Origin of the sequence: Hoyosella altamirensis, from assembly GCF_014191505.1 — a bacterium.
GTDB classification, from domain to species: domain Bacteria; phylum Actinomycetota; class Actinomycetes; order Mycobacteriales; family Mycobacteriaceae; genus Hoyosella; species Hoyosella altamirensis.
Genome location: NZ_JACHWS010000004.1, coordinates 171,742 through 229,412, shown reverse-complemented (window position 1 = coordinate 229,412; position 57,671 = coordinate 171,742). Strand labels below are relative to the sequence as shown.

Sequence of the window (57,671 nt, the reverse complement as noted above, 5' to 3'; positions counted from 1 at the left end):
GAGCCCCCGAGCGCACGTGTCGCGATTTCAGTGGAACTCTCCTGAACCCTGGCGGCAAGGGAGCTGACGGATTCCGCCAGATCGATTCCCGCGCGGAGCACAACCGCAGAAAACTCGCCTTCTGGTCCTGCGACCGGGACACCAACCGCGATGTCGCTTGACGAGCTGAGACGGGCAAGGACAGATGAGGTGATCGCGCCCAGAACTGCTAGTGGCTGAGCACCGGACTGCTGAGCGACACGCGCAACCCCGGAGCGGATTCCCTGGGGCAGCGCGAGGGACGTTTCGATAAGCGCGCCGCGCCGACCGTTCGTCCGGGTTGTCAGGCCAGGCAACTCGAGGGAGTTCGGAAGGCCAGCTAGCGCCTCACGCCAGAACTCCCGGCGCACCCGGGCACGATAGCGTTCCACGCCCATGGCGACAGTCTCGGCATGAACAGTGTCCAGCGCCGCGCTCACGTCTGCGGACAGAAATTCCTCGAGGAACGCCATGAAACGCTGGTGATGTTCGCGCAGCAGGTCATCGCCGTAGAGGTTGGGGTTCGCACGGAAGTCCACGTGCGTGCGCACTGGATTGCCGCGCGGATAGATGTTGACCAGGAGATCTTCGACTGGCCCAGAGGTGAGGATAGTGAATTCACCAACGATGTCGCCAAGAACGATGTTCTGCTCGAACAGCATCGGATTGACGATGGGGCCGAGAAGCCGGCGGGGCGAATCTCCGAGGCCGATTTCATGCCGAATCTCTTCTACGCTGAACCGCTGGTGACGCAGCGTTCCAAGCTGCTCGGTATGCACCGACTGCAGCAGGCTCTTTATCGAGTCTTCAGGGTGCACGGAAACACGCAGCGGGAATGTGTTCGCGAAGGTTCCACCGGAATCACGCTGTTGCTTGTTGACGCGGCCCAGCATCGGTGAACTGACCGTGACGTCTTCCTCCCCCGTCATCCGGGACAGGTAGACCGCGAATGCACCCACGAGCACGGCAGCGGCGGACACGCCGAATTCTTGATCGGAGTTCTCGAGCCGCTCAGCTGCTTGTGGCGAGAGTGCCGCAGTCTCGAGCTTGGTCCGCGGCAATGCTTGCGCAGTTCCGTCAACGAGACTTGAGACGACGTCACGACCCTGCAGCCGGTCGAGCCAGAAATCCCGGTCAGCCGCGTAGCGCGCTGAAGACCGGTAGTTCACGTCCGCCTCGTAGAGGCTGTATAGGTCCGCGAACGGAGCTGGCGCTGGATCGCGGCCCTCCTTCGCGCAGGTATAAAGTTCCGCGGCACGCGTGACCCACCGCGTAGCGGCATAGCCGTCGAGCGCGACGTGGTGAATGCGGCCGTACCAGAGGTAGTGCTCGTCGCCGACCTGGAGCAGAGCGCTGATTCCGATTCGGTCACGTAGCAGGTCTATGGGCGTGGAGTACTCGGCGTGCATCCATTCGAAAGCTGCCGAGATGGGGTCGGGATGACTCCGGAAGTCGTAGCGCTCGATGTGCTTTTCGGGGCCGAGGGCGACCATCTGCAGTGGTTCACCGTCTTGCTGGAGTATCCGCAGCGCGCCTGAGCCAATCTCGCACCGCGCGCGGTCAATCGAGAGGTCAAGCAAGTCGGGGTCAAGGTCGCCGCGCAACTCGATGTATTGCGCGATGCTTACTGGAACCTCGGGCTCCAATTGCTGCGCAAACCACATTCCGTACTGAGCCTGTGAGAGCGGGAAAGGCTCGGAGGCGCGCGCGTGTCTCGCAAGCCACGATTCCTGATCGTGCTGCGGCGTGTCGCCGACACTCACCTAGGACCCCCTCCGTTCTCCGAGCTATACGCACTGATGATCTTGCAGAGAGCGTCCCCCTCCACTGCAACTCCCTGCCGTCCATCACACCAAGCGGACCTCAACTGCGAACTCTCTTCTCCGCCCTGGGGGCGCGTATCACTCCCGCTCAGGATAGTGACTCGTGCCGCCCTCTGAATAAATCGCTGCTTTCGCTCACCGTGTTACCGCCGCCACCTCAGCGGATACAGGCTACTCGCCTGTCAGCACACCTCCCAACACGGCACGCTCTGCCCTGAGGAACCTACTGGACGTTCGTCGCACCCACCTTCCTGGTTGGCATCCTGTGATGCTTATCCCAGTAATTTCGGACTAATCTTGCTAGTGAGGGCCCGGAGGCGCCAATGAACCATACGCGCATAACCCACACAGTCTTATCAATCACCGCGGTCTACGTCGTCATCCTGGTCGTGTGGATTACCCACATCGCGCCACGCTCGCCTGAGGAGACCGTGGGCTGGCAAATGGGCGGACTGATCGCTGCGTATGCGGTGGCACTCGGTGCGGGCATGGCGTGGGCGCAGCGCCCGACGCGACGCGATCGCAGGATCATGCACGAAGGCCTCGAAGGCTGGGCGACCGTCGCTGGAGTCCGCGCCGTCGAAACAAAACACCATTTCGGCACCAGTCCCACTGCCCTCACGCTCGACATCACCATCCCGGGGATGGAGCCTTACAGCGGCACCCTCGTCACCGACATCGCTGAGGGCGAGGAGAAGCTGTATGCGCCCGGGGAGACGATCCCGGTGCGGGTTGACCCCAGCAACAGAGACCGGATTATTCTCAGGCCGCCGTAGCGGTCCGGAAATACCTTGCGGCTGACAGTGCGTCATTACTACAGAGTAGGAACCCGCTCGAGTCTGCACAGGAACACTGGCCTTTTCGTGACAAATTCGCGGCGCCGTGCAGAGATCTCAGGGCCGCGAGAATCACTTTTGTGACAGGATCGAGATGTCCTCGAGATCGAACAGGGACCGATATGTCAGCCCTTCGGCCTCGATGACCTCTCGCGCACCCGTGTTTCGGTCGACGACCGTGGCGACACCGACCACGACGGCACCGGCCTTACGGAGAGCAGCCACAGCGGTCAGTGGTGAATTACCTGTCGTCGTCGTGTCCTCGACTACCAGCACCTGCCGCCCTTCGACCTCCGGCCCTTCGATCTGACGCTGCATGCCGTGAGCCTTTGCGGCCTTCCTCACCACAAACGCATCAACCGGCCGCCCCGGAGCGTGCATGACGGCCGCAGCGACAGGATCCGCTCCGAGCGTGAGGCCGCCAACAGCATCGAAGTCCCAGTCAGCTGTGAGCTCCCGCAGCGCCTTACCGATCAACGGCGCGGCACGGTGATGCAACGTCACGCGCCGCAGGTCGATGTAGTAATCGGCTTCGCGTCCGGAAGATAGTGTCACCCGCCCGTGCACAACTGCCCGATCCCGAATAAGAGCTGCTAGTTCGTCCCGGGTCTTCTGATCGACAGCCAATCGACTCTCCTCAACGCTGGTGCCTGGCGGAACAGAGCGTACTAGGTTCGTCCGCGGCCTTTCCCGAAGGCACCCGCGCCCCGCCGCACGAGGGACTTTGGCATCATCTTGCCGACAGCCGTCAGCGCCCTGTACTGCACCCCCGGAATACTGATCACTTTGCCCTTGCTGAGATCGTCGAGGCTGGTCCGCACCACAGAGTCGACGTCAAGCCACAAAAAGTCGGGAACGGATGCCATGTCGATTCCAGCGCGTTCATGGAATTGCGTCCGGATGAATCCAGGGCACAGCGCCTGGATTTTGACTCCGGTATCGGACAGACCGCCGGCGAGGCCTTCCGTAAAGGAAATAACGTACGCCTTGCTCGCCGAGTAAGTGGACCCCCTGCCAGCGAGAAGGCCAGCAACGCTGGCCACGTTGATGATCGATCCCCGGCCGGCTTTGATCATCTCAGGGAGGACAGCCCGGGTCAGTTGCATGACTGCCGTGACGTTGACGTCCAACTGGGCCTGTAATAACGCCGGGTCGGCTGTCCAGAACTCACCTGCGGTCCCGAATCCCGCGTTGTTGACAAGAAAGTCGATTCCCTGACGAGCACGGGTGACCACTGCTTCGCGACCCTCAGCGGTTGAGAGATCTGCACGCAGCACCTCCGAGTGAGCGCCCTCTTCACGGAGTTCCGCGGCGAGCTGCTCGAGGCGTTCTTCGTCACGCGCCACCAGAACGAGGTCGTAGCCTGAGGCGGCCAATCGATGCGCGAAGCCCGCACCTAGTCCCGACGTTGGTCCCGTCACAAGCGCTACTGGTCGCATCATTGCGCCAGGATATCGCGTCTTGCCACGGAGCCCGTGGCAAGACGCTGCGGACCACCTATCCCACGGGCACTGCCACCGCGCGGGCGGGCGGAAGAACCCGCATCAGCCCCGCGAACCTCGTTAGCCACTCTTCGGCCGCGTCCCATTCTGCCCAGCTCATTCCCGGGTTCATGCTTGCGAGCACCCAGTCAGCCTCAGCCCAGATCACGTCCACGCACGCTGGAACAGCGTCAAGAAACGAGACGAGCCTCAGGTCAGCAGCACGCCGCGCCGCATCGACGTCGTCCGAGTAGATGGTCCACTCGCCGATGACAGCTACTGGCGAGGTGCCCGGAGCTGGCCTTGCGGCAATCGCAGGTGCTGGGCGGCCTTCGGGGTCAGTCCGAACTACTTCGAACGCGATCCCGGCTTCGATTGGCACCTCGAACGCCAGGATCGTCGCAGCATCATCGAGGTCGAACAACAATTCCTGGCACCCCTCTTCACGCGACAACCGGGGCACCCCCTGGACGACATTGCGGCCGTCGGTCAGCGTATGCCGACCGACTGTGCCAAATCGCCACTGCACCGCAATACGCGGCACCTTGCGCGTGAACTCGAGCCCCCGGCGGGCACCCCAGATGCTTCGCACCTTTCTCTGCCAAGCCCGCCGGCGACTGTCGATGCGCAGCACTATGATGGCCCCGATCAGGGCCATACCACCAAGGAGAAACCACATCACAGCCATCGCGGCAATCGTAGCTGCAGCTGAGAGCGCCGCTATGGTTTCTCCTCAGCAAATACTCAGGGTGAAATGCTTTCGCTGCGGTTTCGAGACTTTCGATGGCACTCGCTAGCCAAGAACCAGGCTTTCCCCGTCGACGGAAACATTCACCGGCACGGTGTCGCCGTCGTGGACTACCCCTGACAAGATCAGCTTCGCGAGCTGGTCCCCAATGGATTGCTGGATCAGCCGCCGCAACGGCCGTGCACCGTATACCGGGTCATACCCGCGGCGTGCCAGCCATTCACGTGCGCGTTCGGATACGGCAAGGTCGAGGCGGCGCGCGGCTAGCCGTTGACGCAGCAGCCTCAGCTGAATCTCGACGATGGCTTCCAGCTGATCCTGCGCAAGCGACTTGAAGACGACAATGTCGTCGAGACGATTGACGAATTCCGGTTTAAACGCGCTCCGAACCGCAGCCATAACCATCTCGTCGCTGCCGCCGGAACCCAGGTTCGACGTGAGGATGAGAATCGCGTTCCGGAAATCCACTGTGCGTCCCTGACCATCAGTGAGCCGTCCGTCATCGAGGACCTGGAGCAGGATATCGAAGACGTCGGGATGCGCTTTCTCGATCTCATCGAAAAGCACCACCGTATAAGGACGGCGACGCACCGCTTCGGTCAGCTGACCACCCGCTTCATAACCTACGTATCCGGGTGGCGCCCCCACGAGCCGGGCCACCGCGTGCTTCTCGCTGTACTCGCTCATGTCAATGCGAACCATTGCGCGCTCGTCATCAAATAGGAAGCCGGCGAGGGCTTTGGCCAATTCTGTTTTGCCTACACCGGTTGGCCCAAGGAACATGAACGATCCAGTCGGACGGTCTGGGTCCGCGACACCTGCGCGGGCGCGACGAACCGCGTCAGAAACCGCCTGGACTGCACTATCTTGACCGACGACGCGGTGGCGTAGCTCGTCCTCCATGCGGAGAAGCTTTGCGGTTTCCCCTTCCATCAGACGGCCCGCTGGGATGCCAGTCCAGGACGACACGACGTCCGCTACATCGTCAGGCCCGACCTCTTCTTTCAGCATGACCTCGCCGGAATCTCCGCCATGCGACGCGGACTCAGCAGCCTCGAGTTGCTTCTCGAGCTCCGGGATGCGACCGTAGCGCAGCTCAGCGGCCTTGCCGAGATCGCCATCGCGTTCTGCCCGCTCGGACTCGCCGCGCAGATTCTCGAGCTGTTCCTTGATTTCGCGGACAGATTCGATCGACTTCTTCTCGTTCTGCCACCTCGCGGTGAGTTCAGAAAGCCGTTCGCGCGCGTCAGCGAGTTCCTTGCGCAGCTTTTCGAGGCGGTCTTTGGACCCCTCGTCCGTCTCTTTGGTCAGGGCCATTTCTTCGATTTCGAGCCTCCGGACGGAGCGTTCAATCTCGTCCACCTCGACCGGGCGCGAATCGATTTCCATCCGCAGCCGCGATGCTGCCTCGTCCACGAGATCAATCGCTTTGTCGGGCAAGAAACGTGACGTGATGTACCGGTCAGAGAGAGTTGCCGCCGCGACGAGCGACGAATCCGTGATCCGGACACCGTGGTGAACCTCGTAACGCTCTTTTAGGCCGCGGAGGATCCCCACGGTGTCTTCCACCGAGGGTTCACCGACGAGGACCTGCTGGAATCGGCGCTCTAGTGCCGCGTCCTTTTCGATGTACTTCCGATACTCGTCGAGAGTTGTCGCGCCGACCATGCGCAGCTCACCCCGGGCAAGCATGGGCTTGATCATGTTTCCTGCGTCCATCGCCGATTCACCCGTGGCGCCAGCGCCGACGATTGTGTGCAGCTCGTCAATGAACGTAATGATCTGACCTGCTGACTTCTTAATCTCATCAAGAACAGCCTTAAGCCGTTCCTCGAACTCACCCCGATACTTAGCGCCCGCCACCATCGAACCCAGGTCCAGCACGATCACTGTCTTGCCGCGCAGACTTTCTGGCACATCGCCTGCGACAACACGCTGGGCGAGCCCTTCCACGATCGCGGTCTTACCGACGCCGGGCTCACCGATGAGTACCGGGTTGTTCTTGGTCCGGCGGGAAAGAACCTGAATTACGCGGCGGATTTCGGTGTCGCGTCCGATTACTGGGTCGAGCTTGCCCTCGCGAGCCTGTTTCGTGAGGTCGGTGCTGTACTTTTCCAGCGCTTGGTAGGTCCCCTCCGGGTCCGGACTCGTCACTCGAGAATTTCCGCGAACCGCAGTGAATGCGTCACGCAGCGCCTGCGGCGTCGCCCCGTGGCGCTGCAGAAGCCGCGCGACGTCGCCGTCGCCTTCAGCCAGCCCGACGAGGACGTGCTCCGCGGAGACATACTCGTCATCGAGCTCGGTAGCTAGCTTCTGTGCAGCGGTGATCGCGCTGAGCGCCTCCCTATTGAGCTGCGGAGTTGCCACCGACGAGCCAGTTACCACGGGCAAGCGATCGGTGAGGGCTGCAGTTTCCGCCCGCACGCTGCCTGGGTCGGCATTCACCGCTTTGAGCAAGGGCGCCGCCACACCATCGGCCTGGTCTAAAAGCGCCGCAAGAATATGTACTGGCCTGATGTCAGGGTTACCTGCCGCCGATGCCGCCTGCATCGCGGTCGACAACGCTGCTTGTACTTTTGTAGTGGGCGAGAAGGACTCCATGCGATGACACCCCTTGTGACCTTGAAGCTACACAGAAGACGATCGGCGCGACGCGTCCGATCCTAATAACTCCAACGCACAAAGGGTTGAGTCTGTTCCACTCAACTCTGGGAAAGTTCTGAGCGGGGCTCTAACCAGTCGTAGCGGCGACTGGCGCCCTCGCCTCGCTAACCAGAGCCGCAAGCATCGGTGCGAGCCCGCCACGCAGATCATGAGCATCTGCCAGCCCTGGCCAGTCACTGATCACCGTCTGGCATCGGGGCAGATTCGCCGCATCGTTTATGTCAAACGTTGCAGGCAACTCGTCCTCACTGGACGTTCGCGCAGCTTCCCTGTTCTTCCGCATAACCGCATTGCCAATAATCAGGTTCCAGGTCGTCAGATAGATCGACACGGCTTGTTTCTCGGTACACCCTGCTTCGCACGCCGCACTGAGAAACTCTTCGACGTACCAAAGCGTCTCGCGACACAGCGCCAAATCTGTGCTGAGGATCTCAAGTGTCCAAGGGTGGTCTTGCAGCAGACGCTGAGCGAGAACGGTCAGCTTGACCATCTTTTCAATCGGGTCGTCCGGCAACTCTGGGCGCGGCGCTTCATCGCAGATCTGCGCGAAGATCGCGGCCAACAGGTCCGCTCGACCGTCGACGTGATGATAGAGCGCCATCGGTGAACTGTTGACGACTCCAGCGAGGCGGCGCATAGAAAGCGCGTCAGGCCCTTCGTCGTCGATCAAAGTGCGCGCTACCGAGACAATCGCCTCGCGCGTCAGCTTTCCGCCTGGGCCTCGTCGCCCCGGTTTGCCATTCGCCCGACTGTTCATCACGTCGGTATTTTGCACGACACACCTCCTGCTTGCCCCTAATCTTAGGGGCAAGCAGGAGGGATTGAGTTGAATATCACATTAAACAGCTGTAGTTCATTTAACTGACAGTCACCGACGGCTTGCGTGACGACGAGCCGCTTATTGATGACGTCGTTTCCAGACAACCAGCGCTTGACTGCGCGGCAACGGAACCAGTTCGCCTCTGCGCTGACGCAGGCGCGCAACCTCATCCATCAGTTCGGTCAGTCGCGACTGTAGGGCCTCGACCTGGTTCGTAAGCTCGATGATCCGCTTAATTCCCGCAAGATTGACACCCTCCTCCTGAGACAACCGCTGCACCTCGCGCAGTAGCTCGACATCGCGCTGGGAGTACCGCCTCCCACCGCCAGTAGTTCGGTGTGGTGTCACCAGACCTAGACGGTCATAGGTACGCAACGTCTGAGCGTGCATTCCCGCGAGCTCAGCTGCCACCGAGATCGCGAAAAGGGCAGCGTTTGACTCCGCGGAGCCTCGCGAATCACCGCGAGGCTGACCGCCAGCATGAGGGTCTAACCGTTCGTTCATTGCGCACCTGCCCAACCCGCGCGAGGGTCAAACCCGCTCGCCCGTTCTGCGGCTGCGTATTTCTCCAGCACCTCAACCGCGTCGGCACCAAGCTCCGGAGGTACGGCCACCTTCACAGTCACGAGGAGGTCGCCCACCGTGCCATCTTTGCGGTGCACACCCTTGCCCCGAACACGGAAGGTCCGGCCGTCCGCGGTGCCAGCGGGGACCTTCACCCGCACACGGCCCTCCAGCGTCGGCACCGAAACCGTTGTTCCGAGCGCAAGTTCAGCAAATGCAACAGGGACCGTCAACGTGATGTCGTTACCCGAGCGCGAAAAGACGTGATGGGGATCGACATGCACGGTGACGTACAGGTCACCCGCTGGAGCACCTCGCATGCCAGCTTCGCCCTGCCCGGCAAGCCGTATCCTTTGCCCCTCTTCAACACCGCCGGGTATGCGGACGGTAATGGTTCGGGTGCGAGTGGACACCCCAGACCCTCGGCAGTCCACACACGGAGTGTCGATAATCGAACCCGTACCGCGGCAATCGAGACACGGTTCACTAAATCCGAATGCCCCCTGATTGGAGCTGACAATTCCGCTGCCGTTGCAGTTCGGGCACACACGCGGACTCGTACCCGGTTTCGCGCCGCTGCCGTGGCAGGTCGTGCAGGACGAGGGACTCGTCAACTTCAGTGGGACGACCGCACCGAGCACGGAGTCGCGGAACGTCAGCCGCGTCTCGAGTTCAAGATCGTTGCCGCGCCGCGGGCGGCTCGTCGCAGCGGACCGTCCCGCGCCGCGATTGAAAAGTCCGTCGAAGATATCCCCCAGACCCCCGGACCCACCTCCGAAGATATCTCCTACGTTGAAATCACCACTGACCCCAGTGTCACCTGGTTCGAATCCGCCGTACCCGCTGCGGCCACTCGAACCACCGCGGCGGCGGAACCCACCCGAAGCGAAGAGTCGACGCGCTTCGTCGTACTCTTTCCGTTTGGCTGGGTCCGCCAGCACACTGTAGGCCTCGGAAACCGCTTTGAATCGTTCCTCGGTCTGTTTGTCGCCGGGGTTGGCATCAGGATGAAGGCCGCGGGCCAGCTTGCGGTACGCCTTCTTGATCTCGTCCTGGGAAGCGTCTGAGGAGACACCCAGATCCTTGTAGAAATCCTTCTCCAGCCATTCACGCTGTGTCACTGGGCGTCCCTCCCTCCTCCGTAATGCCGCCCATCTTTGTGCGGTTCAGTCTTCCTCTGCCGAGCTGACACTCACGTCAGCGTCAGCCTTGTCCTGCGACGAAGGGCGATCCACGACCGACACCATCGCGTGCCGCAGCACACGGTCACCAAGTGAATACCCCTGTCGCAAGACCATGCCAATTACCGGATCTGCGCCATCCCCCTCGTGCTGAACCGCCTCATGCAATTCGGGATCGAAGTCTTCGCCCTCAGCGCCGAACGGTACGAGGCCCTGACCGACGAGCACCGTCTGCAATTTGTCAGCAACGGACTTGAGCGGGCCCGAGTCGAGATCTCCGTGGGCGCGAGCCCGCTCGAGATCATCGAGCACGGTTAGTAGCTCGGTCAGCACCTTCGCCCGTGCCGCCTCGGCCGCGAGTTGCTCGTCCCGCGCGACACGGCGCTTGTAGTTCGCAAACTGCGCCTGCAAACGCTGCAGGTCTGTCGTCCGCTCCTCCAGCTGAGCTGCAACGCGGGCGAGTTCCTCGAACGGAGCCTCCCCCACGTCGACACCCGCGCTGGTGTCTTCGTCGGCCACCTGGGCGGGGGCGTCCCCCTCAGCGGTCCCAGTTGGGACCGCTGAGGAGTCGGCCGGATCAACCACTTCCTGCTCAGCGTCAGATGATCGGACCGTGCCAGTTTGTGGGTCGATCTTCCGCTTGTCGGTGATCGTTACCGGTTCCTGATCACGTGCCTCTCGTTCTGTCACTTGTTGTCCTTATCCGTTGGCTCGTCGACAACCTCGGCATCCACAACATCGTCCTGACCCGGCTGGCCCTGGTCAGCACCCGCTGCACCACCGGCAGCTGAATCCTGAGCAGCTGACTCGTACAACGCCTGGCCAAGTGCCTGAGACTCGGTGCCCAGTTTCTCGACAGCCGACTTCACCGCTTCGGTGTCGGTGCCAGCAAGAGCGTCCTTGACTCCCTTGATTGCATCCTCAACCTTCGTCTTGACGTCGCCAGCGACCTTTTCCTCGTTTTCTTTGAGGAACTTCTCAGTCTGGTAGACGAGTGACTCAGCCTGGTTCCGGACCTCGGCATCTTCGCGGCGGTTCTTGTCCTCTTCCGCGTGCGCCTCAGCGTCCTTGATCATCTGGTCGATCTCTTCCTGGGACAAGCCTGAGCCGCCCTGGATCTGGATCTTGTTCTCCTTGCCCGTGCCCTTGTCTTTAGCGGTCACGTGCACGATGCCGTTGGCGTCGATGTCGAAGGTCACCTCGATCTGCGGCACACCACGCGGCGCGGGCGGAATACCCGTCAGCTCGAACGAACCGAGCAGCTTGTTGTGCGACGCGATTTCACGCTCGCCCTGGTAAACCTGGATCTGTACAGAGGGCTGATTGTCCTCAGCGGTGGTGAACACTTCTGACTTTTTCGTCGGAATGGTTGTGTTCCGCTCAATGAGCTTGGTCATCACACCGCCCTTGGTCTCAATACCGAGGGAAAGCGGTGTCACGTCCAGGAGGAGAACGTCCTTGACCTCGCCACGCAGCACACCAGCCTGCAAAGCAGCACCGACCGCTACCACTTCGTCGGGGTTGACGCCCTTGTTGGCGTCCTTGCCGCTCAGCTCGCGAACCAAGTCCGCCACCGCCGGCATCCGAGTTGAACCGCCGACGAGAACGACGTGATCAATGTTCTGAACGGACATACCAGCATCCTTGATCACCTGCTGGAACGGCGCACGAGTGCGATCAAGCAGATCTGAGGTGATCTTCTGGAACTCCGCGCGCGTCAGCTGCTCATCCAGGAAGAGCGGGTTCTTTTCCGCATCGACCGTGATGTACGGGAGATTGATGGTCGTGCTCTGGCCCGAGGACAGCTCGATCTTGGCTTTTTCAGCAGCCTCACGGAGCCGCTGCATCGCCATCTTGTCCTTGGTGAGATCGATGCCGTTCTGCATCTTGAACTTGTTGACAAGCCAATCGACGACACGCTGATCCCAGTCGTCACCACCAAGGTGGTTGTCACCAGCAGTCGCGAGCACCTCGACGACACCGTCGCCCATCTCGAGCAGCGAAACGTCGAACGTACCGCCACCGAGGTCGAAGACGAGGATGGTCTGTTCCTTGCCCGCCTTATCGAGGCCGTACGCTAGCGCGGCCGCCGTGGGCTCATTGACAATCCGAAGAACGTTAAGGCCCGCGATCTGCCCGGCTTCCTTGGTCGCTTGACGCTGCGAGTCCTCGAAGTACGCGGGCACGGTGATCACTGCGTCAGTGATGTCCTCACCCAGATACGCTTCCGCGTCGCGCTTCAATTTCATGAGCACACGGGCGCTGATCTCCTGCGGAGTGTAGAACTTGCCGTCGATCTCCTGCTTCCAGTCAGTGCCCATATGACGCTTGACGGAGCGGATCGTGCGATCAACGTTCGTGACTGCCTGGTTCTTCGCGGGCTGACCCGTGAGAACTTCGCCATTACGGGCGAACGCAACCACCGATGGGGTCGTGCGAGAGCCCTCCGAGTTCGCGATGACGACCGGGTCACCACCCTCAAGTACCGACACAACCGAGTTCGTGGTGCCGAGGTCGATTCCGACCGCACGCGCCATAGTTTCCTCCTCTAGTTAGGCTGTCAACAGCTCTAAGGTGAGCGTACACGACTCAACTCGACGTATCCAGGTGGCTTTCACCACCATAGTTGAGTCATTGCCACTCAATGTTCATCTGGCTTAACGCGCGAGACTAGAAAATTGTTCCCGACGCAAAGCGTCGACTGCCATGATGGTCGAGTGCCTGAGAATCGGTCCGCGCCCCCTCGCCCCTCACTCGACGTAGCGCCACCGCCCATCAGCGAAAAACCAACGGCACCAGCCCGCCTCACCGCCATACTCACGCTCTGGTTCCTCGCCTTCGCTGGATTTCTCACCGCTTGCCTCCTGATCACGCTCCGCCTTGACGATGTCCTCGCGATTGCCGCGAGCTCTGAACGGGAACGCACCGCGCAACTCATCGACAGTGCAGGACCTACAGATGTCGCCCGCGCTGTCGAAATCGCTGTGCTGAGCATCGGGGGCGCTGGTATCGCGATAGTCCTGATCCAGCTGCTGGCCCTGCGCAGCCTTCTCATGGGCAGAGCACGCGCCCGGGCCATTCTCGCGATACTGGCGGCTGCCGGGATCATCGCGGATTACCTCGCGTATGACATTCTCAGCGCAGCCCTCACCGGTGAGCTCGGCACAGGCGTCGATGCGGCAAAATACGCACTCGCAGCACACGTGGCTTTCACCGCAGCAGCCGTGCTGCTGATGTTCACCAAACCCGTCACAGCATGGCTGGTGGTCAGCGAAGCTGGCCTCAGGCCCCGGTCCTAACCGCGCTGAGTCCGTTCGAGGATCCCTTCAGCACTCCGTGCCGCGGATCGGTACGCCGCCGCCGCAAAGGGATCATTCATCGGATGCTGGGCGAGGCCGCGCCATCGCTGCACCGAATCGAGCGCCAGCTTCCGAATCGCTTCGCGTGAGGACCCTGCGGGCGCCCCGAGGCGCACCTCCGATGCTGTGCCAGTGCCACCGAGGATCCGCTGCAGCTCGCGCGCGTTTGCGGCAAGCGACCCAGAATTGACCCCGCGTAAGCGCGCCAGGACACGGAGTTCCTCGAAGTCATGGTCGTTGGCTAACCAGCGTTGCACCTCACTGAGAAGCTCGGCAGACCCCTGCATCGGGGCGCGCGCCAGGATGTCCTGCACCGAAACAAGCGCGGCGTGCGCCTTTAGCTGCTCCGCACGCTGGCGTATGTGCACATCGATGGCCTCAGTGAGCTCGGAAACACCACTCTCAGTGAGCAGAGCGGCCGCGAGTTCCGTCGCAGTGTCCACTCCTTCCCGTAACAGTCCGATCGCCACCCGGATGCCGAAAACACCGAAGCGATGCGCAAGCGCGGAACGGGTTTCGCTGCTCACCGACAGCTCCGGCGAGCGGACAAAGCGGTCGGCAGATAGAAGCGCCAGGTCAAGGTCTGCAGGATTCTCTCGACTGAGCTGGCTCAGCGCAGCGAACTCCGATTCGCGCAGCGTGCGGGCAGCCAGCGCGACGAGGCCCGAAACTGGGACCACCGCCTGACACAAACCGGTGGATTCCAGCTCGCGCGCGAATCTGTCCGCGATCGTGCGCGCAGAAGCAAGCGCATCGGTCCGCCCGGCGCCCACCTCATCCGCGCGCGCGAGCACACCGATAATTCCCAGCGGTCCCGCGTTGCCACCGAGCCGGTCGCCGATCTCACGCAGAAAGCGCAGATCAGCGTCGTTGAGAGTGCGTAGAAGATAGATAACCGCGTCTGCCTCAGACGGCCCTTGCTCGGGCGTCAGCAGCCGAAGGGTTCGCTCTGATACATCCCGAGACAACGAGGACGTGCCCGGTGTGTCGATCAGCATCGTCGTTTCGAGACTTTCGGACGGCCAGCCGACTTCGATGCAGTCGATCTCCGAGGCACTGAGCGAACCTAGACCGAATGTCAGGTCGCCACCGCTGCGGTCCAGGACGACCGGTGACGAGCGGTGTGTTCCGTCGGCATAGTGCCACGCGGTGGCGCCAGGGACGCGGGAGTGCCGGTACCACGTCACGACTTTCGTGCACTCCGTTGCGTCAGCCGGAGCGATCTCCTCACCGACCAGAGCGTTCAAAAGGGTGGACTTGCCCGCTTTCAGGGAACCTGAGAAAGCGATACGGAGCGGTTGCCTGGTCCGTTCCTCACACTCGCCTAGCATGTCCCTCAGGGAGGGACTGCCTCGGTAAATGTGCAGTGCTCGCGATATGAGCTCGCGGACATCGGAAAGCTGACATCCTGCCATTTTGTCCCTACTTTGCCACGAGTCTCTGCGCCGATTCTTTTCGCTGACACAAATCATTCAGTGCGCGTTCGAGTTCCGCGATGCGCGACTCTCGTTCACGCTTTGACAGATTGATAGCATCCTGAGCTGTCCGCACTGATTCGTTCAGTGAGCGAAGCGTCTGCCCCGCGATCGCCGTGAAATGATCACGCAACTGGCGCTGAACATGCCGCAGCCTGTCACGCGATTCCTTGCCCGTTTGGAATGCGACATCATCGGCGTACTGACGGATCGCCATCTTTGCGTCCGCCCGGCGCTTCTGCAGACGATTTTCCATGTCTTCCCGGTAGGCCCGTCGACCGAAGATCACTCCGGCACCCAGCGACAACGGGTTAATCAGCGCCATCCCGACCAGAGTTGTCGCGAGTCCCACCATCAAGATGCCGCCGTACGAGCCGCGCATCCCCACCATCACCTTGTCGGTGATTCCGAGCTTGCCTGACTCGATCACCGCGAGGTCCGCGACCGGCTCGAGCAGCCCTTCGACATCATTGACTTCGAGGTCGGGTAGGTCCACCGCGTGATCGAGCGCGAAGTGTTCTCCCACCTGCTCAGCTAGCCAGAGCGACCGCTCGTGTGCCCAGACGAAGTTGTCACCGACCGCCTTAGCCGCCTGGTCCTGGAGCCACTCGCCCAGTTCCTCCCACGCCGGACCAGGATCGGTCGAATCCACTGTCTCCTCTGCGGCCCGCTGAACGTGGCGCAGCCTATCGCGCAGGTCGTGTTCGATGTCCGCCACGAGGTCCCCCACCCCGTCGTTCAGCGTCTGCTGCCACAACGCGGAACGTTTATGGAGTTCTTCAACCCTGCTGCGCGCTGTTTCGAGTTCCGCGAGCCGCTCCGCGTGACGGGCCGGATCCCGCAGTGTCGCGAGCTCCGATCGCGCGCCCATGATCAAGTGCTCCATCGCGGCGCTCACTTCATACCCCGCTAGGCGACGCAACGTCGCTGAAACCGTCTGTGCAACGTCATCACGCAGGAACCTGAACAGCTCGAGGAAGCCGGACTCCAGGTTCAATGCCTCATCCCGCCGCTCGAGCGCGTGACCACGGAGCAGAGCAGAAACGGGAAGCACCGGTAGGTCTATTTCTGCTTTTGCCAGGTGCGCACGATCTGCGCTGACAACTTCGCGCCAGTGCGGGTACAGGTCGGTTTTAGTGACGATGCACGCCGCCGCGGGACACACTCCAGCAGCCTGCCGCAGGAAATCAGCCTCCGGCTCGGTGAGTTCGCGGCTCGCATCCGTCACGAAGAAGACAGCGTCGGACGTCTGCAGCAGACCTAGTGTGCTCGCGAGATGCGGATTTCCATGCCCGCCGACACCCGGTGTGTCGATCAGCATCAAGCCCTCCCGCAAGACTCCCGATGGCACCCCGATCTCGAGGCGCAACACCGGCTGCCCCTTCGCCAGCGGGGTTGTCGGCGTGATGCGATGTATGTCGGCCAGATCGACAGCAACGCGTGAGACCGAACCTCCACCACTCCCCAGAACGAGCGCAGCAGACGCTGTTTCCGCAAAGTGCACTTGCGTAGGCACAGCCGTGGCCTCGTCGTCTCCCACCGTGCAGGCCCCGGCATTGATCAGAGAGTTGACGAGCTGGCTCTTCCCCTGTTTGAGTTCGCCGACAACAGCTACGCGCAGCCTCGAGTCGCTCACTCGCTCCCGGATGCTGGATAACCTGAGCGCCAGGTCGTCCCGGCTGGACCTCGTCACAGCCTTCGCAGCAGCATCGATGAGATCGAGTAAGTGGGCCTGATCCGCTACTTTCGGCCTGGCCTGCTGCACGGTAGCCGTCATTCAGGACGTCCTTCCGGGACATTGGGGCAAACGCTGGAGTGGCGTGCCCCCGGAGGTTAGCAATACAGCTCCAGGGGCACGCCGGCTTCGGTTCACTCCCTTGGACCGAATTTCAGATGGTCAGCCAAGGAAGTCGGTGGAGTCGCCGACTGGGGCGTCGAATGCCGACGTCAGGCCTGAATCCCACGTCTGTGTAAGGCCACTCGAAAGACCCGAAGTTAGCCCACTGGTGAGCCCTGAGGCCGTTCCGCCGAGCGTCTCTGCGCCCGACGTCACGGTATCCGTGACCGGAGCCGTGTAATCCGGCACCGGAGCGCTGTACTCAGTTACGGGAGCGCTGTACGTGCTGTAGTCGGTGACCGCACCCACCGTGTCCGTGACTGCGCCAGTGACACCGCCGAAGCCGTCTGCGCCGTCCGTGAACGACGTTGCACTGACCGAATCGGGTGCAGTGGTGAGTCCACCAGTGATCCCAGCGGCGCCATCCAGAGTTCCCGACACCGCTCCCGCGGCGCCGCCGAGCGCTTCGGCACCACCGCTCACAGCACCTGCTGCGCCGCCGACGGCCTCGGCCGCACCCCCGCCAGCACCAGCAATTCCCGCTGTCGCGTCCCCAAGGAACGCGGTGCTTCCGGACAGGGCTCCTGCCGCACCACCGAGCGCATCCGCGCCACCCGCAACCGCACCAGTCACTCCGCTTACCGCCTCGGCCGTTCCGCCCGCAGTACCAGCGAAAGCGCCCGCTGCGTCACCGATAATTCCGGCGCCACCGTCGACCGCACCAGCGAACCCACCGGCAGCGTCACCTACAGCACCTGCCGAGCCAGCCAGCGCGCCAGCCGCGCCACCGAGTGCGTCTGCACCGCCCTGGAAGGCGCCGGTGAAGGCACCTGCGGTATCACCGATCGCACCGGCTGAACCGGCGAGTGCCCCGCCGGCATCCGCGGTCCCCGCAAGCGCACCGGCGACATCCCCGACTGCTTCGGCGCCACCCGCCGCAGCACCCGCCACGTCACCGAGAGCACCTGCACTTCCAGCGAGGGTGCCTGCAGCCGCTGCGGCGGCACCGGCACCACCCGCGAGCGCGGCGCCGCCCGCACCGGCCACGTCACCGAGAGCGCCAGCACTGCCTGCCAGTCCTCCTGCGACGTCACCGATGACACCAGCGGAGCCAGCGAGCCCTCCTGCAGCATCTGCCCCGCTTTCGAGGGCGCCAGAGAACGCACCCGCGGCGTCACCCAGCGCTCCCGCAGAGCCCGCGAGGGCACCAGTCGCGCCACCGAACGCATCCGCGCCGCCGGCGAGAGCACCGCCGAGGGTCCCAGCCGTTTCCCCGAGGGCACCGGCCGAGCTAGCGAGCGCACCAGCTGCGCCTCCAGCGGCTCCGGCGCCGCCTTCCAGTCCCGCACCGGCGGCACCAGCAACGCCGCCCAATGCTGCGGCGCCACCACCGAAGGCACCGCCTAAAGCTCCCGCGAGTCCACCGAGAGCGCCGGCTGATCCTGCAGCCGCACCCGCCGTGCTGGCGAGGGCATCTGCCCCGCCGCTGAGGGCGCCGCCGACAGACCCGGCTGCATCACCAAGCGCACCCGCGCTACCTGCAAGTGCTGCCGCAGTGCTGCTTGCCGCTGCAGCTCCACCCTGCAACGCTCCACTGAACGCTCCAGCGGTGTCACCGAGAACCTCAGCGGACCCGGCCAGGGCGCCCGCTGCATCACCTACTGCCGCGGCGCCACCTTCGAACGCACCCGTGAATGCACCGGCCGTCTCGCCCAGTGCCCCAGCCGACCCGGCGAGAGCTCCTGCCACATCTCCGACCGCGCCAGCCGAACCAGCCAGCGCACCGGCTGCACCGCCGAGTGCTTCAGCGCCGCCTGAAAACGCTCCTGCCGCCGCACCTGCGGCGTCGCCCACTGCACCAGCTGATCCCGCGAGGGCACCTGCGACCTCGCCGACCGCACCAGCGGAACCAGCCGCAGCACCCGCAACGCCACCGATTGCCTCAGCACCACCCGTCAGTGCCCCCGAGAATGCCCCTGCTGCGTCTCCCAGCGCGCCGGCCGAGCCCGCGACGGCACCAGCGGCGTCCCCGACCACACCGGCCGAGCCCGCGACGGCACCCGCGGCGTCCCCGACTGCGCCTGCTGATCCCGCAAGTCCGGCGCCAGCCTCGCCTAGGGCGCCAGCCCCGCCAGCGAATGCCCCCGCCGCAGATCCGGCGACGTCACCCAACGCTCCGGCAGAACCTGCTAGCGCTCCCGCGGCACCACCGACAGCTTCAGCACCTCCAGCGAACGCGCCGGCAGCTCCACCTGCGACACCACCCAGGGCACCCGCTGACCCAGCGAGCGCACCAGCCGCACCGCCCACAGCCTCAGCGCCACCAGCAAACGCTCCCGCAGCAGAACCAGCAACGTCACCCAGCGCGCCAGCCGAACCAGCAACCGCTCCAGCCGCACCACCCACAGCCTCAGCGCCACCAGCAAACGCTCCCGCAGCACCGCCTGCGGCGGACCCCAGGGCTTCCGCGCTGCCTGAAAGCGCACCTGCAGCACCTGCAGCCGCATCCGCTCCGCCTGCCAGCGCACCACCGATGCCGAACGCGGTATCGCCGAGTTCACCCCCGATACCAGCTCCTGCTTCTGCAGCGCCTGCGATGGCTCCAGCGGCACCTCCGAGCGCGCCCGCCGATCCCGCGAGAGAACCACCGGCCTCACCCAGGGCGCCCGCAGAACCAGCCAGCGCACCTGCCACATCCCCTGCGGCTCCAGCGGAACCTGCAAGGGCTCCCGCTACGTCACCGGCAGCCCCCGCAGCACCGGCGAGAGCACCACCTGCTTCACCTGCAGCGCCAGCAAAACCTGCGAGGCCACCAGCAGCGTCACCCAGTGCCGCGGCGCCACCTTCGAAGGCACCAGCGAAGCCGCCTGCGGCCTCACCGAGAGCACCCGCAGAACCAGCCAGTCCACCGGCCACATCACCGACTGCGCCCGCAGAACCGGCCAGTCCGCCAGCCACTCCGCCGAGTGCTTCCGCACCTCCCACGAGGGCGCCACCTCCAGCACCGGCAACGTCACCGAAAGCCGCGGCTGAGCCTGCAAGCGTTCCTGCAACATCACCCACCGCACCGGCCGAACCGGCAAGGGCTCCTGCCGCACCGCCGACTGCATCCGCACCACCAGCGAAGGCACCACCTACCGCTCCTGCAGCCTCTCCAAAAGCACCCGCAGAGCTAGCAAGAGTCCCAGCGACGTCACCCACCGCACCAGCAGAACCAGCGAGAGCACCGGCGACATCACCGACCGCACCAGCCGAGCCGGCGAGTGCCGTACCCGCATCGCCCAGCGCCTGCGCTCCGCCAGCGAAAGCGCCTGTGGCGGCACCGGCGACCTCGCCAAGCGCACCCGCGCTCCCCGCAAGGGCACCTGCTGCGTCGCCGAACGCAGAGGCGCCACCTTCGACGGCACCAGTCAGTCCGCCTGCCGCGCCCGCAAGCCCGCTGGCGCTACCCGCGAGCGCGCCTGCGACATCACCAACAGCCTCCGCCCCGCCAGTTGCAGCACCACCAAAGGCTCCCGCGACATCACCCAAGGCACCAGCGCTGCCTGCAAGCGCACCCGCCACGTCACCGGCCGCTGCGGCACCACCTGAAAGTCCCGAACCAACTGCCCCGGCGACATCTCCGGCCGCTCCTGCTGCCCCGGCGAATGCACCCGCGGCACCGGCGGCGGCATCAGCACCGCTCTCCAGTGCCCCGCTGAATGCACCTGCGGCGCTGCCGAGGGCCTCCGCTCCACCAGCGAGAGCCCCGGACGCTGCACCTGCAGCTTCCCCGAGTGCACCTGCTGATCCGGCAAGGCTGCCCGTGACGTCGCCCACAGCACCCGCACCACCGGCGAGTCCCGCGGCAGCAGTGCCGGCCACGTCACCGACTGCGCCAGCAGAACCCGCTAAGGCACCTGCGACATCGCCCGCTGCCGTAGCGCCGCCCTGCATCGCGGCACCCGCCGCACCTGCTGCTTCACCAAGCGCACCCGCTGAACCAGCGAGCGCTCCCGTCACTCCGCCGACAGCACCAGCGGAACCAGCCAGATCACCGGCTGCGCCCGCAAGTGCCTCACCCATACCTGTGAATCCTCCAATTGCCTCCGCACCCCCCGCAGCGACTGCTGCCAGACCGGCTGCAGCGGCAGCAGCGCCGCCCGCGGCTGCAGCGGCAGCACCTGCAACTGTTCCTGCGGTTTGCCCGGCTGCGCCAGCACTGCCTGCTACCGCACCCGTGGCGTCACTGACCGCACCCGCTGACCCTGCCAGTGCTCCAGCGGCGCCTCCTACAGCCTCAGCTCCACCTGCGAAAGCACCTCCGAGATTGCCTGCGACCTCACTAGCTGCGCCCGCCGTGCCAGCGAGCGCACCCGCGGCTCCAGCGGCTGCGCCGGCCGCACCACTCACGGCTCCCGCAGCGCCACCCGCAGCCCCTGCCAGCGCCTCAGCACCACCCGCGAACGCACCGCCAAGGCTGCCCGAGGCATCTCCGAGTGCAGTAGCGCCACCGGACAGGGCGCCTGCTGCCTGAGCTGCCGCGCCAGCGGCTCCATCGAACGCGCCCGACAGCGTGCCACCCGCTTCACCGACTGCAGCGGCCGCACCTGTCACAGCTCCAGCGGCGGCAGCGGCTCCTTCAGCCGCACCAGCTGCCGCCCCAGCAACCCCTGCGGCAGCTTCAGCTGCACCGCTGAAGCTGCCGGAGATATCACCTACGAATTCCACTGCACCAATACCTCCTGTGAGATCACCAATCAAGCTGGGGTCGAGCACGTCTGAAAGACCGGGAAGATCACCCAGTCCGGGCAGATCGCCAAGTCCCGGAAGATCACCAAGACCGGGTATCTCGCCAATGTTTGCGATGAAATCGCCGATCTGCCCGATGTTGCCGAAGTCGCCAAGAGTGGCGAGGTTTTCGATCACGGCTGAGACATTCCCGAAGTCACCGACCTGGGCTAGATCCTCGAAGAACGCGGTGAGCGATCCGATGTCACCGGCAGAGAGTCCGGAGAGTACGTCTCCGATTACTACAGACGGGTCACCGCTCACGTTGATCACGCTGTCGATTACGTCGTTGAGCACCGACGGATCACTGATATTCGCGAAGTCCTGGAGCGTCGCTCCCAGGTTGCCGACGTCGACGGTGTCGCTCAGCGCCGCAAGATTCGACAGCACATCGCCGATCTCCCCTGCATTGCCGGATAACAGGTCCCCGACCTGCCCGATGTTCGTAATGTCTCCCGCGTCCACGAGGTCCGAGAGAACGTCACCTACCTGACCGATCACCGTCGGATCGGAGACTCCTGTGAGATCACCGATCACTGAACTGATCGGGCCGAGTTGGCCGAAGTCACCGCTAAGTATGTCGCTGATCTGGTTGCCGGAAGCGATGCCTGACAGCACGTCGCCAAACTGGCCAATGATCGTTGGATCACCAATAGCGCTCAACCCGGAAAGAACGTCACCGATCTCTCCGATCACCGTCGGGTCGGAGATGGTTCCGACGCCGTTAAGGAAGTCACCGACCTGACCGAACACCGCGTTGCCGCTGGCGATGTCGCTGATCGTTCCAGCGATATCGTTGCCGGAAAGAATGTCACTCAGCACCGAGATGTTGTCGAATACAGCGGAGACGTCGCCGAAGTCACCGATTTGAGCCAGGTCATCGAAGAAGGCGGTGATCGAGCCGATATCACCAGCTGAGATTCCTGATAGCACGTCGCCTATGGCAGCGGAGGGGTCCCCGCCGGCGAGACCGTTGAACAGGTCGGACAGAACGGTGGAGTCGCTAATGTTCGCGAAATCTTGCAGCGCGCCGCCGAGGTCCCCGATGTCCACCGTGTCGCTCAGCGCGACCAGGCTCGAAAGGACATCACCAAACTGGCCCGCATTGCCCGATAGAACGTCACCGATGCCGGAAACATCACCCGCGTCAATTCCCGACAGGCCAGTGAGTACATCCCCGACTTGACCGATATCCGACGGGTTGAGAGCTGACAGGTCATTCAGGATGTCGGAGAACTGACCGATGTTCGTCACGTCACCGACCTCGATCAGATCTGAGAGAAGGGCCGCCAACTGATTCTCGTTGCCCGCGTCCACGAGATCGTTCAGTACATTTCCGAACTGACCAATAAACGTGGGATCCGTGATGTTTCCAAAGCCCGAGAGCACGTCGCCTACCTGGCCAACCACTGCGGGGTTCAGCGCAGACAAATCGTTTAGTACGTCGTTGATCTGACCGATGTCCGAGAAGTCGCCGGGAAGGATCTCCGTCACTGGGTTTGCATTGCCGGATAGCACATCACCGATCTGCCCGAAGTCCCCGGAGAGAACGTCACCGAACTGATTGCCGTTCAGAACGTCGCTGATCTGAGCGAGAGAAATGGCCGCGACATCGCCAATCTGACCGACGCCGTTGTCGCCGTTGGCAATGCCGCTGACCACGTCCCCAATCTCGTTACCACCGGCAATTCCACCGAGGACGTCTGTAAACGCGTTCCCGTTCGCGATATCGCTGAGCTGTGCGACGTTGCTCAGCACATCACCGATCGCGTTGATGTCACCGATGTCTGCGAGATCGCTGAAAAAGGCCGTGAGCTGACCGAAGTCGCCTGTCGTGAATCCGGAGAGTACGTCTCCAATATCGCTGGATGGGTTGAGGATGTCGCTCAGCACAGACGGATCGGTGATGTTGGCGAAATCCTGCAGGGTGTTGCCGATTGCAGTGAGGTTGGCGGTGTCACCGAGGGTCGCGAGTTGCGAAAGGACATCGCCGATCTCACCGACATTGCCGGAGAACAGATCACCATTCAGCACATCTGCGAACTGCCCAAGGTTTTCGATGTTTCCGATACCAATCAGAACATCGCCAAGCTGCCCAATCGCGGTGGGGTCACCGATCTGGGCGAGGCCGGACAGAACGTCCCCGAACTGGTTGCCACCGAGAAGATCGCCGAGCTGATTCCCAGATCCGAGACCAGAAAGCGCTTCGCTGAAGTCGTTGATGATCGCGGGGTCAGTGATTTGGGCGAAGTTCGACAGTACGTCGCCGACCTCGCCCACGACGGTGTTGTCGGTAATATCTCCGAGCTGAGCGATATTCGAGAGAACATCGGTGAGCTGATTGCCTGAGAGCACACCGCCGAGGTCGGAGAGGACGTCGGTGACATCACCGATTCCTGAAACGTCACCGAACTCATTTCCACCGATAATGTTCGACAGCACATCATTGAACTGCCCGAATCCGCTCAGAACGTCGCCGATCTCGCCTACGTTCGCGACGTCACCGAGGCTGACCAGGCTGTCGAAGACTTGGCCAACGGCCGTCAGATCCCCCACCTGGGCGATGTCCTGGAAGAACGCACCCACCTGGTTGAGTTCCACGAGCCCGAGATCACCGAAATTGGAGATGTTGGAAAGCACATCGCCCGAAAGGATGTCACCAAACACTGCGGAAGGGTCGCCGATCGATGCGATGTCCTGCAGTGCGGCTCCGAGCGCACCGACGTTGAGGTTGTCGCTCACGGTCGCCAGGTTGGACAGCACATCCCCAACCTGACCGATGCCGTTGCCGTTGCCGTCACCGATACCGACAAGGTCCGAAAGGATATCGCCATTGTTTCCAGAAAGGAGATCACCGATACCGCTGAGGTTTTCCATGTTGCCGAAACCCGATAGAACTTCACCGACTTGCCCGAGAATCGTCGAGTCGGAGATGCTCGCGATGTCACCAAGGAACGTCGTGATCGGACCGAACTGAGCTGCGTTACCCGACAAAATTTCAGCAACGTCGGAGATGACGACTGGGTTGTTGGATGCCAGGCCGGAAAGGATGTCACCGAACTGGCCGATCAGCACAGGGTCATTGAGCGCGCCCAGACTGGAGAGAATGTCACCTACCTGCGCGAAATCACTGAAGTCGCTGAGCTGCGCAACGTTGCCGCTCAGTACGTCGCCAATCTGGGCAAGGTTCCCGCTGCCGATTCCGGAAAGCACGTCACCGAACTGTGTGACGCCATCGGCGTTTGCGATGTTGTTGAGGACGTCCCCGCCCTGTGCGACGTTTCCGGACAGAATGTCACCGATGACGCTCAGGTTGTTGACGTCGCCCAACTGCGCGAGATTCTCGAAAAGAGGTCCGACGGCAGTGAAGTCACCGGCACTGATCAGGTCAGATAGCAGAGAAGTATCAGACAGGTTCGCAAAGTTCTGCAGGGCGTCACCAATCGCGCCGATGCTTGCGATGTCACCAGTCGAGGCAAGATTCGAGAGGACATCGCCAACCTGGCCGATAGCTCCGACGTTGCCCGACAAGATGTCTCCCACTTGACCAATCACGGCGGGATCGCTGAACGCGGTGAAGCCAGAAAGCACATCTCCAACCTGACCGAGGACGACCGGGTTGAACTGTGCGAGATTCGACAGGACATCCCCGAACTGGTTCCCCGACAGAGCTTCACCGATCTGCGTGATCACGGTGTTGTCGGTGACCTGGGCGAAGTTGGAGAGAATGTCGCCGACCTGCCCGACTGCTGCCGCGTCGTTCAGTGCGGTGATGCCTGAAAGCACGTCACCCACCTGGTTTCCTCCCGCGATACCTGAAATCACGTCGCCAACCTCATTTCCGGAAAGAACATCACCGATTTGACCAGCGAAATCACCAAGCTGGTTGTCTGATAGGAGATTTGTGACGACGTCAGATACGTTGCCGAAGTCGCCTGCGATACCGGTGATATCGCCGAGCTGGTTGCCGCTCAGGAGTTCACCGACCTGGCTGATCACGGTGGGGTCGTTGATCAGCGCAATGTTGGAAAGAACATCCGTGAGCTCATTGCCGCTCGCGACATTCGTAAGGATCTCCCCAATCTGGTTGATCGCTGTGACGTCTCCGGCGAGGAGTTCACCCACTCCTGATCCGTTTCCTATATTGCTGAGAACGTCACCGATGGCATTGAGGTTCTCAATGTTCCCGAAAGCCGTGAGCACGTCGCCGATGTTGCCTACGTTATTCAGGAGCTCCGCGGCACCCGCGATATCGCCGATTTGAGCAACGTCCTGCAGGAACGCCGCGATATTGCCGAGGTCGCCATTGTTAGTGAGTACGTCACCGATCTGACCTATACCGATCGTGTCCGAATCGATCACGGCGTTCAGGAAGTCCGCGACGAGGACGGGGTCACCAATGTTCGCGAAATTCTGTAGCGCGTTGCTCAAGGCTTCGATGCCGACGTTGTCGTTGAGGACAGCGAGGTTCGACAGTACGTCACTGATCGCACCGATCCCGGTGACATCGTTGATGCCTGCGAGATCCCCGATCACGGACGTGATTGGACCCAATTGCCCGGCGTTGTTCGAGAGCACGTCACCGATCCCCTCGAGCGACGCGCCATTTGCGATGTTCGTCAAGACCTCGCTTATCTCGCTGAGCGCTGTCGGCTCGAACGTTGAGGTCAGGTTAGACAGAACGTCGCCGATCTGGCCGATGCCCGTGAAATCGTTCAGGACGTCCGTGAGCGTCGCGTTCAAGGTGTTGATGTCGCCGATGTTCGAGAGAACATCGACGAGGTCGTTGAAGGTGACGGTGGGGTCGAATACCCCAGTCAGCCCGTCGAGCACAGAGTTGAAGACGCTAAGGTCCCCGATCTGGGTGAACTGCTGAAGAACGTCGGCGACATTCGCGATATTGCTGATGTCGCCGATCTGGGAGAGACCAGACAGAATATTGCCGATCTCGCCGATCCCGCTGAGGTCACCAGCGTTGGTGAGAATGTCCCCGATCACGGAGGATGGGTCGCCGACATTGACGAGGTTCGACAGAATGTCTCCGACCTGCCCGACATTCGTCAGATCACCGAAGTTGGCGAAATTCTGGAGGACCTGTCCGATATTTGTGACGTCCCCGATGCCAGAGACGTTCGACAAGAAGTCGCCAACGTTTACCAGGTTGCTGAGAACATCCGTATCTGTGAGGTTGATGTCCTGCACGATGCCGGTGATGTTCTGCAGAAGTGACGGGTCGATCGAGCCGATCCCGGTGAGGTTCTGCAAGAAATCACCGACCTGACCGATACCGGTCAGGTCGTTCAGGAACGCGATGTTTTGCAGGAAGTCACCGACGGGACCGATCCCTGTGACATCTCCGATATTGGCAAGACTGTTGATGAGGTCGCCAATTGCGAGCGACTGATCGATAACACCGATGTTCGTTAGGTTCTGAACGAAGTTCCCGATGTCGGTGAGGTCGCCGATCGACGGTGCGCTGATGAGATCGCCGAAGACGTTGTCGCTGAGCAGATTGACGGGAAGGATTTCGGAGAGAGTGATACCGGACGTCAGGATGTCGGTGAGGATCGGGCCGGTCAGGTTACCGATATCGCCGAGGCTTATGTCACCAAGCCCAATGTCGCCCAGACTGATATCACCCAGACCGATGTCGCCGATATTCCCGATATTCCCGATGTCTCCGATGTTCGTCACAGGACCGGTGACGTCCCCGCCCCCACCGCCGGGCGGGTTGTTGATGATGATCGTCGTATCACCACCACCGCCTCCGGGCGGGGTGGTGATGATGTTGTTGTTCGTGTTGTTGTTGACGTTGGTAACTGGCGCGGCAGTGCCTCCGCCGCCTCCGCCGCCCGGCGCACCTGGGTTTATGACTGGCGCAATAACCGGCGCGATAACGGGCGCAATCACCGGATTGAAGACGACGTTGCCGCCTCCTGCTCCGCTGCCCCCACCAGGTGAAACAATCGTCGGACCTACGATTGTCGGACCCACCGTAGTCGGACCCACGATTGTGGGGCCGGTGGTGCTCGGCCCCACAATCGTGGGAGCGCCTTTCGCCAAGGACAGATGCCCCGGGCTAACCACGTTGACCAACTTGGTTATTCCGCCCGCTAAAGCTTGGGATGCGCCCGACCAGCCTGCGGGACAGAGATGTCCCGACAACGCGCTTGGCGCTCCGGCGAAGCCACCGATCCCGCAGATCAGAGGCGCGATCGCATCGATATCAGCACGACAGAACGGAGCGATCCCATTTTGCTCGAGAAAGCACGCGGGATCAGCGAGGAACTGATCCCTCGCATCCGCGTCCCGAAGGAGCCAGAGGATCAATGTGACCAGCGGATTGCCTGCGGTAAGCGACATTTCGTCGGCCCTCATTTCGTCGTGATGACAACAGCGCTTGCGAATTCGGTTCCGCATGCGATTCTTCGCCGCTCTCGCGGACCTACCAACGGGGGCGACCCCTCGATCAACATCGGACTATTAGGGGGTCGGGAGTTAGGGGAACCGTCCCCATTAGGGGATTTGCCCGGTACTCTTGTCGTGTCCTGGACCACACCAGTGGAGTGCGCTGTGATGGTGGTCGGGAACGTTGCCGCTGCGGCGCGGGGCGCATGCTAGAACGCCGCAAAACGAGAGGTGAGCGCCTTGATTGGTCTCGGCTTGAGCATAGGAACCGCTCAGTGCACCGCCACATACCTCACAGCTAGAGACTCAAGCAGCACTCCGTCTGACGCCGCAGGAAATGCTATACGCGTAAGCAATGGAGCGCGTTTCGAGAAGGCTTCAAGCATTCACGACTCTGCGCTGAGTTTCTCTCCCGACGGTGCTATTTCTTTTGTTGACAAAGCGATACAAACGGGTGCGAGCGGGCGCGGCCGGATATCTATCCGCGATTACATGGAACGCGTTGGCGACCCTGTGGAAATCGCTGTCTCGGAAGCAGAAAGCGTCGCCGGTTCAACTCTGGCCGCCGCCGCCACGAGTCTGCTCATCAAGGACGCCTCCATATCCGCGGAGTCGCCGGTCGCACTCGCCCACCCGGCTTCCTGGTCTTCCCACACGCTTGCTGCGCTGCGTTCGGCACTCACGACCACCTGCACACCTACGCCCGCTCTGATAACCGAGTCTGATGCCCTGCTCACGTTTGCCGATGAGGAGTACGGCGCAGCTGACGGCTACACCCTTGTAATCGATATCGGTGCTAGATACCTGGATATCAGCGCGGGCACCCAGAGCAGCCCTGCACCGACAGCAGTAGGGACTCCGGTTCGCACCAGCGAAGTCAGTGGTGACTGGTTCGACTATCTACTGCTCACCCATGTGCTCCCTCATCTGCTAAGCGACGAGGAGATCCGCCAGCTGTCCACTCGCGCCCCCGCTGCAGACGCTGAATTCGAGAGCCTCGCGCGTTTGAGGGAGAACGTGCGGCGCGCTCGGGAGACGCTTTCCTCGCAGACGACTTCGCAGCTAGTGAGCGACATTTCCGGGCACAAACGAGAGATTCGTGTAGTACGCAGCGAGTTCGAGGAACTGATCCACGGCTCATGTGAACGTATCGCGGAGCTCGCACACCAGGCATTGAGGGAAGCCGGTGTCAGCGAATCTGACTTGACACGAATTGTGCTCGCCGGAGGCGCAGCGTCAACACCGCTGATCACAGAGGTACTCGCGCGGGAGTTCCGGCTCCCCATCAATCTCCCATTGGAGCCTGCACTCGCCGTAGCCACAGGCGCAGGACTTATGGCAAGCCGCGGATTTGCGGCCGCCACCCCACTTGCCCCGCGCGTAAAGGCACAAGCACGGCAAAAACCGCCCGGGAGGCCCGGCCGTCGGCCAGTGCCACCGATCCTTCCCACAATCGAACGAGCCGCATCACGTAAGAACGTTGGCCGGGCAACAGCCGTGGCTGCCGCCGCCGCAGCTGTGGTTTTTCTCGCAGCGGGGTCACTCAGTGTCGGAACGTCTTTCTTTCCTATGACGTCCTCAGCCGGCAGTGTCGTTGAGACAACTGAATCGGCTGTGGCACCGACTGTCGACGAGGTTCCCACGCGTGATGGCGCCGCCCGCACTGTCAGCGCGTCTCCAGCGTCCGCAGGATCGTCGATCCTTGGCACCGCGCCGCGAACGACAACTCCGTCCGCGCGCGGCATACACTCCGCTGCCGGGAAAACAGCCAATTCACGGCAGTCAAGCGTCACTGAATCTCAATCCACTGCTGTGACGCCGCGCGGTGCAGAGCCCAGCCAGGCTGTCGAAGCGTCACCGGACCCCGGCGCGGCCCCCGCTCCGGCTCCGACGAATCCGACCCAACCAGAGCAAGTGACTGGCTCAATCCCCGTGCCTGCCCCCAACCCGCCCACGACACCTCACACGCCCCCTCCACCACCCAGCGCAAGCACCCCGTCGCCGAGCCAACCGAGTCTTTCCCCACCCCCCGCACCACCGGCTCCCCCGGCACCACCGGCTCCCCCTCCTAGCAGTCCTGCGCTAATTCCTAGTCCAAGCGCCCCTCTCGCTCCAGTCAACTCGGGGGTTTCCGGAGTCACCGATACCGTTGGCGGCGTTGTCGGGGGAACAACCGGGACTGTGCAGTCGGTTACAGGCGGCCTCGGTCAAACCGCTGGAGGGGTCACAAATGGTGTCGGGCAGACTGCAGGCACAGTGATGCAGGGCGCGACAGGTGCAGTGGGTGGCGTCACCGAAACAGTCGGAGGCACAGCAGGTGCAGCCACCGGAACTGTTGGGCAGGTAACCGGAGGGGTGACAGAACCAGTAACAGGCACCGTCAGTGGACTAACTGGCACGGTCGAGGGTGCCACTGGTGGAGTCGGTAATGCGATCAGTTCGCCTTTGAATACGGTGGGCGGGATACTCGGCGGGGTGACGGGCCGTTGACGGCATTGAAAGACATTCACCTCACGTCCCTTGGAGTGCACGATAAATTGATTTCGTCTGCGATGCACGAGTCAATCAGCGAACTCCTGGAGGCGATTCGGAAGTCGGGAGGCCGTCCCGTCCACCGCATCATCCTCGGGACCGCGGGTAGCGGGAAAACGAGTGCGTTGCGGATCGCCCGGAGTGCATTCGAGGCAACCGGAGCCCGCGTGACCACCTCTCTCGAGAATGTCGGTGCGATTGATGCTGTGGCCGGGTCCGTTTTGCTCGTCGACGATGTTCATCGTTGCGGACCGACAGCACTGGCTGACCTTGAAGCGATCATGCGTCGGCGAGATACCAGTGTGCTGCTGACTGCACGCCCAAGGAGTAGCCGCCACAAAATCGACAGGCTGCTCAGCACCTCAGGATCAAGCGCGCTCACCCTCGGCGCCATGACCTCCCCGAAGGTCGCCCAGCGCGCGCGGGAGACTCTTGGTCACGACCTCCGCCGTGACCACATCGCAGCCATTATGGCCATCACCGGCGGACAGCCGGACGGCGTGCACGAAGTGCTCACGATGCTCCAGCACGGACGGGCGGTCCTCCCCGACGCGGCCCGCGTGATCGACGAGGCCGGACAGGCCTGGGTCTCACGGCGGTTCGCGGAGCTGCCCGCACTCGTCCAGCAAGCTGTCGCAGCCGCAGAGTTCGCGACTGCTGCGCCGATTGTGGCCGAAACGCTCGGGGTGTCGCCGGACGAGGCTGCGGAGCTCCTCGACGAAGCCCGCGATAGCGGTTTGCTACTCGATCACGACAAAGTCACTGCGCAACTGAAAGCCTGCTTCGCGGAGCAGCTTGGCCCTTCGAAGCTCGCGCAGCTACGCTCGCGTGCTGCTAGTGCACTCGCCTCGTCGCATACCTTGACCACCGCAGCCGCGATCATGTTCGCGCAATACCACGTCGTCAATCCCCAGGTTGCGTCCTACTTGATCCGCGCATCCGAGCGATGCTCAGACACAGACCCATCTCAGGCGGCGACACTGCTCGACGCCGCGTACGCGGCCGGAGCTTCGCTCGCAGACTTCGCGCTCCAGCGAGCGGAGGTCGCGGCGCGAACGAGTGACTACGGCGGTGCACTCCACTTCGCTGACGCGGTAACAAACCGTGCACTCAGTACTGACGGGCGCCAGTGCGCGGACCTCGCTGACGCGATCCGCATCTCGGCGACTGTCGCGACATCACGCGGAATGGTCGCACACGCCGCCGATCTGTATCGATGGCTCGGAGCTGACCGCGCAGGGGCGGACGCGCCGATCGCCGCCATCGTCCTGTACGCGGCTGGGGATGGGGAGACCGCACGGGCCGTCCTGCAGCATGCAGCTTCGACTATCCCAACGACCTACGCTCAGGGGCTGAGACTTCTCGCTGAAGGTATCGGCACGTCGATGAGCGGCTCGGGCAAGTCTTCGATCGCGATGCTCTCGCGCGCCGTCTCCATGCTCTCTCCACCACCGGTCCGGCGCGCCATGCCAGACCACGCGGCGGCACTGGCAGCGACCGCGGCACTGCATTGTGGGGACCTTGCAGCCGCCGAATCGATTCTCGCGGCGTCACTCGCAGATCACCGGCCCGAAGCGGCAGTGACTGCTCGGCTACAGCTACTAAGCGCATGGGCATCCATGCTCGCAGGCGACATCCCTGCAGCAACGGCTAGGTTGCGTGCCGCCACGGCCCGTCCGCTGCCATCGGCTCGCGACAGACTGTTCGAATACGGCTTGCGGGCGGGCCTTGCGCGCCGGGCAGATAACGCAGCCGAACTCAACGCGTGCTGGACGGCCGCCCGGCCGGTCATCGCCGCGTGCTCGGCGGACCTGTTCTCTTTGCTCCCCATTGGGGAACTCTGGATCGCATCCGCACATCTTTCTCTACAGCCCGAGGTGACACACCTCATCGATCAAGCGGGAACTGTGCTGGAAGACCTGGGGTCCCCGATACTGTGGGCCGCACCGTTTCATTGGTGCGGTGTCCAGGCCGCAATCATTGGTGACAAACCGGACGACTTGGTTCCGCACGCACACCACCTCGGCGCCGCCGCGCATGCGAGCGAGTATGCCGCCGCACTTGCGACAGCCGGGAAGTCCTGGATTCGCGTTCTCGCGCGAGAGTTCAATCCAGCCGACGTGGAGGCGAGCGCACGCGGTCTCGCGGGCGCGGGCCACAGCTGGGACGGCGCCCGCCTCGCGGCGGAAGGTGGATTCCGCTCGAATGACCCCCGTGCGGCTGCTTCGCTGCTACAACTTGCGCGCACGCTGAAACTGACCGGTGCTGCGGGTGCTATGGCACCCGATCCGGCGAGCGGGCCAGCAGCCCCTGCGTCTCGAGTGCCCGGGGGCCTCAGCGTTCGCGAAGCCGAAATCGCCAGCCTCGTAGTGCAGGGGTTCCCCTACCGAGAAATCGGCGAGCGTCTCTTCATAGCCCCGAAAACGGTAGAGCATCATGTCGCCCGGATCCGGCAGCGCATCGGAGCCCAGAGCCGCGGTGAGATGCTGTCGATGCTGCGCTCGATGGGCTTCCCTCAGGTGAATCACCAGGCGTGACAGTGCCCGAAAATTAGCGCTATGTGACTGCTGTCATCCTGTCTGACAGCAGTCGGTCACAAATAGATGACTTATCGGACTCATCTCTGCCGCAGGCCCTTCGGGCTACCTAGAGTGATCCGGAGGCATGGCTCGTTACACCGTGCCGCCACTCTCCGGACCGCCCAGAAAGGGATGGGTACGTCATTGATGCGTACGTCATTTGTTAGACGGACCGCTCTCGTCAGCGCAGCCGTGCTGACCGCGCTACTCCCGGGGACAGCAATCGGAGTGGCGGAACCCGCCGCACTCGGGAGCACGCTGCCCCCGGAGCTTACGGCCGCGCTTGAACGTGACCTCGGGATCAGCGCCGAAGAGTTTCTGGAACGCTCTGACCTAGCCCAAAAACTGGCTGAGTTCGCGGCCGGACTGCGCGCTGAGTTTCCCGGAGAGTTCGGGGGCGCGTGGATGGAAGGCAGCACACCCACAATTGCAGTCACCACGGAGTCGCTTGCGGAGCGAGTCGAAGACGAGGGCTTCGCGGCAATGAACGTGGCGCGATCTGAGTCTGAACTTCACCGCGACGCCACCGCGCTGACTGACTGGATCGATACGTTGGCGGAACCATTCCGCAGCCTGTTCCGCGGCATGATGGTTGACCTGATGCGAAACAGCGTGGTCGTCGGAGTTTCCGATACCGGAAATGGCAGTCTCACGGATCTATTCGATCTGCCTGCGCTGCTGCAGGACGTGGGGATTCTCTTCACCCCCGCAAACGACATCATCCCCGGGGAAAGCACCGAAGAAGTGCCGCTCGGCAGATCTGGGCCCACGGCACCACGTCACCATCAAGCCATGGGTGGCGATGCTTTTCTCGCCGGTCAGCCCGGCAACCAGCTTCGCTGCTCCCTCGGCTTCAATGGCACCGGCCCTGACAATACTGCCGTGAACATCACCGCCGGGCATTGCAACCCTGACGGCCCCGAGACAGCGCGAGTGCCCGCGACCTTCCTCGGCGGCCCACTCGATGGCCAGCAGTTCGGCAGCTTTACCGAAACCACGATGGACGGCGCGGACTACGGCATCGTCACCATTTCCGACGAGTACGCCGACCTCTTCCGTACCGCAGGGGTACGGGGAGGCAATGACGTCCACGTGACTGGCACCGCGGATCCCGTCGTGGGCATGCCGGTGTGTAAGTCAGGACTGACAACGGGGTTCACGTGTGGTGTGGTGACATCGACGAACCTGCGAATTGATGTGGGATCCCGCACACTCGACAACGCCTTCACGTCCGACATCTGCGCCCTGCAGGGTGACAGCGGCGGCGCAATCATCAGTGGGACGCGCGCGGTCGGGGTTTCGAGTGCGTCCGACGTCGGAGACTTCACCTCTTGCGCAGACGCGGTTCGCGAAACTGGGTTCTTCGGCGAATCGCCCCAGCTCTACGCGACACCCATCAACGATATCCTCGCAAATCTCCCAGGCGTTCAACTGAACGTATCCTGAGCTGCGCGAACTCCGCTGCGGGCCCGTCGCCATCCCTGGCGGCGGGCCCGCAGTGCGGGGTGCGCTTTACGTGTCCGTTACCGAAGTTAGGTCTGCCTGTGCGAAAGCCGAATTGCGCTGGGTAATACCGTTAGGTCAGACGAGTGTGTGTATATCCCAGGACCCCGACCCGGTGACTTGGTTCGGGCCCGAGATACGCGTTCATTCTCGCCCGCGAAAGAAAAGCAAACCCAGGCTAAGTTACTAGCGAGTAACAAGAGGACAGTTACTGGCGGGTAATATAGGCGCGGAGGGATGCGACGGCCCCGGGCAAAGGCTGCCCAGGCCGCCATGACAGAAAGGCCACGACGACATGAGCGACGTGACTTCGGTGACGCTGACGCTCGGCACCATAGCCGCAGTTCTCAGTATCCCGTGCTGGATCATCTTCTTCTCCGGCGCGTGGCGCATGGTCCAGACAATCCGGCTGGGGCAGCCTGACGGAACACGCCTGTTCCCGATCCTGCCGCGCTTCAAGCAACTCATGGTCGAGTTCGCGGCGCACACCCGAATGAACAAGTTCCGCACAGTTGGCTGGGCGCACTGGCTTGTGATGGTGGGCTTCCTGCTCGGCTCCGCGGCATGGCTCGAGGCATACGGCGAAGCGTTCAACCCGCACTTCCATTGGCCGTTCATCGGCGACTGGGGTCCGTGGAGCTTCCTCATGGAGGTCTTGGGCATCGGCATCGTGGTCGGCATCATCGCGCTGATCATCATTCGCCAGCGCAACCACCCGCGTCGACCCGATCGCATGTCGCGGTTCGCCGGCTCGAGCTTCTGGCAGGCCTACTTCGTCGAAGCGGTCGTCCTGGTCGAGGGTCTCGGCGTCATCTTCGTCCGCGCGTCCAAATACGCGGTGTACGGCGGCAGCAACGTCGAATACTTCTTCACACGCTGGGTCGCTGAACTGCTGCCTGCAGAGCCGCTCCTGGTCTCGATTTTCGCGGTCATCAAACTGTTCTCTGGCCTTATCTGGCTCCTTATCGTCGGTCGCTACATCACCATGGGCGTCGCATGGCACCGCTTCTCCGCGTTCTTCAACATCTACTTCAAGCGTGAAGACGATGGTGGCGTCGCCCTCGGCGCCGCAAAGCCGATGATGTCCAACGGTCAAGTCCTCGAACTCGAAGAGGCAGACCCTGAAACAGACTCGTTCGGCGCGGGCAAAGCGGAAGACTTCTCATGGAAGGCGCTTCTCGACTTCACGACCTGCACCGAGTGTGGCCGCTGCCAGTCCCAGTGCCCGGCCTGGAACACGGGCAAGCCCCTCTCGCCCAAGTTGCTGATCCTGGCGCTGCGTGACCACACGTACGCCAAGGCGCCCTACTTGCTGGCAGGCGGCCGGAAGGACATGGCCGGCGAGGAGATCGGTCTCGTCGACAGCGACGGCAACCCAGACGAAGCGAAGCTTGCAAAGATTCCCGAGGCCGCTCGCATCGAGGCGGGGCGTCCGCTCGTTGGCGAATCAACAGGTGACCCTGCCACCGACGGGATCATCGACCCCGAGGTGCTGTGGAGTTGCACCACGTGCGGCGCGTGCGTCGAACAGTGCCCTGTTGACATCGAGCACGTCGACCACATCATCGATATGCGCCGCTACCAGGTGCTCATCGAGTCGTCATTCCCGTCCGAACTCGCAGGCCTGTTCAAGAACCTCGAGGTCAAGGGCAACCCGTGGGGCCAGAATGCCGGTGACCGGCTGAAGTGGGCGGAAGACCTAAGTTTTGAGGTGCCCGTCTACGAAGGCGACTTCGGCGACACCGAGTATCTCTTCTGGGTCGGCTGCGCAGGTGCATACGAAGACCGCGCGAAGCGGACGACCCGCGCAGTGGCTGAGCTCCTTCACATTGCCGGCGTCAACTTCATGGTGCTCGGCACGGGCGAGACATGCACGGGCGATTCAGCTCGGCGCGCCGGTAACGAACTGTTGTTCCAGACACTGGCACAGCAGAACATCGAGACCTTCAACGACGTGTTCGAAGGCCGCACCGAAAAACAGCGCAAGATCGTTGTGACATGCCCTCACTGCTACAACGCCATCGGCAACGAGTACCCGCAGCTCGGCGGCGACTACGAGGTCGTCCACCACACGCAGCTACTCAACAGGCTGGTACGCGACAAGCGCCTCATCCCCGTCGCGGAACCCGCCGACAACACCACCTACCACGACCCGTGCTACTTGGGCCGCCACAACAAGATCTACGAGGCGCCCCGTGAACTCGTCGCGGCGTCCGGCGCAACGCTCAACGAAATGCCACGTCACGGTGAACGCTCATTGTGCTGCGGCGCCGGCGGTGCGCGTATGTGGATGGAAGAACACCTCGGTAAGCGCGTGAACGTTGAGCGCACCGACGAAGCCCTTGCGACTGAGGCAAAGAAGATCGCAACAGGCTGCCCGTTCTGCCGCGTCATGCTGTCGGATGGCGTCACTGCACGCCAGGAATCTGGCCAGGGTGAAGGCGTCGAGGTTGTCGACGTGGCGATGATGCTCCTCGACTCCGTCAAGCGCGGGCTTCCCGACACTGTCACTGTGGGGTCCAAGCGGTCCCCCGCCAAGGTGGCAGTGGCAGCAGCGACAGCGGCGCCGACGACCAAAGCTTCGACGGCGCCAGCCGAAGCCCCCGCTGCACCGGCTTCCGAAGCGCCCGCCAAGGCTGCACCCGCCGCAAAGAAGGCGCCCGCCAAGGGCGGACTTCAGATGAAGGGCGCCAAGAAAGCACCTGGAAAGGCCGCGCCCGCGAAGGCTGCCGCACCGGAGGCGTCCGAGGCGGAAACACCTGCGAAGGCGCCCGCCAAGGGTGGATTGCAGATGAAGGCCAAGAAGGCACCCGGCAAGGCGGCGCCTGCAAAGGCAACTCCGGCCCAGGCAGCGCCCGCTGACGCGGCACCGGCCGAATCGGCGGAGGAAGCCAGCCAAGCGGCGCCCGCAAAGGCTCCGGCTAAGGGCGGACTGCAGATGAAGGCAGTCAAGAAACCCGGCGCAAAGGCTCCGGCTAAGGCGGCACCAGCCGAAGAGTCACCGGCCGAACCCGCAAGCGCCGCGCCTGAGCCCGAGGCAACCTCCTCAGAAGCTCCCGCTGAGGACACCGCTGATAGTGGTGCTTCAGCGCCACCGAAGCCGATCCGCAGCGGTGGGCTCCAGATGAAGGCCAAGAAGGCGCCAGGGAAGGCTGCACCGGCTAAGGCCACCCCAGCCACCTCTGCTGAACCTGCAGCGGATGAGCCTGCGCCTGCTGAGCCTGCGCCTGAGGAAGAGTCGGCCACCGAAGAAAAGGCTTCGGAACCGGCGCCTTCCACCCCGCCTGCAGCGAAGCCGAAAGGCCTCGCGATGCGGCCGGGCGCCAAGAAGCCCGGTAGCAAGTAAATAGGTGACCCAAAATGTGGGCCCCGGATCTTCGTCAGATCCAGGGCCCACATTGCATTCCCGTCACCAGCATTCACACCGCCTTCGCGCTCCGCACCACAGACATATCCCGTGCGCACCACCAAGATCGGAAAGAGTTTCCTGTAGCGCGTCCAGAGTCACAAGGCCGCCGTGCATCGCTGCATCACCGACAACGAGTGCCTGCTCAAACGGCACCGCGCGGGCAATATCGACAATGGTTCTCGCGACGGAGGGTGCGTCTCGGCGGGGCACGTAGCAATTCGGGCAATCCGGCCGCAGCCGAACGAGTTCGCGTGTCCGGCAATTGCGCTTGCGTCGTGAGGGTTAATTCGGCTGACGAGGAGCCGCCTGTTCTTGGTGATCTGTTCGTAAGTCACGCATCCAAGTAATAGCCTCAAATCCGGCGCTCGGCGTGAGGTATCCACAGGAACTCGCTGGTAGCGGCCTGTTCAGGAGTTGTCCACAGACACGGTCATGGCCGTTGCAACACCCCGCTGCGGACTGTTGACGGTTTCGCATCACCAACCGACCCCACACCACAGCCGCGGCCCGTGCGAACGCCCCGGAAATGTGGTGAACGATTGAATAAGCGGGAAAACTACCCGCTGGGTGCGTCACAATCCCGCCCCACCGCACAAATTCGTTCGACAACGGTGGCACGATAGGCACGTGAGCCGAAACGATCCACTGCACCTGCACCACTACCATCCACGAGTCTTGCAGCAGTCCAGCAAGCTCCAGGATGTGCTCTACGAGATCCGCGGTCCCGTACATGAGCACGCGGCGCGCCTCGAGGCGGAGGGGCACCGGATTCTCAAGCTCAACATCGGCAACCCTGCACCGTTCGGTTTCGAGGCACCTGACGTCATCATGCGCGACATGATCGCCGCGCTGCCGTATGCGCAGGGATATTCCGACTCCAAGGGGGTCCTTTCCGCGCGACGAGCGATCGTCACAAGGTACGAGCTGATACCTGGCTTCCCCGAGTTCGACGTGGACGATGTCTTCCTGGGCAACGGCGTATCCGAGCTGATCGTCATGGTTATGCAGTCGCTGCTCGACAACGGCGACGAAGTGCTTATCCCAGCTCCTGACTATCCGTTGTGGACAGCGGCAACCAGCCTCGCTGGAGGAACACCTGTCCACTACCTGTGCTCAGAGGAAGACGACTGGAACCCTGACGTCGCCGATATTGAAGCCAAGATCACCAAGAAGACCAAGGCGATCGTGGTCATCAATCCGAACAATCCCACTGGGGCGGTCTATTCTGACCACGTCCTCAACCAGATCGTCGACCTCGCGCGTAAGCACCGGCTCCTGCTCCTCGCCGACGAGATTTACGACAAGATCCTCTATGACGACGCGAAACATGTCTCACTGGCCACGCTCGCACCTGACCTGCTCACACTTACCTTCAACGGTCTGTCCAAGGCGTACCGGGTCGCGGGCTACCGGTCTGGTTGGCTTGTGATCACCGGACCGAAGGACCATGCGCAAAGCTTCCTCGAAGGCATCAACCTGCTTGCGTCTATGCGGCTCTGCCCGAATGTTCCTGCACAGCATGCAATTCAGGTAGCACTCGGTGGCCATCAGAGTATCGACGAACTCGTCCTTCCGGGTGGCCGCCTCCTCGAACAGCGCGACATTGCGTGGGAGCGATTGAACTCGATCCCGGGGGTCAGCTGCGTGAAACCCAAGGGTGCTCTCTACTGTTTTCCGCGGATTGACCCGGAGGTCTACGAGATTCACAACGACGAGCAATTCGTGCAAGACCTCCTGCTGCACGAAAAAATCCTTGTCGTGCAGGGAACCGGTTTCAACTGGCCGGAACCTGACCACTTCCGGATCGTCACCCTCCCCTATTCAAGGGACCTGACGACAGCTATCGAGCGGATCGGGAACTTCCTCGCCAACTACTCTCAATAGTCCTCGTCGGGGTTTGCCTCGTCGGGGTTTGGCTCGTCGGCGGCAGCGCCACTCGGCGGATCTGGGTCAGGGTCAGGGTCAGGTTGCGACGGCGGTTCGATTGACGTCGGATCCGGCACGTTGGGCGCCGTCGCCGGGGGCGCAATCGCGACCGGGGGGCTGGTCGTTGGCACCACAGTTGTGGGTTCTCTGGTGCGCGTCGGGTCCGGCGCGACAGCCGTCGGCGCGGTGGAATCAGGGGGCGTGGATTGTGCAGAGGTGGGCTCCGCGCTCGTGTCTGATGGCTCCGTCGTCGACAACTCTGGTGGCTGCGTAGTGCTGGTAGCAGTCGAGATCCTGGTGGGGGCAAGGGTAGGAATCGGTGCCATCCATTCCGTGCGCGGTGTCCGGTTCACGTCTGTTTGCGATGGGTACGGATCTCGTTGCGGCACGGTAACCGCACCTTGACGGTCACGGATAATGCTGTCCCACTGGGAGTTGACCTCAGAAGCGAGTACTAGCCCTAGCCCTACGGCAGCGGTGAGGGAAACCCCTACCGCCACCGCTACCGTCCACGCTGGAAATCGTCGGAGCTTTGCTCCGTCTGCAGAACCACCGAAGGGTGACTCAGACAGAAGCCCCAGAACTACCGCGTATGCGGGGTCGGTTGGCCGGAACACAGGGACGCGGAACCATTCGCCAGCCAGACCTGTCACGAAAGGAAGTTGAGCGCCCGCACCAACGACTGCAACAGCTGCAACTGCGACGTCCGACTCAGCGACTGCGCGTCTGGCGCCAGCAAACGAGGTTGCGACGATTGGTGTCAGAATTTCCGCGAGCCGCTCAGCGGTGAGTGAGACGGTCTGCTCCGCAATGATTGCCGAAGCGGGACTGCCGCGTGACAGCGACTCCTTGAGTTCCCTCGCTATCTCCACAAGCTGGCTGTGCATATTCGGCTTCGTCCCGAGGACTTCATCGCGAATATGGGTGGCGATCGCCTCATCGAATGCGTCTCCGCCTGCCGCACGATCCACGATGCAATTTGCAACATCTCCACTAGCGGCATCGACGAAGGAGTACGACGTGGCAACAGCACCTACGTCACAAACCAGGATGTATCCCTGCTGTGGGAGATCAACCGAAGCAGCTAGACCGGCCCATGCCGCAGACCCGCCCGCGAGAACCATTGGCCGGTAACCGGCCGACTCCAGTTCCCTGATGAGACCGTGCGGCGCGGGTTCAGCGATCCGCAATCGACCGTCGCCCGCCAGGGTCAATCGGTGCTGGCTCTCGATGCCCGCAATGAATTGACGCACCCGCTCATTCGAGAGGCCCGCGGCGGGTAAGGCCCCGTACTCCACTCCGCCATCTGCTGTGCGCAGAGCCCAGCGAACGGTGGCCTCGCCCAGCGCGATACCGAGTGTCGCCGCCACCATGCCCCCGCTCTAAAGAACGCCATCAGCAGCACTGCGGACAGATTTCACCGCAGCGCTAATGTCTTATCGCGGGGACACGCCAAATTGGTACAGGCCTGACACAGACCCGGCCGTCCCGCGACGCTGACAGGGCGGACGCTCCTTCACGGGCCCTCAGAACGGGCTCCCGCACGTTGAGGATAGTACGCGAGCTGTCGCGATCAGAATCCCAACGGCACCTCGGTCACGACGTCTTCGTCAGCGCTGTCCGGCTCGTCATCGACATTCGTCTCGTCTTCGGTCTCGCTCGCGTCGCCATCTGGACCGTCGCCTTGGGAGCCTTCGACCTCCGGCGCAACGGGCTGTGCCGCTTCCTCGCGTCCGGGCACATTCTCCGGCTGCTCGACCGGTTCTGCTGGCGGCGGTTCTGCTGGCGGCGGTTCTGCAGGTGGTGGGGGTGGAGCGGGCGGAGCCACAGGCTCATATGGCGGCGCCTCGACCGGCTGAGGTTGCGGCGGGGCGGGCGGAGCAGGGAGAGGTGCGGGTGGTGGCGGGGGTGCTTCCGGCAGCGGTGCCAGTTCCTCCCGGTCGGCGTGGTTTGGAGCCGAATCAGCGGAGTCGTCAGAACCTGTTTTTGCGCTCTCTGACGGGTCAGGGTCCGAAACCGGCGCCGTGAGGCGTTCAAAGTCGTTCGCCGAAGTTGCGGCAAGGTGGACCCCAAGCCCGATGCCTGCAAAAAGCGCGATAACCGCCGCTCCCGCGATGAGTTTTCGCGAGTTAGGTGACCTGCGGTACACCCCTGTTGGCCGACGATGTCCGCTGACCCGCGCCGCTTTCACTACCGCAACACCGCTCGCTGGAGCCGTGCCCGTCTGCTCTGCAGCGCGCGCCGCTGTAACCAGGCTGGCCGCTCCGATCGCAGCAACGGCGCCAGGGTCTTCTGGAACGATTATGGGAACGCTGCGGTAATTCCGCGCAATCGGCGCCAGGAGGACGGCCGACGAACCGATCAAGTAGATCGATTTCACGTCACGCTGCGCATCCTGGGCCAACTGAAGGGCTGCCTGAAAGGACTGCTCCGCGACACTCGCGAGGCGCGCGGTCACGTCGGTGCGATGCACTGTTACGCCACCCACGTTGGCAGTCGCGCGGTCTGTGAGCAGCCTTCTGATCTCGTCGACGCGATGCCGGGATCCGCTCACCTGCTGAATCGCGAGATCAATAGCTCGCTGACCCATGTATGGGTGATAGTCCCGCGCGAGCGTCTCACCAGATTCCGGGTCGACAATGCTCACGGTCGCAGAGTTGTCTCCGAGACTGTAAAGAATGACGTCCCCAGGCGCGATGAAGACACCAATCTCCAGCAGGTAAGCCCACTGTGCGGCCGCGAGATCGACAAACTGCACCACGCGATTCTCGTTCGACCCAAGCGCATCCTCGATCGACTGGATCGGCTCGAGGTTCGGGCTCGCGACCACCACGGACCGAATAGGCCCCGCCCATTCCTGCATCAGCGACACAGCGGTCGCCACCGCATTTCCTATGCCTTCGCTACCGACGGGGACGGTCTGCTCGTCGCATGAACCGTCCGGGTAGCGCAGCGCGGAGCGTAAATGCCGCGCATCCACTGCGATCCCCAGAACCGTTCCCACTTACTGTCCCTTCCCCTGCGCACCAGCAACTTGCACGAGTCACATGGAAGTCAGTGTGCGGGGACAATTCCTTTCAGTTGCGAAAACGTTCCCATTCGCAGTCAAATCGCAACACTAGACACAGGAACTATGCGGCTGCACACCCTAGTGCCCGGTAGGTCCAGCCCGCTTCGGTCCACTTTGGCGCATTGAGGCAGTTGCGCCCGTCAGCCACGACCTTGTTTCTTACGATGCCCTCGAGAGCTGCCGGGTCGAGGTCGCGGAACTCCTGCCATTCCGTGAGCACCAGAACGATGTCGGCTTTCTCGCAGGCGTCGGTGACCGATTCGGCGTAGTCGAGCGTCGGGAAGATCTTGCGAGCATTGTCCATCGCCTTCGGGTCATAGACGCTGACGTTTGCTCCTTTGAGCTGCATCTGGCCGGAAACGTTCAGCGCCGGTGAATCACGTACATCATCAGATTGCGGTTTGAAGGCCGCACCGAGCACCGCTACATTCTTCCCCAACAGTGAGCCGCCACTTGCCGCGGTAGCGAGTTCAACCATTCGAGTACGCCGCCGCATGTTGATGCTGTCAACCTCGCGCAAGAATGTCAGCGCCTGATCGGCACCTAACTCGCCAGCGCGCGCCATGAACGCGCGTATGTCTTTCGGGAGACACCCTCCGCCGAAGCCAAGACCGGCGTTGAGGAACTTACGGCCGATCCGGTCGTCGTATCCAATCGCATCAGCGAGCAATGTGACATCCCCACCGACTGCCTCGCAGACCTCGGCCATCGCATTGATGAACGAAATTTTCGTCGCCAGGAAGGCATTCGCGCTGACCTTCACTAGTTCGGCAGTCGCATAATCCATCACGAGGTAGGGCGTACCCGCCTGAAGTGCTGTCGCGTAGACGTCTCGGAGCAGCGCTTCGGCCTGTCCACCTGGTTTGACCCCGACAACGATCCGATCAGGCTCGAGCGTGTCCTTGACCGCATATCCTTCACGCAAAAATTCCGGATTCCACGCCAGCTCAACGTCATCCCCGGCAGGTGCACGCTGCCGTAAACGTTCAGCGAGGTCTGATGCCGTCCCAACGGGCACGGTCGACTTCCCGGCGATCAGTGCTGGCCTTCGCAGTAGCGGCGCGAGAGTGTCGATCACCGCATGGACGTACTTCAAATCTGCGCCGTAGTCACCGCGTCGCTGTGGTGTGCCAACGCCGAGAAAGTGAACATCTGCGAACTCGGCGGCTTCCTCGTACGAGGTCGTGAACGAGAGGCGGCCGCTCTCGATGTTTCGCCGCAGGATCTCGGGAAGACCCGGCTCGTAAAACGGTACGTCACCCGAACGCAAACGTTCGATCTTCTCAGCGTCAACGTCGACCCCAAGCACTTCGTGGCCTAGTTCCGCCATGCACGCGGCATGCGTTGCACCGAGGTAGCCAGTTCCGAAAACTGCCATCCGAATCGACATGACTGGACAATATGGGCGCTGTGTGAACGCAAAGCATCGTCATTCTGAAGTTCACCCAATCAGTTGTCGTGAATCAGGTCACGGGAACACCGCACTGTTGGGCACTCCTAGATCGGGTACACATTCAAGGCGTAGGCTTCGACGTGAGCCACGTCACTTTTGCACTTGAAGGAGCGAATATGCCGCACCGAGATTCTTCCGAACTCGGCACGCCATGCTGGATCGACCTCATGAGTTCTGAGCCAGACCTTGTGACGCCCTTCTATACCGGCCTTTTTGGGTGGAATTCGGAACGGTCCGGCGAGGGCAGCGAGGACTACGTCATGTTCTACCTCGATGGGCAGCCCGTCGCGGGTATGGGCGCCAACACCGCCGACTCGGGCTTTCCGGATACATGGGTCCTGTATATAGCGGTCGAAAGCGCCGAGACCGTGGCTGCCTCGGCAGAGCAAGCGGGCGGGAAAGTTCTAGTGGAGCCCACGACTGTGGGGCCAGAGGGCCGCTTTGCGATCATCGCCGACCCCGACGGCGCGGCACTCGGCGTGTGGGAAGCTGACCAGCAAGACGGCTTCGGTGTAATCGCGGAGCCCGGCGCACCCGTGTGGTTCGAACTGAACACCCGCGACTTCGACACGGTCCGCACCTTCTACGCCACCGTCTTCGGCTGGCAATACGAACCCCTCGACACCGGGGACGAAAATTTCCGGTACGAGACGGTTACGGTAAACGGGGAGCAGGTCTGCGGCTTATTCGACGCATCTGGCACGCTTCCCGAGGGCGTTCCCTCGCACTGGCATGCCTATCTCGGCACACCCGACACTGACCAGACCCTTCAGCAAGCAGCAGAACTGGGCGGAGAAATCCTCCAGGAACCGTTCGACACCGAATACGGTCGAATTGCGCGCTTCAGTGACCCCACCGGAGCATCCGTAACGGTCTGCTCAATACCCACTCCCGACGACGAAGAGTCACCCGGCTGAACCACCAGCGTGCCGCTTACACATCGCCGCGGAAAGCTTGCTAGACTCGGCAGCCGCAGCCACTTAGGCGGCGCGCCGATGTAGTTCAATGGCAGAACATCAGCTTCCCAAGCTGAATACGCGGGTTCGATTCCCGTCATCGGCTCAGATACATAACCCCAGCTCAGAGCAGGTTTCTGGGCTGGGGTCCTTCTTTTGTGGACGTGGCTGGCACCTCCACAGCACCTCGGACGTAGCGAGCTCATGCCGACGCGAATGCAGAATGTGACAAAATCTAGTGCTATGACTGCGGGCCAGCAAGGTGAGTGGACTCCAACGCCAGAGGGCTTGGATCTGACATGCTTCATCATCTGCCCGATAGGCCATGAAGGTGACGACGTGCGCCGCAGAAGCGATCAGGTGAAGCGGCACATCGTCGACCCTGCGGTGATGCCTCTGGGTTACCGTACCGACAGAGCGGACCTGGTCGACGAGTCGGGCCTGATCGGCACGCACATCGTGAATTCGTTGATTACAGCGGACCTTGTCGTCGCAGATCTGACGCACAGCAATCCAAACGTGTTCTATGAACTCGCGTTACGACATGCGTTCGCGAAGCCATTCATACAGATCATCGACAAGTCTGAACGTCTGCCGTTCGATGTCGCTGGGCAGCGAACCATCTTCTTCGACTACAAGGACCTTGACAGCGCAGCTGACGCAAGGGAGCGCATTAATCGAGCTGCCCGTCAGATACGCGATGGTGGTGATGATTATAAGGCTGAAAGCCCCGTCAGCCAGACGGTCGATCTCCAGCAGTTGCGCAGTTCCGGCAATCCCGAGCAGGTGACCATGGCGGCCGTGAGTGAGTCCCTCAGCGAGATCCGCACTGAGCTAAGGCTTTATCGGCACGGGCAGCCCAGGCCCTACTCCCGCGAACAGACTGAAGCAATTCGACACGTCTTAATCGGCATGGCAGCGGACGGGCGGCTACGAGCGCACGAACTCGAGATACTGGACTCTGCCATCGGAAGCAACAAGAACTACGATGCGTTCTTGCAAGAGCTTCGGAAGCGCATGCCCAGTAGCAGCAGCAACGTTTGGGGCACGTTCGGGTCAAGTAGCACCGCAGACGACGAGCCACCCTTCTAGCGCCCTGATAGACGGGCTACTCCTCCGGGAGCGTACCGTCCGGGACGAATTCCGCCTGCACTTTCAGGTTGGTATAACCCTGCTCGAGCCCAGGAAGACTTTGGGTCCTTCGATTCACCTCAGTTGCGACCACATGCATCGCCGCGACCCGGAGATCACTCAGCTGCTCAATCGAAGGCTCGCCCAACTTGCCCTCTGGATCGTCAATCTCGTGCAACTTCACCAGGTGGGAGTCGCGGAGAGCCTGTTGGTCCGTGACCCCAAACTTGATCCAACCGCTGAACTTGATTCGAATCTCGCTAACCATGCACGCTCCTCTATAGCTGCAACATTTCAGCCGTAGCGTACGCGCGGACTCTGACAAACTCGCCAGGTCTCGGCTGAACGGAGCTTTCTCGCTTTCGAGTCGGACCTCCTAACCCACACCGATCATCTGTACGACATTCGCGGGCTTCGGCGCGGGCTGGCCGAGCGCGCCTAGAGCGGCCATGGCGTCGGTGTGGTCGTCGTCGAACAAGTGCGCGTAGATCGTCAGCGTCGTGGTGACCTTGGCGTGGCCCATGTACTTGGCGATAGCCAGCGCAGGCAGCCCCGCCGCCACGCACAAGCTGGCGTAGGTGTGCCGTAGCGCGTGGAACCGCAGATCCGCGGGTAGCAGCGCCGGATCGCCCCCGCGCTCACGTGTGAGCCGGTTAGCCCGCAGAACCGCAGGCCGGTAGATCGCCTTGAAGAAATTCGGGTGGCGTACTGGCGTGTCCCAGTCGAGTTCTAGGCGCGCTGCGGCTTGCTCCGGGGAGAGTTCCGCCAGGGCTGCCGCTGCCGACTTAATCGCCTTGACGCCCGTCGGCTTCTCCGCGATCAGCCTGAACGCCGGGAACAATGGTGCACTGGGGCTGTAATGGGCGCTGTGCGGCCCGTGCGGGTGCTGCGCCAGGTACGCACGCAACAGCGCCGTAGTGGCTGGGGTTAGCGGTACGCGGCGGCGGCTGCCTTTGGTCTTCGGTGCGTCGTACTGCGGCTGCCCGCCGACGATGATGAAGGTGCGCTCAACCCGCAGTACGCCGGGGCGGGGTGTCGCGTTCGGGTTGCGTGGCGCGGGCGGTAACTCCACGTCCCCTACTTGCAGGCCGCCCAACTCGGCAGCGCGCAAACCGGTCCACGCCGCCACGTGGACCAGCACCCCGTACGGCCAGGGCGTCGCCGCCACGAGCGTGGCAACCTGCGCCGCCGTGAGGAACTGGGCGGGGTCGTCCACCACGCCGGGGGCGCTGCCCTGGGCGCTGGTCTCACTAGGCACCTTGACGTGCTCAGCGAGGTTAACGTCCAGGCGACCATCCACCACGGCCTGCGCCAGCACCATCTTCACGACGAAGTAGTAGTGCCGCACGGTGCTGGGCGCTTTACTCGCAGCGATCAGCTTCTCCACAAAATCGCTGATCTGCTGCCGCGTGATTTGCGCCAGCGGATACCCGCCCAACGCAGTGTCGATGGGACCGCTGGCACGCAGGTAATGGGCGTACCCGGCGCGGGTGCGGGGTTTAAGGTCGTGCCGGGTATCCAGCCACTGCGCAGCTGCGTCCCGGAAGACCACCTGCCCTGCTTTGGCGTCCCAGGTGTGGCCGCGCCGCTGCTTATAGTCGATATCGGTGGCGTAGGCCTCAGCGGTTTGCTTGGTGGTGAACCCGCCCTTAGTGCGGCACTTGCCGTCGGGCGTGCGGTAGCGCACCTCGTACCGGGTGGCGCCGGACTTGAGCGTCTTCTTCTGCACGCTGGCCATCACGCCACCGCCTGGGTTGCGTTGCGCGCCAGCACTTTACGCACCGTGCTGTAGTGCCACTGCTTGCCACCGCTGGGAGTAGGCACACCCTGGCTGGTCAGCTGCACGGCAATTGCCCTGGCTGCCAAGCCTTCCCGCGTGTGCATGTTTACGATGCGCGCCGCCAGTTCGGGCGTGATCATGGGAGGACGTCCAAGCCGCTTGCCTGCGCGGCGTGCGCGGTGCAGGCCCTCGCGGGTGCGCTCACTGATCTTGCGCTTCTCCTCAGCCGCCACGGCCAGGCGAATGTCCGCGAGCAAGCGCTGGCTGGGGTCGCCGCTGTCGGCCTTGTCGCAGTCCATCAGCCGCCAGCCGTAGCGCTCGGCGCGCTTGAACAGCTGAGCGGCGTCTTCCTGATCTCTGGTCGCACGATCGAGCGCTCGCACCAGAAGTGCGTCTGCCACACCAGATTCAATCGCCGCGATAGCGACGTGTCGGCCGTGCATCTTGTCCGCCCGCGCGCCGCTCGCTACGTCAGTAATGACGGTCAGCAACTCGTGCCCGTTGGTTGCGCACCAGTGCTCCAGTGCGTGCCGCTGCGCAGCCAGGCCGTGGCCGCGTGCGCCTTGCTGCTGCGTGCTTACTCGCACGTAGCCGATCACCCGCAGGGGTGCTGTGGTGGTGTCCAATGTTCGCTCCGGTAGTGAGATGAGAGCACCCAACGCGGCTCTTCCCAGATGAGGGTGTAGGTCGGTCGGGCGCGTCGGTCCGCAGATAGACGTCGAGGTCTCCCGACGATGGAGGTTCCTACGCCATCCATCCGAAAGACCTCGACGTGACCGACGCTACCCCGCCGGCCGGCTTCGGCCGCCCTGACCTGACCGCCTTCGCGTCTTATCCCAATCGACTCTGATCGGGTCTGCTGATCCTCTCGACGAGAACGCAGCGACATCACGAGCCACCCAACCCCGACCGTCCGGGAAGCTGGGGCACGTCACATGGCCTGTGCTGCGGGCGTGTCGAGTGGGTCGTCCAGGGGCGACGCAGGAGCGTCGACGCGACGTGCTGAGAGGTGGTTCCAACCGAGCGCTAGGACACTGGCTACAGGCAAGGTGATAGGTCAGGAACGGCGTCGCTCCCTGCGCAGGAGGGAGCGCAGAGTCTCGGCGTTCGCGTAGCCGACCCGTAGCGCGATCTCGGCGGAGGTGAGGTCCGTGGTTGCTGAGAGGTGCCGAGCTCGTTCGATGCGAAGCCGTTGGACGAAGCCGAGCGGAGTGAGGTTGAGCGCCGCACGGACTCGTCGTTCGAGGGTGCGCCGGCTGGTGCCGAGCGACTGCGCGACGAAGGCGACGTTGAACGGTTCGTCCAGGCGGGCGCGCACGAAGCGTTCGAACTCGACGACGATCGGGTCCTCGTGCCGGAGATGTTCGTAGGCGACGAAGGCCGCCTGCGACGGACGCTCGTCGATGATGAGGAGCTTGGCGACATGTTGGGCCAGGTCGGGGCTGATCGATCGCACGAGTGAGAGCGCGAGGTCGATGTGGGCGAACGCGGCGCCGGCGGTGACGAGGTTCCCGTCGACCACGACCATGGTGTCGAGATCGAGGGCGACGGTCGGATAGCGCTTCAGGAACTCCGGCCCCAGGAACCAGCTGGTCGTCGCCCGCCGATGATGCATCCGTCCGGTCTCGGCGACGGCGAACACGCCGGTGCACGCCGCGGCGATCCGGGTGGTCGCCTCGTCGAGGCGCCCGAGCGAGGCGATGACCGAACGAGCATCTCGGCTCTGGAGGGCGTCGTGGGTAGCGGCGGCCGTGAGGGTTCCAAGCGCAGGGACGACGACCACGTCGAACTCTGCGGACTCCGACAGTGGGTGGTCCACCGACAGGGTCATCGATGCCGTCGTGGTCACTCGCCGTTTCGGTCCGAGGATGGCGAGTTTGATCGGGTCGATCCGCGGGTCGACATCGCGGCGGGCTCCGTCGGCCACCCGCACGATGTCGATGATCGACGCGATAGCCGAACCGAAGCAGCCGTCGATCGCGATCAGTCCGATACGCATGACGTAAACAATAGCAATACTGCCGTATACGCCACTTCCCACCGGCCCTCGCTCGTCATACGCTGAACTCGTCCCACGAAGAACCCCGATTTCAAGGAGAGTCCCTCATGTCCACACCCGCATCACTTCCGTATGCCTTCGTCGCCAAGATCGTCGCGGCCGATGGACAGCACGACGCGCTCGCCGATCTGCTCGCCGGCGCTGTCGCGCTCGCCAACGAAGAAGCAGGAACGATTGTCTGGTTCGCGGTCAGGACCCACGCCGACACCTTCTGGATCTTCGATGCATTCCCCGACGAGGCCGCTCGCGACGCCCACGCCAACGGCGCCATCGTCGCAGCCCTGATGGACAACCAGCACCTCCTCGGCGCAGCACCCGAGATCCTGGCGGCCGACGTCCTCGCGTCCAAGCTTCCGTAGTCCGCCAACGCACGAGACGATCGCGCCCCGCCGAGCCGTCGCCAGGTCGCGACGCAGCGCCACGCTGCGTTGCCGAGCGGTGCGAGGCCTATCGGCACACGGACAGGATGTCCGAGCGTTCATCCGGCGAGGGGTCCGTCGCAGAGGAGAGCGACGTCGGGTGTCGGGCAGAGCCGTGAGGCCAGCGCATCGCGCGACCATCAGAACCGAACCGCCCCTGCCCTACGTTTCCGCAGGTCAGGGGCTGTTCGCCGGAGCCGCCTGTCGGAATCGAACCGACGACCTAATCACGTCGGCTTTGCGTCTATCGCCTGATGCGCCCACTGGGCGAACGAGCCGCTGACCTGCGCGAACGCCGAGCGTGGGGGACGCCGCCATCCGGTGGTGACCGACGACGACCGACTAGTACCGACCGTTTCACCGGAGCTTGCGGCGGCGTCGAAGCCGAGCAAGCTCCATTCTTTTAGCTCACCGCGCCCTCCTCCTCGCCGGTCCCGTCTTCGTCGAAGACGTTTCAGGGGTCTTCTCAGATGCCGGTGTAGGTCGGCCGGGCGCGTCGGTCCGCAGATAGACGTCGAGGTCTCCCGACGACGGAGGTTCCTACGCCATCCATCCGAAAGACCTCGACGTGACCGACACAACCCCGCCGGCCGGCTTCAGCCGCCCTGACCTGACCGCCTTCGCTCGACTCGACGGCCTCGGTCTGAGCGTGACCGGGCAACGACTTGAACCGGATCGTGCGGTCCTAGTGTGCCGCGTGGTGGAACCAGATCAGTGGTGCCGACGGTGCGGCAGCGAAGGCGCTGCTCGTGACACCGTGATCCGGCGGTTGGCCCACGAGCCGCTGGGCTGGCGACCGACCGTGCTGGAAGTTGTAGTGCGCCGCTACCGCTGTGCCGACTGCGGACACGTGTGGCGCCAAGACACCAGCGCCGCTGCGGAGCCACGCGCGAAGCTCTCGCGCACCGGGCTGCGGTGGGCGCTGGAAGGGATCGTGGTCGCACACCTCACCGTCGCCCGTGTCGCCGAGGGACTCGGGGTCGCGTGGGACACCGCCAACAACGCGGTCCTGGCTGAAGGCAAGCGGCTGCTGATCAACGACCCCACGCGGTTTGAGGGCGTGAAGGTCATTGGCGTCGATGAGCACGTCTGGCGCCACACCAGGCGTGGCGACAAGTACGTCACCGTGATCATCGACCTCACCCCGGTCCGCGATGGCGCCGGCCCAGCAAGGCTGCTGGACATGGTCGAGGGCCGGTCGAAGGCGGCGTTCAAGACCTGGCTCGCCGACCGCGACGACGCCTTCCGTGACGCGGTCGAGGTGGTCGCGATGGACGGCTTCACCGGGTTCAAGACCGCCGCTGCGGAGGAGATCCCGGACGCGGTCATGGTGATGGATCCCTTCCACGTCGTGCGCCTGGCCGGTGACGCCCTCGACAGGTGCCGGCGCCGGGTCCAACTCGCGATCCACGGGCACCGTGGGTTCAGGGACGACCCGCTCTACAAGTCGCGGCGCACGCTGCACACCGGCGCGGACCTGCTCACCGACAAGCAGAGCGACAGGCTACGCGCGCTGTTCGTTGATGACGCTCACGTCGAGGTCGAGGCGACCTGGGGTGTCTACCAGCGCATGATCGCCGCCTATCGCCACGAGGACCGGCAACGTGGCCGCGAGCTCATGGAGAAGCTGATCACCGACCTCAGCGCCGGCGTCCCCAAGGTGCTCACCGAGCTCACCACCCTGAGCCGGACCCTGAAGAAGCGAGCCGCTGACGTGCTCGCCTACTTCGAACGACCCGGCACCAGCAACGGGCCGACCGAGGCGCTCAACGGACGGCTCGAACACCTGCGCGGCTCCGCACTCGGGTTCCGCAACCTGACCAACTACATCGCCCGAAGCCTGCTCGAGACCGGCGGCTTCAGACCCCAACTCCTACACCCCCGATTGGGATGAGCCCCCAACGCCCCAATCGGACGTTTAGTGCGTTTAGTACACCCAAAACACTACCCGAACGCCTGTTCGATCGCTACTAAGTAAATAGGCTCTGATCTGCAGTTTTGTGGAACTACGCCTTAGTGCGGCGGCGGGCGCGCGGGGGTGCCGCGTAGCCCAGCCGCGTACTGCCAGCAACCGGCGGGCACACACCCCGGTTGCGCCGCCCCGTAGCGGCCATTGCCGGCGCTGTAGCGCCCCGCAGGGCAACGTTTACGCCGCTTGTGGCACTTGGGTGCGGCGCAAAGTTATCAACGGCATTCTGGGCCGATCTTGGTGGATTTTCGGTGTCGTAATCCAATGCAGGCGTGTCGTTGCGCGGCGGATCGGGCAGCCCACGCTCAGCTCGACAATCCTGGCAGTAGGTCGGGTACGCGATCAGCCACGGCGGGAGTGTACTGGGGAACACACCGCCGCAGCCCTTGCAGGAGGGCGGCTCGCCATCGTCGCTATCGTCGTCCAGTACTTCAGCTTCCAGCACTTCGCCCGGTGACCCAAGGGTTCCGTGCTGCGGGCCAGCGGGTCCGGTGTCGTCAGCGCCACGGCGTGTTCGGGATGCAGCGCGGCTACCGCCACGCAACCCCGCCACGTTGGCCATCAGCTGTTCCCAGGGTTTGGTGTCAACGTTCACGTCCACCGCTGTGCGGGCGCTGACGCCTGCGCGGTCCAGCGCGTCTTTAATCGCCGCCAGCTTAACGCCATCGCTCACTTGGCTGTCGGCAGCCATGCGCAGCAACTCCTTAGCCATGCGATCGGCTGCGTTTTCAAGTCTCCGCCGGGCCGCTGCCTTCACTTGTGGACTACGCCCACCGTGCGTACCGCACACATTGCCACCGTTTATCGCCGCACGTTTGCACGGTTCGCCATTACTGCGATGCGCCGTGCAAGGCCGCGCTGGACTCCGCCCATCGGACCACAGTCCTTCCATGTCTTTCCCCTTTGAAGTCTCTGGCTCGACTTTCTCATCCTTGGCATCAATCACCGCGTCTGTCATTTTTCCTCCATTATTTCTCTAGGTTGGGCCGCTTCTCGGCAGCTAAGGGGGGTAGGGGGGTAGCGTTACCCCCCTCGCTCGCGCAAAACGCGTAACCCCTCGCCCGCGCGCGTTACATGAAAAATAAATTCTTCTTTTTTAATCTTTCTACCTGGGCTTTTGCTTTCTTCCACTCGAACTTTTTGCGGTGTTGTGTTGCCGCCGGGCGGCGGCGCACGCGCAAGGGGGGTAGCACGTACTCCCCTACCCCCCTTAAACCAAGAAGTTCGACCAGACGCAAGCTCACTCAAGGGACCTCCGTTAACCGCATTTTTTCACCGTTCTGCCCGCGATACACAAGCGGTTCTAGTTCCAGGTCACCCATGTCGACCAACCGTTCGACCGCTTCGTCAAAGTAGGCCTTATGCGCCTTGCCAGCCGCTCTGCGAATCTCACTGCGCGATTGATCGTTCTTTCTACTAAGCAACACCCTTATCCGCTCGATGCACTTCTCTATTCCGGCTTCTTTAGCTTCGCTGAGTACTTCTGATTTAGCGATCTCTCGGTGCGCCTCGGCCTTACCCGCGCGGCGGGCTGTCTCTTTCGTTTTTGTGGCGAGCTCGTGAAGAACCGACTTACGAGCTTCATTGCTCACGGCCATCACTACACCAGCCAGTTCCCAATCCTCTTCGGTGATCCCGTCGAGTCGTCCATTCATTCGCATTAGCCCGGCGGCAACTTTCAGTCGGATCAGGTCAGCGTGCCCATCCAGCGGGTCAAACTCCTTCAAACCGCGCTGCCGCTCGAAATAGGATTGTCGAACTTCCTTGCGAACATTGCGTGGAACATCTAATAAGACAAGATCTTCCCGTAAAAACGGAAGATCCAGATCTAAGGACTTCAGTCCGAGGTCCACGCGGCCACCTTCGGCTTCTCCTTCGGCAGTGTCTCGGTCTTCTTGTCCGGCCTTCCATTTAGGCCACACTGGAATTGTGAGAAGCTCGTCGGGCTGTTCCGGCCACAGTTCCGGCTCCGGCATATCCGAATTGTCAACAGGCAAAAACAGGATTCGCTGCGGAAGACCTCCGTCGACTTGAGCGAATAACGGCGTTGCTTGCCTTGGTTGCGCACACATAACGATCGCCATCCGGTAGCGGAACTCTTTCAGGGTTACATTCTTCGTTCTGTCCACATACTGATTTCCCAGTTCGTTACCAGAAATCGCCTGGCGAACCACGGCAGACGTATTGTTGCCCGGTCTCGCCATTTCTGCGACAAAGCTGTCGACTTCGTCCACGTAGTAGATGACGGTTTCGCGAATGCTGTGCTGAGTTCCATTCTTCCTCATGAGCCCATAGGCGTGGAGCATCCCGTTGCCACTTCCGATTCCCCGAGTGAAGATCGCCTCACTGCCGACAACAAACTGCCTGGCTGCCTTGTCGGAAATGGACTTCCCGCCCCCGGACTTGTCCACCAACAGCGCCATGAAATTCAACGATGCGGGTTCCCCAACTATCGGCGGCAGTGCGACCCAAGGGGGAGTGAGCGCGAGCACGCGCGTAAGTGCTGAACCGAACATAGACCACGGAGCTACGCCTCTCGATTCGGCAAATTGCTTGAGTCGTGCCAATTCGGGGCGTGCTTTCCAGAATCGAGCAGCCTGTTCCTTCAGGGAGACACCGGCGGTATTCGCTGCTACTTTGCGCAAGGCTCCCTGCCACTGAGAATCGAATTCGCTCTCGGCTTCCGCAGGGCTGCGCGAACCGTCACGCTCACACGCCTTGGTAAACCACCTTCTCAGCTGGTCGCGTGCCTTAGGCACGCCGGACTCCCCTAACGTTCCAAGGCGCACCAAACGCATCGAATGCGTCAGTATCGCGGGATGCCGGGCACCCCTCAGTCCCAATCGTGCTTCGGTGAGAACGCGGCGTACGCCGGGTGAATAATCTCCAAGCGGAAACTCCGCCTCCAATTCGGCTGCTTCTTCGCCCGTGGCCTCTGGCTCTGGTCCGGCGTTTTCAACCGAAAGCTCATCAAGCCACGCTTGAGGCAGCATCGGGAAGTCACCTGGATACGGCGGGAAACTGTTCCTCAGCCCCTCTTCGTCATACCACCACCATTGGCGTCCTGTTTCGGGGTCCACGCTGGGGTGCACCACCGCATACCGATGGTGCGGTTGCAGAATTTCTATACAATCCTCCGGCCGTCCAAGATTGCCCTTGGCGATATAGTCTTCCGGAACCCGGAACCACAACTGACCACTTGGCGAATTGGGATCGCGTCGTGTGTTCTTCCACGTGCGTGGTAATGGGCCTAACTTAGCCTCATAGCGCTTGAGAGTGTCGCCACCATGTTTGTCGCCATAATCGTCAACGTCTATTACGAGGCATCCAGGTGGAGTCCGCATACCCAGGTTGCATCCCGGGAATTGGGACGGCCATTGCTGTATTACATCCCACGTGGCGCCCCTGCCGTACCAGCCCGTGAGTCCTTTTCCGATGAGTCGCTTACCATTCAGCGGCAGCACACCTTCCCAATAGTCTGTGAAGTAGGCTTGTGCACTCTGGAGAAATTCTTCCGCGCTGATGTGATGCTCTGGCCCGTTGCTACTTAGCGCTTCACCTGCGTTTACGGTAGTATTAGGCATTGAGTGATCCTTTCTGTCGGGTTGGTTTACTCATTGAGCGATCCTTTCTGTTCCTTTCCGGGTGGTTTGCTCACTGAACGGTCCTTACAGGTTGTGCTCGGATTGTTCGCCAAGGAGCCTCCTTGGATTTACTGGTCCCAACTTTGCCCGCACGTACAAAAGCGTGCGGGCAAAGTTGTTTTAATCTTTTGTCGTCCAAGTGTTTCGGCATTGCGTGCCCGAGAGCAAAGAGCCCACGGTCGCTGGCGGACGTTTTAGTTTTGGACATTCGTTGTGCTCCTGTGTCTTGAATCGGAGCTAGAGATATGTCCCCAGAAACGCAAAAAGCCGGTCTGTGGACACACCCCTAGCTAGGCATGTCCGCTGACCGGCTACACGGAGTCATTGGGATCTTCTGCCAGTACCCGGGTGGGCTCGCTGGTACCTTCCGGCCGTAGCCGGTGTCGGCGTTCCTCGTCTTCGCGTAGTCGCTGTTCGCCCTCCGGTTGCTCGTCGTAACGGCCTTCGGGACAGCGGCGGCTGAGGGCAGAACCCGCAGCACAACATGATCTTATCGCGTAGGGGTCGTGGCGTCGAGCTAACACATGGCGTCTACGGGCCAGCCGTTGTCGTGTTCCCAGTCATCGACACCCACGAAGTCGAAGCCCGTTCCGTTGGTGCTGTCATTAAAGCGCTGCCAGCAGTCAGTACAGGTGCCGAACAAGCCGACCGATGCCCCCATGCTCACAACCATTCCCCACATGCCGATGTACGGGTCGGGCACGCCGGTACGGCACCACTTGCACGTACGGGCGAAGTGCCACAAGATCCGCCGACACACCCGAAAGACGCTGTAAGCAGGCGGTACGGGCCATTCGGTGCCCCAGCTTTCGCACGCGGCAACGTCGGCCCAGCGCACTCGCCGCACTCCGACCGGACCAATGACCTGCGCCTCTAGCCCAGAGGAGTACATGCCGTGCGGCATATCGGGCTGATTGCTGAACATCGGCGTATTAAGGCCCGCCGCGTACAGCCTCTCGGGGCTGGCGGCACCTGCAGGCGCGTTGATCAAATGTCGTACCGCTTGTGCCACGGCAGGATCAAACGCGGCAGCAGGGCTGTAGCGCCGCCCCGCTAACGCGGCGTCCATCTGATCACCCATCGGGGTAGGCGCAAACGGATCGGCCAGGGCGCGGTCGAGTGCGGCTCGCACTAGCCCTGGATAGTCGTTGTTCGGATTCTCGTAGGTCACAGCACACCGCCCGCAAGCCAGGCGCGCACGTCGCGCTCGCTGTAGAACCGCCGCCCCGCCACCTTGCAGCTGCGCAGCCTGCCGGT

At 62.6% G+C, this 57,671-nt stretch carries 36 protein-coding genes and 1 tRNA gene (2 of these 37 only partly in view); 12 read left to right on the top strand and 25 right to left on the bottom strand.

Annotated elements, in window-relative coordinates:
• Positions 1-1,781 carry the 5' portion of a non-ribosomal peptide synthetase gene (locus FHU29_RS23765; RefSeq protein ID WP_064438360.1) on the bottom strand. 20,389 nt of this gene lie to the left of the window's left edge, so the window shows 1,781 of its 22,170 coding nt (coding positions 1-1,781); its start codon is at positions 1,779-1,781; the stop codon falls past the left edge of the window.
• Positions 1,782-2,164: 383 nt separating this feature from the next.
• Between FHU29_RS23765 and FHU29_RS20110 the strand changes: the two genes are divergently transcribed.
• Positions 2,165-2,617, top strand: coding sequence for a hypothetical protein (locus FHU29_RS20110; RefSeq protein ID WP_064438361.1), 453 nt, complete (start codon positions 2,165-2,167; stop codon positions 2,615-2,617).
• Between the two features lie 132 nt (positions 2,618-2,749).
• Here FHU29_RS20110 and pyrE read toward each other — a convergent pair whose 3' ends face one another.
• The 9 genes from pyrE to dnaK all read right to left on the bottom strand — a co-directional run bounded on the left by pyrE (position 2,750) and on the right by dnaK (position 12,672).
• Positions 2,750-3,304 carry an orotate phosphoribosyltransferase gene (pyrE, locus tag FHU29_RS20105; RefSeq protein ID WP_064438362.1) on the bottom strand — a complete coding sequence of 185 codons (555 nt, stop codon included), beginning with the start codon at positions 3,302-3,304 and terminating at the stop codon, positions 2,750-2,752.
• A 41-nt stretch (positions 3,305-3,345) separates the two neighbouring features.
• Entirely contained in the window at positions 3,346-4,116 is a 771-nt protein-coding gene (locus tag FHU29_RS20100; RefSeq protein ID WP_064438675.1) for an SDR family NAD(P)-dependent oxidoreductase, read from the bottom strand.
• Between the two features lie 58 nt (positions 4,117-4,174).
• On the bottom strand, positions 4,175-4,846 hold the full coding sequence (locus tag FHU29_RS20095) for a type III secretion system chaperone family protein (RefSeq protein WP_064438363.1): 672 nt from the start codon (positions 4,844-4,846) through the stop codon (positions 4,175-4,177).
• A gap of 105 nt (positions 4,847-4,951) precedes the next feature.
• Complete coding sequence (gene clpB / locus FHU29_RS20090) at positions 4,952-7,507, bottom strand: ATP-dependent chaperone ClpB (protein ID WP_064438364.1); 2,556 nt, start codon at positions 7,505-7,507, stop codon at positions 4,952-4,954.
• 130 nt (positions 7,508-7,637) lie between these two features.
• Positions 7,638-8,345, bottom strand: a complete 708-nt coding sequence (locus FHU29_RS20085; RefSeq protein ID WP_064438365.1) for a TetR/AcrR family transcriptional regulator — start codon at positions 8,343-8,345, stop codon at positions 7,638-7,640.
• Positions 8,346-8,468: 123 nt separating this feature from the next.
• Positions 8,469-8,894, bottom strand: a complete 426-nt coding sequence (locus FHU29_RS20080) for a heat shock protein transcriptional repressor HspR (RefSeq protein ID WP_064438366.1) — start codon at positions 8,892-8,894, stop codon at positions 8,469-8,471.
• Positions 8,891-10,075 carry a molecular chaperone DnaJ gene (gene dnaJ / locus FHU29_RS20075; RefSeq protein WP_064438367.1) on the bottom strand — a complete coding sequence of 395 codons (1,185 nt, stop codon included), beginning with the start codon at positions 10,073-10,075 and terminating at the stop codon, positions 8,891-8,893. Before dnaJ ends, FHU29_RS20080 begins: the two co-directional genes overlap by 4 nt.
• Positions 10,076-10,120: 45 nt before the next feature.
• The gene (grpE, locus tag FHU29_RS20070) at positions 10,121-10,825 is read right to left on the bottom strand and encodes a nucleotide exchange factor GrpE (protein WP_064438368.1); all 705 of its coding nucleotides are present in this window, start codon (positions 10,823-10,825) and stop codon (positions 10,121-10,123) included.
• Positions 10,822-12,672, bottom strand: coding sequence for a molecular chaperone DnaK (gene dnaK / locus FHU29_RS20065; RefSeq protein WP_064438369.1), 1,851 nt, complete (start codon positions 12,670-12,672; stop codon positions 10,822-10,824). The genes grpE and dnaK overlap by 4 nt, the downstream gene beginning before the upstream one ends.
• A 180-nt stretch (positions 12,673-12,852) precedes the next feature.
• On the opposite strand from dnaK, the gene FHU29_RS20060 reads away from it, so the two are divergent.
• Positions 12,853-13,434 (top strand): hypothetical protein, encoded by a 582-nt coding sequence (locus tag FHU29_RS20060; RefSeq protein ID WP_064438370.1) that lies wholly within the window; start codon positions 12,853-12,855, stop codon positions 13,432-13,434.
• On the opposite strand, the gene FHU29_RS20055 is transcribed toward FHU29_RS20060, so the two are convergent.
• The 3 genes from FHU29_RS20055 to FHU29_RS20045 form a co-directional block, all read right to left on the bottom strand.
• On the bottom strand, positions 13,431-14,909 hold the full coding sequence (locus tag FHU29_RS20055) for a dynamin family protein (RefSeq protein WP_064438371.1): 1,479 nt from the start codon (positions 14,907-14,909) through the stop codon (positions 13,431-13,433). The genes FHU29_RS20060 and FHU29_RS20055 overlap by 4 nt on opposite strands.
• A 7-nt stretch (positions 14,910-14,916) precedes the next feature.
• Positions 14,917-16,746, bottom strand: coding sequence for a dynamin family protein (locus FHU29_RS20050; RefSeq protein ID WP_064438372.1), 1,830 nt, complete (start codon positions 16,744-16,746; stop codon positions 14,917-14,919).
• 120 nt (positions 16,747-16,866) lie between these two features.
• The gene (locus tag FHU29_RS20045) at positions 16,867-27,954 is read right to left on the bottom strand and encodes a hypothetical protein (RefSeq protein ID WP_157094855.1); all 11,088 of its coding nucleotides are present in this window, start codon (positions 27,952-27,954) and stop codon (positions 16,867-16,869) included.
• Between the two features lie 522 nt (positions 27,955-28,476).
• On the opposite strand from FHU29_RS20045, the gene FHU29_RS20040 reads away from it, so the two are divergent.
• The 5 genes from FHU29_RS20040 (at position 28,477) to FHU29_RS20020 (ending at position 39,891) form a co-directional block, all read left to right on the top strand.
• Positions 28,477-30,474 (top strand): Hsp70 family protein, encoded by a 1,998-nt coding sequence (locus FHU29_RS20040; protein WP_064438374.1) that lies wholly within the window; start codon positions 28,477-28,479, stop codon positions 30,472-30,474.
• Positions 30,475-30,536: 62 nt separating this feature from the next.
• Complete coding sequence (locus FHU29_RS20035; RefSeq protein WP_157094856.1) at positions 30,537-33,053, top strand: LuxR C-terminal-related transcriptional regulator; 2,517 nt, start codon at positions 30,537-30,539, stop codon at positions 33,051-33,053.
• Between the two features lie 189 nt (positions 33,054-33,242).
• The gene (locus FHU29_RS20030) at positions 33,243-34,541 is read left to right on the top strand and encodes a S1 family peptidase (RefSeq protein WP_064438376.1); all 1,299 of its coding nucleotides are present in this window, start codon (positions 33,243-33,245) and stop codon (positions 34,539-34,541) included.
• Positions 34,542-34,893: 352 nt separating this feature from the next.
• Positions 34,894-37,944 (top strand): (Fe-S)-binding protein, encoded by a 3,051-nt coding sequence (locus FHU29_RS20025; protein WP_083962061.1) that lies wholly within the window; start codon positions 34,894-34,896, stop codon positions 37,942-37,944.
• Positions 37,945-38,634: 690 nt separating this feature from the next.
• Positions 38,635-39,891 carry a pyridoxal phosphate-dependent aminotransferase gene (locus FHU29_RS20020; protein ID WP_064438378.1) on the top strand — a complete coding sequence of 419 codons (1,257 nt, stop codon included), beginning with the start codon at positions 38,635-38,637 and terminating at the stop codon, positions 39,889-39,891.
• Here FHU29_RS20020 and FHU29_RS20015 read toward each other — a convergent pair.
• The 3 genes from FHU29_RS20015 to FHU29_RS20005 form a co-directional block, all read right to left on the bottom strand.
• Entirely contained in the window at positions 39,885-41,306 is a 1,422-nt protein-coding gene (locus FHU29_RS20015) for an Hsp70 family protein (RefSeq protein WP_064438379.1), read from the bottom strand. The genes FHU29_RS20020 and FHU29_RS20015 overlap by 7 nt on opposite strands.
• Before the next feature lie 200 nt (positions 41,307-41,506).
• Complete coding sequence (locus tag FHU29_RS20010; RefSeq protein WP_064438380.1) at positions 41,507-42,937, bottom strand: hypothetical protein; 1,431 nt, start codon at positions 42,935-42,937, stop codon at positions 41,507-41,509.
• A 127-nt stretch (positions 42,938-43,064) separates the two neighbouring features.
• On the bottom strand, positions 43,065-44,393 hold the full coding sequence (locus FHU29_RS20005) for a UDP-glucose dehydrogenase family protein (protein ID WP_183377628.1): 1,329 nt from the start codon (positions 44,391-44,393) through the stop codon (positions 43,065-43,067).
• 179 nt (positions 44,394-44,572) lie between these two features.
• Here FHU29_RS20005 and FHU29_RS20000 point away from each other — a divergent pair, with 179 nt between their 5' ends.
• From FHU29_RS20000 to FHU29_RS19990, 3 genes are all read left to right on the top strand, one after another.
• A complete protein-coding gene (locus FHU29_RS20000; RefSeq protein ID WP_064438381.1) occupies positions 44,573-45,373 on the top strand; it encodes a VOC family protein in 801 nt (266 codons plus the stop codon).
• Between the two features lie 74 nt (positions 45,374-45,447).
• A tRNA-Gly gene (locus tag FHU29_RS19995) sits at positions 45,448-45,518 on the top strand.
• A gap of 137 nt (positions 45,519-45,655) precedes the next feature.
• A complete protein-coding gene (locus FHU29_RS19990; RefSeq protein WP_064438382.1) occupies positions 45,656-46,504 on the top strand; it encodes a hypothetical protein in 849 nt (282 codons plus the stop codon).
• Positions 46,505-46,520: 16 nt separating this feature from the next.
• On the opposite strand, the gene FHU29_RS19985 is transcribed toward FHU29_RS19990, so the two are convergent.
• From FHU29_RS19985 to FHU29_RS19970, 4 genes are all read right to left on the bottom strand, one after another.
• Complete coding sequence (locus FHU29_RS19985; RefSeq protein ID WP_064438383.1) at positions 46,521-46,811, bottom strand: hypothetical protein; 291 nt, start codon at positions 46,809-46,811, stop codon at positions 46,521-46,523.
• 108 nt (positions 46,812-46,919) lie between these two features.
• Positions 46,920-48,281 (bottom strand): tyrosine-type recombinase/integrase, encoded by a 1,362-nt coding sequence (locus FHU29_RS19980; protein ID WP_064438384.1) that lies wholly within the window; start codon positions 48,279-48,281, stop codon positions 46,920-46,922.
• Complete coding sequence (locus FHU29_RS19975; RefSeq protein WP_232322832.1) at positions 48,281-48,949, bottom strand: recombinase family protein; 669 nt, start codon at positions 48,947-48,949, stop codon at positions 48,281-48,283. Before FHU29_RS19975 ends, FHU29_RS19980 begins: the two co-directional genes overlap by 1 nt.
• Positions 48,950-49,380: 431 nt before the next feature.
• Positions 49,381-50,322: a GlxA family transcriptional regulator gene (locus FHU29_RS19970; RefSeq protein ID WP_064438678.1), complete on the bottom strand. Its 942-nt coding sequence runs from the start codon at positions 50,320-50,322 to the stop codon at positions 49,381-49,383.
• Positions 50,323-50,429: 107 nt separating this feature from the next.
• Between FHU29_RS19970 and FHU29_RS19965 the strand changes: the two genes are divergently transcribed.
• Both FHU29_RS19965 and FHU29_RS19960 read left to right on the top strand, forming a co-directional pair.
• A complete protein-coding gene (locus FHU29_RS19965) occupies positions 50,430-50,741 on the top strand; it encodes a putative quinol monooxygenase (protein ID WP_017838546.1) in 312 nt (103 codons plus the stop codon).
• A gap of 628 nt (positions 50,742-51,369) precedes the next feature.
• Positions 51,370-52,695: an ISL3-like element ISPfr2 family transposase gene (locus tag FHU29_RS19960; RefSeq protein WP_064438385.1), complete on the top strand. Its 1,326-nt coding sequence runs from the start codon at positions 51,370-51,372 to the stop codon at positions 52,693-52,695.
• Between the two features lie 112 nt (positions 52,696-52,807).
• Here the strand turns inward: FHU29_RS19960 and FHU29_RS19955 are convergent, their stop codons facing one another.
• The 5 genes from FHU29_RS19955 to FHU29_RS19935 form a co-directional block, all read right to left on the bottom strand.
• Positions 52,808-53,461: a hypothetical protein gene (locus tag FHU29_RS19955; protein ID WP_157094857.1), complete on the bottom strand. Its 654-nt coding sequence runs from the start codon at positions 53,459-53,461 to the stop codon at positions 52,808-52,810.
• A 379-nt stretch (positions 53,462-53,840) separates the two neighbouring features.
• Positions 53,841-54,014 (bottom strand): hypothetical protein, encoded by a 174-nt coding sequence (locus tag FHU29_RS19950; protein ID WP_157094858.1) that lies wholly within the window; start codon positions 54,012-54,014, stop codon positions 53,841-53,843.
• Complete coding sequence (locus tag FHU29_RS19945; RefSeq protein ID WP_074390676.1) at positions 54,015-56,354, bottom strand: bifunctional DNA primase/polymerase; 2,340 nt, start codon at positions 56,352-56,354, stop codon at positions 54,015-54,017.
• 577 nt (positions 56,355-56,931) lie between these two features.
• The gene (locus tag FHU29_RS19940; protein WP_064438388.1) at positions 56,932-57,585 is read right to left on the bottom strand and encodes a hypothetical protein; all 654 of its coding nucleotides are present in this window, start codon (positions 57,583-57,585) and stop codon (positions 56,932-56,934) included.
• Positions 57,582-57,671, bottom strand: partial view of a hypothetical protein gene (locus FHU29_RS19935; protein WP_064438389.1) — the final stretch only. 177 nt of this gene lie beyond the right edge of the window; only the last 90 of its 267 coding nucleotides appear in the window; the start codon falls outside the window, past its right edge; the stop codon is at positions 57,582-57,584. Before FHU29_RS19935 ends, FHU29_RS19940 begins: the two co-directional genes overlap by 4 nt.

What these genes read in the sequence shown, in the direction of transcription:
- FHU29_RS20110 (WP_064438361.1), top strand. Translation starts at nt 2,165, where the DNA reads ATGAACCATACGCGCATAACCCACACAGTCTTATCAATCACCGCGGTC.
- FHU29_RS20100 (WP_064438675.1), bottom strand. Translation starts at nt 4,116, where the DNA reads ATGCGACCAGTAGCGCTTGTGACGGGACCAACGTCGGGACTAGGTGCG.
- FHU29_RS20095 (WP_064438363.1), bottom strand. Translation starts at nt 4,846, where the DNA reads ATGGCTGTGATGTGGTTTCTCCTTGGTGGTATGGCCCTGATCGGGGCC.
- clpB (WP_064438364.1), bottom strand. Translation starts at nt 7,507, where the DNA reads ATGGAGTCCTTCTCGCCCACTACAAAAGTACAAGCAGCGTTGTCGACC.
- FHU29_RS20080 (WP_064438366.1), bottom strand. Translation starts at nt 8,894, where the DNA reads ATGAACGAACGGTTAGACCCTCATGCTGGCGGTCAGCCTCGCGGTGAT.
- dnaK (WP_064438369.1), bottom strand. Translation starts at nt 12,672, where the DNA reads ATGGCGCGTGCGGTCGGAATCGACCTCGGCACCACGAACTCGGTTGTG.
- FHU29_RS20055 (WP_064438371.1), bottom strand. Translation starts at nt 14,909, where the DNA reads ATGGCAGGATGTCAGCTTTCCGATGTCCGCGAGCTCATATCGCGAGCA.
- FHU29_RS20050 (WP_064438372.1), bottom strand. Translation starts at nt 16,746, where the DNA reads ATGACGGCTACCGTGCAGCAGGCCAGGCCGAAAGTAGCGGATCAGGCC.
- FHU29_RS20045 (WP_157094855.1), bottom strand. Translation starts at nt 27,954, where the DNA reads ATGAGGGCCGACGAAATGTCGCTTACCGCAGGCAATCCGCTGGTCACA.
- FHU29_RS20040 (WP_064438374.1), top strand. Translation starts at nt 28,477, where the DNA reads ATGGAACGCGTTGGCGACCCTGTGGAAATCGCTGTCTCGGAAGCAGAA.
- FHU29_RS20035 (WP_157094856.1), top strand. Translation starts at nt 30,537, where the DNA reads ATGCACGAGTCAATCAGCGAACTCCTGGAGGCGATTCGGAAGTCGGGA.
- FHU29_RS20030 (WP_064438376.1), top strand. Translation starts at nt 33,243, where the DNA reads ATGCGTACGTCATTTGTTAGACGGACCGCTCTCGTCAGCGCAGCCGTG.
- FHU29_RS20025 (WP_083962061.1), top strand. Translation starts at nt 34,894, where the DNA reads ATGAGCGACGTGACTTCGGTGACGCTGACGCTCGGCACCATAGCCGCA.
- FHU29_RS20015 (WP_064438379.1), bottom strand. Translation starts at nt 41,306, where the DNA reads ATGGTGGCGGCGACACTCGGTATCGCGCTGGGCGAGGCCACCGTTCGC.
- FHU29_RS20005 (WP_183377628.1), bottom strand. Translation starts at nt 44,393, where the DNA reads ATGTCGATTCGGATGGCAGTTTTCGGAACTGGCTACCTCGGTGCAACG.
- FHU29_RS20000 (WP_064438381.1), top strand. Translation starts at nt 44,573, where the DNA reads ATGCCGCACCGAGATTCTTCCGAACTCGGCACGCCATGCTGGATCGAC.
- FHU29_RS19990 (WP_064438382.1), top strand. Translation starts at nt 45,656, where the DNA reads ATGACTGCGGGCCAGCAAGGTGAGTGGACTCCAACGCCAGAGGGCTTG.
- FHU29_RS19985 (WP_064438383.1), bottom strand. Translation starts at nt 46,811, where the DNA reads ATGGTTAGCGAGATTCGAATCAAGTTCAGCGGTTGGATCAAGTTTGGG.
- FHU29_RS19980 (WP_064438384.1), bottom strand. Translation starts at nt 48,281, where the DNA reads ATGGCCAGCGTGCAGAAGAAGACGCTCAAGTCCGGCGCCACCCGGTAC.
- FHU29_RS19970 (WP_064438678.1), bottom strand. Translation starts at nt 50,322, where the DNA reads ATGCGTATCGGACTGATCGCGATCGACGGCTGCTTCGGTTCGGCTATC.
- FHU29_RS19965 (WP_017838546.1), top strand. Translation starts at nt 50,430, where the DNA reads ATGTCCACACCCGCATCACTTCCGTATGCCTTCGTCGCCAAGATCGTC.
- FHU29_RS19955 (WP_157094857.1), bottom strand. Translation starts at nt 53,461, where the DNA reads ATGGCTGCCGACAGCCAAGTGAGCGATGGCGTTAAGCTGGCGGCGATT.
- FHU29_RS19945 (WP_074390676.1), bottom strand. Translation starts at nt 56,354, where the DNA reads ATGCCTAATACTACCGTAAACGCAGGTGAAGCGCTAAGTAGCAACGGG.